We start from the raw sequence: 57,671 nt of genomic DNA on the forward strand, positions 1-57,671 counted from the left end.
GCGGGTTCATCATCACGCGCGGGAAGTGAGACTTGCGGAACATCTCTTTTTGCAGTTGCTTCACGTTATGGCGGGCATAGAGATCGTGCATCTCCTGGCAAATCTGGCGCAGCGTGTAATCCGCGTAACGTTCCGGATGTTGTTTGTAGAGAGAAGGCAGGACCTCTTTCAGCGGAACATCGCTCTCGAGCAGTTTTTCGAAGCGCACCAGCTGCGCCACCAGCTGCTGCAGTTTGCCCATATCTTCCGCAGGGGTGAGCAGGAACAGGATCGAGTTGAGATCGCATTTCTCCGGCACGATGCCGTTTTCACGCAGGAAATTGGCGAGGATGGTGGCGGGCACGCCGAAATCCTCATACTCGCCGGTGCGGGCGTTAATACCTGGCGTGGTCAGCAGGAGCTTGCACGGGTCGATAAAGTACTGGTGCTCGGCATAGCCCTCAAAAGCGTGCCAGTTTTCACCCGGTACGAAGTGGAAGAAGCGCAGATCGGTGGCAATTTCCGCTGTGTCGAAGCTTTCCCACGGACGGCCATCCACCGTCTCCGGCACAAACGGACGAAGGTACTGGCAGTTCTCCAGGATCAGTTTGCGCGCTTCGATACCGTTAACCACGCAGTCCATCCACATATTGCGACCGCTCTGACCTTCATGCATACGGGCGTTAATATCCAGCGCAGCAAACAGAGGGTAGAACGGGCTGGTGGAGGCGTGCATCATAAAAGCATTATTCAGCCGCTTGTGGGGTACATAGCGCTGCTGGCCTTTGATATGGCTGTCCTTTTTGTGGATCTGTGAGGTTTGCGAGAAGCCTGCCTGCTGTTTATGTACCGACTGGGTGACCAGAATTCCCGGGTCGTTTTCGTTCAGCTCCAGCAGCAGCGGCGAGCAATCTGCCATCATCGGGATAAACTGCTCGTAACCTACCCAGGCCGAGTCGAACAGGATGTAATCACACAGATGCCCAATCTTATCCACCACCTGACGGGCGTTATAGATGGTGCCATCGTAGGTACCCAGCTGGATCACCGCCAGACGGAACGGGCGTGCATCGCGTGCACGACCCGGCGCCACCTCGGCTACCAACTCGCGCAGGTAGCTTTCCTCAAAGCAGTGCGCGTCAATGCCACCAATAAAGCCGTACGGGTTGCGCGCGGTTTCCAGATAGACCGGTGTCGCGCCAGCCTGAAGAAGGGCGCCGTGATGGTTCGATTTGTGGTTATTACGGTCAAACAGCACCAGGTCGCCAGGGGTGAGCAGGGCGTTAAGGACCACTTTGTTGGATGAGGAGGTCCCATTCAGCACAAAGTAGGTCTTATCGGCATTAAAGACCTTTGCGGCATGTTGCTGCGCAATGCACGGGGCGCCTTCGTGGATCAGCAGATCGCCCATCGCCACGTCGGCGTTACACAGGTCGGAACGGAAAAGCGTTTCACCAAAGAAATCGACAAACTGATTGCCCGCAGGATGACGGCGGAAGAATTGCCCCCCCTGATGCCCCGGGCAGTCAAATGCGCTGTTACCCTGTTTCACGTAGTCTACGAGGGCACGGAAAAACGGCGGTCGCAGCTGGGTTTCGTACTTCTGGGCCGCCGCTTCCAGCTGGCGGCCATAAAAATCGTTGCTGGTGTCTGAATGCTCAAATACGCCGTGAATGCGCGATAAATAATCTGCCGGAATGATCTCTTCTTTATGCGTTGCGACAAAGACGGGAATGCCAAATCCGGTGGCTTCTATTTCTTCCAGTATGCCGCTGGAAATATCGCTAACGGCCAGAACAATGGCCGCGACGTCGATATAATCTGAAGCGCGGACATCCACAAGCTCACGCTGGGTGGTAAAGCAGTCCGGACATGCACGGCTGGCCGCGATTTTTAAACTTTTCATCTTTCTCTCTTTATTTTAGGTAATAAGCGTCCTTCGATTTCTTGTCAGAAAGAAATCGATAATTTTCCGGAAAAAAAGCAAAGTGTGGCCGCTGATTAAAATCAGTAAATTGCTTTTTGATGATTGAAATTCAGTCCGCCCGGTTGCAGATGAGTCTGAATTAAGTGGAATGAGCGCACGACTTCACAGGCAATGGCCTGTAAAATAAGGTATTTCAGGATAACCTGTAAGCGAGTGCGCCAGAAGTCGCAGGACTACCGGGCATTAAAGAGGTGAAAGTCAAAGCAGTTTCGGTGGGCAAAAATCATGATATGTGTTGTCCGCCTTATATGGGGCATTAAGCGATTGTTGTTTTCCATGTTTCATTTTCCTTTCAGTAATTGAAAGCATGGTCATTTTATCCAGGAAAAAGGGATTAACTGTGAATCAGATCACCCTTAACCGATCATTTCAGAAATAATTAGTCGTTTTTGATGAATAACGCAGATCAAAATGCTGATTTGTTGTTGAAGTGTTAATGATTGGTTTTGTTAATGTTTTAAACGAGCAAAAATAATCCATGGAATAATATATTGATTATTTTTTTAATATTGATCGGGAGGGTTTTTGATTATTTAGAAAATAATATGAATAGTTATTCAAAGCATAAACCGATAACCGATACCGGTTTCAGTTAATAAATGGCGAGGGCGAGCGGGGTCGACTTCCAGTTTCTGACGAAGGTGACCCATATATATGCGCAAATAGTGACTATGTTCCACCGCGTTGGGTCCCCACACCTGACTCAACAGCTGGCGCTGGGTGAGAACCTTGCCGTGGTTATTAAGCAGCACGGCGAGCAGGCGGAATTCGATGGGGGTAAGATGGATTTCCTCTTCACCGCGCACAATGCGCCGTGCGGCGAGGTCAACCCGAATATCACCAAACGTGTAGGTTGGGTCGGCAGGCGTGGTGGCGCTATGACGACGCAGCGCCACGCGCAGGCGAGCCTGCAATTCGCCAATGCCAAAGGGTTTAATCAGATAGTCATCGGCGCCGGCATCCAGCGCGGCGATTTTATCCGTCTCTTCAGTACGGGCAGAGAGCACGAGAATCGGCATCTGGCTCCACTGACGAACCTCACGAATAAAATCGATGCCGTCGCCATCCGGCAGCCCAAGATCGAGGATCACCAGGTCCGGCTTGCGGGTGGCGGCTTCAATTAAACCCCGTTGAAGCGTACCCGCATCGTGAACGCGCAGACCGTCTCCTTCCAGCGCAGCGCGCAGAAAACGGCTAATGGCGATCTCATCTTCGACAATCAGAACGTTAATCACAAATCCTCGGGTAATTCATTCAGTTCTGGCGGGGTTTCCAGAGGAAGTGTAACACAAAAACGCGCGCCGCCTTCCGGACGATTCTCTGCGGAAATGGTTCCGCCATGGACGTCAACGATCGCCTGACAAATCGCCAGCCCGAGCCCAACGCCCGGAATGGCCGACTCTTTGTTCCCGCGCGCGAATTTTTCGAAAATAGCCAGCTCCTGCCCGGCAGGAATGCCCGGTCCGGTATCCCAGACGTCAAGGTGAAGCGTGCCATCCTCTACCATCGCATCCACGCCAATCCGGGCACTTGAGCCGGCATATTTACCGGCATTTTCCAGCAGATTGATCAGCACCCGTTCAAACAAGGGGCCATCGACGTGAATTAAGGTCAGGGGTTCAGGCATGTTCAGCGCGATATGCCGCCCACCGAGGCCGGGCTCCAGCATTTTCAGCGCGCTGCCTACCACTTCTTCCAGCGTGAGCCACTCTTTTTTGAGGTTAAATCCGCCCGACTGAATGCGCGCCATATCGAGCAGGTTATTCACCAGACGGGTGGTATTCAGCACGTGCTGGCGGATTTCGCTGGCCTGAAGGGCGTGTTTAGACCCTTCCGCGGCCAGGTCCAGTGTCAGGATTTCTGACTGACCAAACAGAACGGTCAGCGGTGTCCGCAGGTCGTGCGACAGCGCCGCCAGCAGCGAGTTACGAATGCTTTCACGCTCGCTGGCCAGTCGGGCCTGTTCTTCACTGGCGGTAAGCGCCAGCCGTTCCAGTGCGCTGGCAACCAGCAGCGTAAAAGTCTCCAGCAGCCGCTGCTGCTCGGGGATCATCAGCTGACGCAAGTTTGAGGGCTCAACAATCACCAGCCCCTGATTTTTATCGGCGCTGCGTAGCGGCAGAATTTGATAGGGCACGCCGGGCAGGGTGTCGGTCCCTGCGCCCGCAGGTAACCCTTTATCAAAGCTCCAGCGCGCGATGGCTTCGTCCCAGGGCGTCATGCCGGAGGCCGAGGTTAGCGGGCGCAGCTTACCGTGTTCGTCCGGGAGTAAAATCAGGTTGCTGGCATGAAACGTCGAGCGAATAAACTGCTCGCTGGTCTGCACAATATCCAGCGGGGTCCGACCCACCGCCAGCGATTTCGACATTTCATACAGATGCCGCGTGCGCTGTTCGCGGTAGCGGGCGATGCGCGCCTGGTAGCGCACGCCCGCCGTCAGATTGCCGATCACCAGCCCGACGGTGAGCATCACGGCAAAGGTCAGGATGTACTGTACGTCCGACACGGCGAGCGTCCCGCGAGGGGCAATAAAGAACAGATCAAAGCTGATGACGTTAATCACCGTTGCCAGCACCGACGGCCAGCGTCCGTAAAAGAGTGCCACCACCACCACGCCAAGGAGGTAGATCATCACCAGGTTGGCTGCGTCGAAGGCAATCAGCCATTTGCTGGCAATGATCGTGATCAGGGCGCAGAGCACGACTGCCACCAGGCAGCCGCGAAGCTGAATGCGCCATTTATCACTGAAAGTACGGCTGTCCGGGGCGCGGCTGGGAAGGGGCGTGGGTTTATCATCCAGCGCCACGATCACCAGGTCCAGATCCGGCGCGCGGCGGGCCAGTTTGTCGGCAAAGGATTCACGGCTAAACCAGCGACGATGCTGGCGACGGCCAATGACGATTTTCCCCAGGTTATGCTCCCGGGCGTAGCGCAGAATGGCTTTATCTTCCTGAGGATCGGAAAGGGTGGCGGTTTCGGCACCCAGTTCCTGCGCCAGGCGCAGCGAACTCAGAATCGCGCGGCGCTGGTTTTCTGGCAGGGCATGAAGCTGCGGCGTTTCGACATACACCGCATGCCAGACGCTGCCAAATTTGGCGGCCAGACGCGCGGCGGTGCGGACAAGTTTTTCGTTACCGCTGCCGTGCCCCACGCACAGCAGGATGGCATCCCGCGTATGCCAGACGCGTTCCTGGCCCTGCAAATCGCGCCAGGCACGCATCTGATCGTCAACGCGATCGGCAGTACGGCGCAGAGCCAGTTCGCGCAGGGCAATCAGGTTGCCTTTGCGGAAGAAATGTTCGATGGCACGCTCGGCCTGTCCGGCAATATAGACTTTGCCTTCGTGCAGGCGCTGGCGCAAATCATCCGGCGGCAGGTCGACCAGCACCACTTCGTCAGCGGAATCGAAGAAAGGGTCGGGCACCGTCTCGCGCACCTGAATGCCGGTCACGCCGCTGACCACGTCGTTCAGGCTTTCCAGATGCTGCACGTTAACCGTCGTGAAAACATCAATGCCAGCTTCAAGTAATTCTTCCACATCCTGCCAGCGCTTGGGGTGACGCGAGCCTGGCGCATTGCTGTGCGCCAGTTCGTCCATCAGGATAAGCGCCGGACGGCGGGCGAGGGCGGCATCAATATCAAACTCTGTGACTAAACGACCCCGATGGTTGATGCGGCGGGGCGGCTGGGTGGCAAGCCCCTTCAGCAGCGATGCCGTCTCTTTACGTCCGTGGGTTTCAACCACGCCGATGAGTATATCGAGCCCCTGTGCCCGAAGCCGCTGGGCTTCCGTCAGCATGGCGAAGGTTTTCCCGACACCCGCGCAGGCGCCAAAGAAAATTTTCAGTTTGCCGCGATGGGCTTCAGCCGTCTGTTCAAGCAGCCTGTCCGGATCCGGGCGCATGGGCTCGTCGGTCATTTAGTTTTTCCTTAGCGCGTCCAGCGCCAGATTCAGCTCAACAATATTCACTACCGGCATGCCGATATAGCTGACCAGCGGCTTTTGTGTGTGTTCTGCCACCAGCTTGCTCACCTGTTCAACACTCAATTGACGGGCGGCGGCAACGCGCGGGATCTGCCACGCCACCGCTGCCGGCGTCAGGCTATAGTCCAGCCCGCTGGCTGAGGCGGTGACCAGCTCCACGGGAACCTCGCGGCTGGCCTGTGGATTGGCGGCGCGCAGGGCGGCCACGCGCTCGGCGACGGCTTTCTCCAGCGCCGGGTTGCTGCCCGCAAGGTTACTGCCGCCGGATGCCATCGGATTATACGGGCTTTCGGCAGTGGCGGAAGGGCGTCCCTGGAAGTAGCGAGCGTCCGTAAAGCTCTGGCCAATCAGGCGCGAACCGCGGTTTTCACCGTTTTGCATAATCAGCGAGCCGTTAGCCTGATCCTTAAACCACCACTGGCCCAGGGCGGTGGTGACCAGCGGGTAGAGGCCGCCGGTAATCAGCGACAGCAGAATAAACAGAAGTATAGCGGGGCGTAACATCGTCATTTGATTCACCTTTTAAACCAGCCCGAACAGGGTCAACAGCAGATCGATAGCCTTGATACCGATGAAAGGCACCACCAGCCCACCCAGGCCGTAAATCCACAGGTTGCGGCGCAGCATGGCGGCCGCCGTGAGCGGCTTGTAGCTCACGCCTTTCAGCGCCAGCGGGATCAGGAAGACAATAATCAGGGCGTTAAAGATTACCGCGCTCAGAATGGCCGATGCCGGGGAGTGCAGGTGCATTACGTTCAGGGCGTTTAATTGCGGATAGGTCGCAGCAAACGCGGCCGGAATGATGGCGAAATATTTCGCCACATCGTTAGCGATGCTGAACGTGGTCAGCGAGCCGCGCGTCATCAGCATCTGCTTACCAATGTGCACGACTTCAATCAGCTTGGTCGGGTTAGAGTCGAGATCGACCATGTTGCCCGCCTCTTTTGCCGCCTGGGTACCGGAGTTCATTGCCACCGCCACGTCGGCCTGCGCCAGAGCAGGGGCATCGTTGGTCCCGTCACCGGTCATCGCGACCAGACGCCCTTCCGCCTGATACTGACGAATCAAGGCCAGTTTGGCTTCCGGTGTGGCTTCGGAAAGAAAATCATCCACGCCCGCTTCGGCAGCAATCGCCGCGGCGGTCAGACGGTTATCCCCGGTGATCATCACCGTTTTGATCCCCATTTTACGCAGCTGGGCAAAGCGTTCTTTGATGCCGCCTTTGACGATATCCTTCAGGGCAATCACCCCCAGCACGTTTGCGCCTTCAGCCACCACCAGCGGCGTTGCCCCCTGACGGGCCACGCTTTCCACCAGGCTATCCACTTCGGGTGGGAAGTGACCGTTATTAGCCTCAATGTGGCGACGGATGGCGTCAACCGAGCCTTTACGGATCATCCGGTCCTGAATATTAATGCCGCTCATCCGGGTCTGTGCCGTGAAGGGCACGAAAGTGGCATGCAGGCTCTGAACGTCGCGCTGGCGAAGGTTAAAGCGCTGTTTGGCAAGAATCACAATGCTGCGACCTTCCGGAGTTTCGTCGGCAAGCGATGAGAGCTGTGCGGCATCTGCCAGCGTTTTTTCATCCACGCCAGGTGCGGGTAAGAAGTCTGATGCCTGACGGTTACCGAGGGTGATGGTCCCGGTTTTATCAAGCAGCAGAACGTCTACATCGCCCGCCGCTTCAACGGCACGCCCGCTGGTGGCGATGACGTTGGCACCGAGCATACGGCTCATACCGGCCACGCCGATGGCCGACAGCAGGCCGCCGATAGTGGTGGGGATCAGACAGACCAGCAGCGCCACCAGCACCGTGATGGTGACCGCCGTACCGCCATAAGCGGAGAACGGCCACAGGGTCGCGGTTGCCAGCAGGAAGACGAGGGTCAACGCGACCAGCAGGATGGTCAGGGCAATCTCGTTGGGGGTTTTACGACGCTGGGCGCCTTCCACCATGGCGATCATCCGATCAAGGAAGGTTTCACCTGGGTTAACGCTACACTGAATCACCAGCCAGTCGGAGAGTATGCGCGTCCCCCCCGTTACGGAGGCGAAATCGCCGCCGGATTCACGGATAACCGGGGCGGATTCCCCGGTGATGGCGCTTTCGTCCACCGACGCGCCACCTTCAATCACTTCCCCGTCGCACGGGATAATATCGCCAGCTTCGACCAGCACCACATCGCCTTTACGCAGTTCATCCGCCGGAACGTGGTCCATCTGCGCACCGTATTTTGGTTCACGTAACTTGCGTGCGAAGGCGGTCTTTTTTACCCCTTTCAGGCTGTTGGCCTGGGCTTTACTCCGGCCTTCCGCCAGCGCTTCCGCAAAGTTGGCAAACAGCACGGTAAACCACAGCCACAGGCTAATGGCGCTGGTAAACATCGCATTTCCCGGCATGTGGCCCGTTCCCATGGCAATCGCCAGTGCGGTGGTCAGGACGCTTCCCGCCCAGACAATAAACATCACCGGGTTGTGCCACTGCACGCGCGGGCTCAGTTTTTTCACCGCATCCATGAGCGCCTGACGAACTAATGACGGTTCGAACAGGGCCAGTTGTTTACGACTCATGACAAATTCTCCGCAAAATCAGCGTAAAGAGAGGTATTCCGCGACCGGGCCTAACGCGAGGGCGGGGATAAAGGTCAGGGCACCAACCAGTAACACGGTGCCTGTGAGCAGGCCGATAAACAGCGCGCCGTGGGTCGGTAATGTTCCGGTGGTGGTCGGTTGAATTTTTTTATTCACCAGCGATCCGGCAATCGCCATGACCGGCACAATGATCCCGAAACGACCCACGAACATGCAGAACGCCAGCAGACAGTTCCAGAACGGTGAGTTGGCACTTAAGCCTGCAAAGGCACTGCCGTTGTTGTTGGCGGCAGAGGAGACGGCATACAGCACTTCGCTAAAGCCGTGAATACCCGGGTTAAAGATGCCGCTGCGTCCGGCCTCGGTCATCAGCGCCAGTGCGGAGCCGAGCAGTACGAGGGCAGGGGTTACCAGAATCGCCAGCGCGGTTAATTTCATCTCGCGAACGTCGATTTTTTTACCGAGGTATTCCGGGGTACGACCAATCATCAGACCGGCAATAAACACCGCCAGCATCACGAACAACAGCATGCCGTAAAGACCTGAACCCACGCCGCCAAATACCACCTCGCCAATCTGCATCAGCCACATTGGGATCATGCCGCCCAGTGCGGTGAAGGAGTCATGCATGGCATTCACCGCCCCGCACGAGGCCGCCGTGGTGACCACCGCATAGAGGCTGCTGGCGAGAATGCCAAAGCGGCTCTCTTTACCTTCCATATTGATATTGCTGTTAGCCCCAAGCTGCATGAAATGGCTATTGCCGTTCCATTCAGCCCACATCACCAGCGCAACGCAGACCACGAAGATTAACGACATGGTCCAGAGCAGGGTGCGCCCCTGACGGCGATCGTTGACGACATCACCAAAGGCAAAGCAGAGTGCGGTGGGGATCAGGAAAATCGCCAGCATCTGCACAAAATTGGTCAGGGCAGTCGGGTTTTCAAACGGATGCGATGAGTTGGCGTTGAAGAAGCCGCCGCCGTTGGTGCCGAGCATCTTGATGGCTTCCTGCGACGCCACGGGCCCCATCGGCAGGAGCTGTTTTGCCCCTTCCAGCGAGGTATAAGGGGTGTATGGCAGCAGGTTTTGCAGGCTACCTTGCTGAATAAAGAACAGCGCGATCAGCAGCGCAATTGGCAGCAATATCCACAACGTGATGCGCGTCAGATCCACCCACGCGTTACCCAGGGTACTGATTTTCTGACGAGCAAACGCGCGCGTCAGCGCGAAGATCACAGCGATACCGCTGGCGGCTGAGAGGAAGTTCTGAACGGTTAACCCAACCATCTGGCTGAAATAGCTGAGCGTGGTTTCACCCGCATAGGACTGCCAGTTGGTGTTGGTGACAAAGCTGACTGCCGTATTCAGCGCAAGATGCCAGGACAGACCCGGTAATTGTTGCGGATTCAGCGGCAGACTCCCCTGCAGCATCAGCAGGGTAAAAAGTGCAATCAGCCCAACAATATTCAGCAGCAGAATGGCAAACAGATATTCACGCCAGCTCATCTCGCGATCGTCTATTCCCAGTACACGCCAGATCCCTTTTTCAACGCTTCCCGTACCAGGCAGGGGGACGTTGTTGATAAGCCTTGCCAGCCCCATTCCCAGTGGCCTTGCCAGAACGAACAACGCCAGTAAGAAGCTGGCAATAAGCAAAAACGCCTGAGCAGCCATCAGAATGCCTCCGCATTAATCAGGGCATAAACCAGATAACCCAATAACAGGAACACCAGCACGATGCCGGCAATAAGACCTGCACTCACAATCCACCTCCGGGTGACTTTTGTTGTTGGGTTAACGGTAGGATTTATGGCGCAAAGATTTCGCAAAAATGAGGAGAGAGGGTGTAAAAAAAGTATAAAAATGGAAAAGCCACAATTTAACTATTGGTAAGTAAATTGTTAACTTTTCTGTAACTAAATTACGGCGCGAGTGTAAATATTCACTAAATGAATGAAAATAAGTGGTCGGATGAGTAGTAAAATTACACGCAAAGCGATATTATTTTATCCAGGTCACAGATTTTGAATTTTCCGGATGACGTTTCCGGCCAACTATAGGGGAGAAAATATGGATCTGTATAAAGCGTATCCAGCTCATATTGTGTTCATGCGTCGTACTTTCGCCGTAGTGGCTGGCGTGCTGGCCCTGCCGGTGATGCTGTTCTGGAAAGATCGCGCTCGTTTTTACAGCTATCTGCACCGCGTCTGGGCGAAAACCAGCGAGAAGCCGGTGTGGATGGATCAGGCCGAGAAAGCGACCTGCGACTTCTACTAAAAAAAGAAAGACTACACATAGCAATATAGAAACCGCCAATAGCAATGGGTAATGCCAGTCAGTTACTTAACTGACTGGCATTACCACCCCCCGGGCGGCCTTTTTTATTTCATCCCGTCTACACTTCATGGCAAAGTACAGTAAAAGCTCGCCACTTTTTCCTTTGGTGGCGTGCCCTTACGGACATAATGGATATTTGCCTGGAGTTTTATGCCCACCCATCTGGTTTGGTTTCGCGCAGATCTGCGCGTACATGACAACATCGCTCTCGCGGCAGCCTGTCGTTCTGAGGATGCCAGCGTGCTGGCACTGTTCATCGCTACGCCCGAACAGTGGCAGCAGCATGATATGGCACCGCGCCAGGCGGCTTACCTCAAATCACATCTGAACGTTCTGCAACACTCGCTTGCTGAAAAAGGTATTCCGCTGATCTACAAAGAGGTCAGTGATTTTGCCGCGCAGCTTCAGATGCTGCAGGCGATCTGTCAGCAAAACGGCGTCACACACCTTTTTTATAACTATCAGTACGAGCTGAACGAACAGCGGCGGGATCGCCAGCTGGAAAACATGCTGGACGGGGTAGTTTGTGAAGGATTTGATGACAGCGTCATGCTGGCGCCGGGCAGCGTCATGACCGGCAGTCACGAAATGTACAAAGTGTTTACGCCGTTTAAAAATGCGTTTGTTAAACGCCTGAAAGAGGCGCTGCCTGAGTGCGTGGCCGCGCCCGCTGTTCGGGGTGATGCCATAACCGATCTGCCTGAATTAACGTTTAACTATCCCCAACAGTCGTTCGACGATCTTCTGTTCCCTGCCAGTGAGAAATCAGCGATTGCGAAGCTGCGCCAGTTTTGCAAGCAGGGCGCGGGAGAGTACGACGCGCGCAGGGATTTCCCGGCGGTTGAAGGGACAAGCCGATTATCGGCCTGCCTGGCATTGGGCGTGCTCTCTCCTCGCCAGTGTCTGCATCGTCTCCTGGCCGAGCAGCCGCAGGCGCTGGACGGCGGGACGGGGTCGGTGTGGCTGAACGAACTGATCTGGCGTGAGTTCTATCGCCATCTGATGACTTATCATCCCGATCTCTGCAAGCATCGCCCGTTCATTCCCTGGACCGATAACGTAAAATGGCAGCACGACGAGGCGCGTTTACTGGCCTGGAAAAAGGGGGAGACGGGCTATCCGATTGTTGATGCCGCGATGCGCCAGTTGAATGAAACCGGGTGGATGCACAACCGTCTGCGAATGATTACCGCCAGCTTCCTGGTGAAAGATCTGCTTATCGACTGGCGTGTCGGGGAACGTTATTTTATTTCTCAGCTGATCGATGGCGATCTGGCAGCGAATAATGGCGGATGGCAGTGGGCGGCCTCTACCGGTACCGATGCGGCTCCCTATTTCCGGATTTTCAATCCGACCACTCAGGGACAAAAATTTGATGCTAACGGCGACTTTATTCGTCGCTGGTTGCCCGCGCTCAGGCATGTTCCTGCGAAAGCGATCCACGACCCGTGGGCATGGGCGGATAAACAGGGCGTAAAGCTCGATTATCCCCGCCCGATTGTTGACCATAAACAGGCGCGCGTCGCCACGCTGGCGGCCTATGAAGCCGCCCGTAAAGCTTAAGAGAGTGATGATGAAAAACAGCGAACTGGAAAGCCTGATTAACGAAAAACTCAATACCGCCGGCTTCAGCGATTACGGCCCGAATGGGCTGCAGGTGGAAGGCCGTGAGACAGTGCAAAAAATCATCACCGGCGTGACGGCAAGCCAGGCATTGCTGGATGAAGCGGTGCGTCAGGAGGCCGATGCGATCATTGTTCACCACGGTTATTTCTGGAAAAACGAATCACCGATTATTCGCGGTATGAAGCGCAACCGCCTGAAAACGCTGTTGGCCAATGACATCAACCTGTACGGCTACCACCTGCCGCTGGATGCACACCCGGAACTGGGGAATAACGTCCAGCTGGCGCAGCTGTTGGGGATCACTGTGATGGGCGAAATCGAGCCGCTGGTCCCGTGGGGAGAGCTGTCGATGCCGGTTCCGGGTCTGGAGCTGGCCTCGTGGATCGAAGCACGTCTCGGGCGTCGTCCGCTGTGGTGTGGCGACACGGGGCCGGATACCGTTAAGCGCGTTGCCTGGTGTACCGGCGGCGGTCAGGGCTTTATCGACAGCGCCGCGCGTTTTGGTGTTGATGCGTTTATTACCGGTGAAGTCTCTGAGCAGACGGTTCACTCAGCCCGTGAACAGGGGCTGCATTTTTACGCGGCAGGCCACCATGCTACCGAGCGTGGCGGTATCCGCGCCCTCAGTGAATGGCTGACGGAAAATACCGATCTGGATGTGACCTTTATTGATATCCCTAATCCCGCCTGATGAGAGGTGCCCGAGTGCAGAGAGCGCGTTGTTATCTTTTGGGTGAAAGCGCAGTTGTACTGGAACTTGAACCGCCGGTCACGCTTGCCACGCAAAAGCGTATCTGGCGGCTGACACAGCGTCTGGTTGACATCCCGGAAGTGGTAGAAACCATTCCTGGTATGAATAACATTACCGTCGTGCTGCGCAACCCGCAGACAAAGGCGCTGGATGCTATTGAACGTCTTCAGCGCTGGTGGGAAGAGAGCGAAGCGCTGGAGCCGGAATCGAGAATGATTGAAATCCCGGTCGTCTATGGCGGCACGGGTGGGCCGGATCTTGGCGTGGTGGCGGATCACTGCGGATTAACGGAGAAGCAGGTAGTTGAGCTGCACAGTTCGGTGGATTACGTGGTCTGGTTTCTGGGGTTTCAACCCGGCTTCCCGTATCTTGGCGGATTATCCCCTCAGCTGCATACGCCGCGCCGGGCCGAGCCACGCCTGAGCGTTCCCGCGGGAACGGTGGCAATTGGCGGCGAACAAACCGGAATTTATCCGCTCACCTCACCGGGCGGCTGGCAGCTTATTGGGCACACCGCCATGCCATTATTTGAACCGGGGCAGGAGGCACCCATTCTCCTTCGTCCTGGCGATACCCTTCGCTTTATCCCGCAGAAGGAGGGGGTATGTTAACGTTACTTCGCGCAGGGCTTTATACCTCGGTACAGGATGCCGGCCGCTTTGGCCTGCGCCAGTCTGGCGTGAGCTACTGCGGTGCGCTTGATCGTCCTTCGCTGGAGATTGCCAACCTGCTGGTGGGTAACGCAGGCAGCACGGCGGCGTTAGAAATTACGCTGGGTCAGTGCGTGATTGAGTTCGGTCAGGAAACCTGGTTTGCGTTGACCGGCGCAGGTTGTGACGCCACGCTGGACGGCAAAGCGGTGTGGACCGGCTGGCGGTTGCGGGCGAAAGCCGGGCAACGTCTGACGCTGAAACGGCCTTTGCACGGCGTGCGCAGTTACCTTGCGGTAGCGGGGGGCATTGACGTGCCGGAGGTGCTGGGATCAGCCAGTACCGATCAGAAAGCGGGCATAGGCGGGCATGAGGGACGTTCGCTGCGCGATGGCGATCGTCTGGCGATTAAGCCGTCAACACGCGATTTCTCGACGACGCAGGGCGTAAAACAGTTGCTGTGGGGGAACGTGATCCGCGCCTTACCGGGGCCGGAATATCAGGAGTTCGATGACGCTTCTAAAGAGTCTTTCTGGCGTTCGCCGTGGAAGATTAGCCCGCAGAGTAACCGCATGGGCTACCGCCTGCAGGGGCAGCCGCTGACCCGAACAACCGACCGGGAGTTGCTCTCCCACGGCTTATTGCCTGGCGTCATTCAGGTTCCGGGCAATGGTCAACCCATTGTGCTGATGAACGATGCGCAGACGACGGGCGGTTATCCGCGCATTGCCTGCATTATTGACGCGGATCGCTACCATCTGGCGCAAATTCCCCTCGGTCAGCCGATCCATTTCGTGCAATGTTCGCTGGAGGAGGCGCTGAAAGCGCGGCAGGATCAGCAGCGTTATCTCGAACAGCTGGCGTGGAGGCTTGATGGTAAAGATTGATTTAAATGCCGATCTGGGGGAGGGGAGCCGCGCCGACGCAGAGCTGATGACGCTGGTCTCTTCGGTCAACATCGCCTGCGGCTTTCACGCGGGTGATGCGCAAACCATGCTGGAGAGCGTGCGCAATGCCATTAAAAACGGCGTGGCGATAGGCGCTCACCCGAGCTTTCCCGACCGGGAGAACTTTGGCCGTACGGCGATGGACCTGCCGCCGGAGACGGTCTACGCTCAAATGCTTTACCAGATTGGCGCGCTGGAGGCGATAGTGCGCGCTGAGAAGGGCGTACTGCGCCACGTGAAGCCGCACGGCATGCTTTACAATCAGGCGGCGAAAGATCCTGCTCTGGCTGACGCCATTGCCCGCGCGGTGCGGGATTGTGACTCTCAGCTGATTCTGGTGGGCCTGGCGGGCAGCGAGCTGATCCGCGCCGGGCAGCGCCTGGGGTTAACCACCCGCCAGGAAGTGTTTGCCGACCGGGGATATCAGTCTGATGGCAGCCTGGTGCCGCGAACGCAGGCCGGGGCGCTCATTACCGACGAAGGTAAAGCGCTGACGCAGACGCTGGAGATGGTGCGCGCCGGGCGTGTCATCGCTGTGGATGGTACATCGGCAAACGTTCAGGCCGATACGGTATGCTTACATGGCGACGGCGAGCATGCGCTCCAGTTTGCGCGACGCCTGCGGGCAGCGTTCTCTGATGAGGGTATTCTTGTCAGCGCAGAATAATCATTTAAGGACAATAACATGCCAGAAGGTCCGGAGATCCGCCGCGCGGCGGATAGCCTGGAAGCGGCGATAAAGGGCAAACCGCTGACGGATGTCTGGTTTGCCTTTCCGCAACTCAAACCGTTTGAATCACAGCTGCTGGGGCAGACGGTGACCCATATTGAAACGCGCGGGAAAGCCTTACTCACGCACTTTTCCCATAACCTGACGTTATATAGCCATAACCAGCTTTACGGTGTCTGGCGCGTGGTTAACGCGGATGAACAACCGCAAACCACCCGTGTGCTGCGGGTTAGGCTGCAAACGGCGGATAAAGCCATCCTGCTTTACAGCGCGTCGGATATTGAAATGTTAACGCCTGAGCAGTTGCTCGTTCATCCGTTCTTGCTGCGCGTCGGGCCGGATGTGCTGGATATGCGCCTGACGGCTGGCGATGTGAAAGCCCGTTTGCTGTCACCCAAATTTCGCAATCGGCAGTTTTCCGGTCTTTTTCTCGACCAGGCCTTTCTGGCCGGGCTCGGCAACTACCTGCGGGTGGAAATCCTTTGGGAAGCCGGGCTGGCGCCGCAGCATAAAGCCTCGCAGCTCAGCGATGAACAGCTGGAAGCGCTGTCCCATGCGCTGCTGGACATACCGCGTTTATCCTACACGACGCGCGGCGTGGTAGATGAGAACAGGCATCACGGGGCGCTGTTCCGGTTTAAGGTGTTTCATCGGGCGGGGAAAAAGTGCGAGCGGTGTGGCGGGATTATCGACAGGATTATGCTCTCTTCGAGACCTTTTTACTGGTGCCCGCACTGCCAGAAATAAAAGTAAAACGGTAACCCAAGGGTTACCGTTTTTAAGGTTTTCACCCTCTCCCTGTGGGAGAGGGCTGGGGTGAGGGCATCATGCCGCACCCAACGTCTGTTAGCGCTTAATATCAGACTTAAAATCACGCTGCTCGTAGCCGGTATACAGCTGACGAGGACGGGCGATTTTCATGCCTTCGCTGTGCATTTCGTTCCAGTGCGCAATCCAGCCTACGGTACGGGCCATGGCGAAGATTACGGTGAACATGGAAGACGGAATACCCATCGCTTTCAGAATGATACCGGAGTAGAAGTCGACGTTCGGGTAGAGTTTCTTCTCGATGAAGTACGGGTCATTCAGCGCGATGTGTTCCAGCTCCATCGCCACTTCCAGCAGATCATCTTTGGTACCCAGTTCTTTCAGCACTTCGTGGCAGGTTTCACGCATCACGGTGGCGCGTGGGTCATAGTTTTTGTAAACACGGTGACCGAAGCCCATCAGGCGGAAGGAGTCATTCTTGTCTTTCGCGCGACGCACGAATTCAGGAATGTGCTCAACGGTGCTGATCTCTTCCAGCATCTTCAGTGCCGCTTCGTTCGCACCGCCGTGCGCCGGTCCCCACAGGGAGGCGATGCCCGCAGCGATACAGGCGAACGGGTTCGCGCCTGAAGAGCCCGCGGTACGGACGGTAGAGGTGGAAGCGTTCTGTTCGTGGTCAGCGTGCAGGATCAGGATACGGTCCATTGCGCGTTCCAGCACCGGGTTCACTTCGTACTCTTCGCACGGCGTGGAGAACATCATGCGCAGGAAGTTACCGGCGTAGGAGAGGTCGTTACGTGGATACACAAACGGCTGGCCGATGGAGTATTTGTAACACATCGCCGCCATGGTAGGCATTTTGGACAGCAGACGGAACGCCGCGATATCACGGTGACGCGGGTTATTCACGTCAAGGGAGTCGTGGTAGAACGCCGCCAGCGCACCGGTAATCCCGCACATCACCGCCATCGGGTGAGAGTCACGACGGAACGCATGGAACAGACGGGTAATCTGCTCATGGATCATGGTGTGACGGGTGACGGTGGTTTTGAATTCATCGTACTGCGCCTGCGTTGGCTTTTCGCCGTTCAGCAGGATGTAGCACACTTCCAGATAGTTGGATTCGGTGGCTAACTGATCGATGGGGAAGCCGCGATGGAGCAGGATACCTTCGTCACCGTCAATGTAGGTGATTTTGGATTCGCAAGATGCGGTAGAGGTAAATCCAGGGTCAAAGGTAAATACTCCTTTGGAACCCAGCGTACGGATATCAATAACATCCTGACCGAGCGTGCCTTTTAGCACATCCAGTTCAATAGCATCACCACCGTTGAGGGTGAGTTTTGCCTTTGTATCAGCCATTTACGGTCTCCTTAGCGCCTTATGCTTAAGACTGCGCTTTACCGGATTTGCTTTCAGCTGTTAATCACCGTTACCAGATTGTTATTTGGCTTACCGCTCAGCTCACGAGGACAAACCAGGGTACAGAGCTATGGCGCCTTGCAGGTAAACGAATGAAATATCAGTGAAACAACAGCAAATCAGCGTTTTTGCAGTCCGAATTATTCAAACCTGTATATCACTAATAACTGTCCTGATAACTTCGGTCAATACCATCACACTGTTACATAACTATTTGTCAGGTGAAAGAGAGACCTCATAACTTTTGCGCATTATATGCCTTTTCTGATGACGTTTGTAACAATATTGTTTAACATTTGTCAAATCAGATGATTAAAAATTAAAAAGATGTTGTTATCGTGACCCTGATCACTGTTCCAGAGAAAACCCGACAAACTGTATGTAGGTTAATTGTAATGATTTTGTGAACGGCCTATACTGCCGCCAGGTCTCCGGAACACCCTGCAATCCCGAGCCACCCAGCGTTGTAATGTGTCGTTGAAGCATCTGGAAGCATTGTTTTGCATGACGCGCAGTTATAGAAAAGGAACGCTGCTTGACCCGCATCGCAGTCCGGAGGAAGGAAACAATAAGAACAGCATGTGGGCGTTATTCATGATAAGAAATGTGAAAAAACAAAGACCTGTCAATCTGGATCTGAAAACGATCCGGTTCCCCGTAACAGCAATAGCGTCCATTCTGCACCGTGTTTCAGGTGTAATTACGTTTGTGGCGGTCGGCATTCTGCTGTGGTTACTGGGTACCAGCCTCTCCTCCCCTGAAGGATTCCTCCAGGCCTCTGCCATCATGAACAGCTTCTTCGTGAAATTCATCATGTGGGGCATTCTGACCGCGCTGGCGTACCACGTCGTCGTGGGTGTTCGTCATATGCTGATGGACTTTGGCTACCTGGAAGAGTCGTTCGAAGCCGGGAAACGCTCCGCTAACATTTCATTTGTGATTACTGTCGTGCTTTCACTTCTCGCAGGAGTTCTCGTATGGTAAGCAACGCCTCCGCATTAGGACGCAACGGCGTACATGACTTCATTCTTGTCCGTGCTACCGCCATCGTTCTCACCCTTTACATCATCTATATGATTGGTTTCTTCGCGACCAGCGGTACGCTGACGTGGGAAATCTGGAGTGGGTTCTTCGGATCCGCCTTCACCAAAGTGTTCACCCTGCTGGCGCTGTTCTCCATCCTTATTCATGCGTGGATTGGTATGTGGCAGGTGTTGACCGATTACGTTAAACGGCTGGCGATTCGCCTTCCTCTGCAGCTGGCCATTGTCGTTGCACTGGTGGTTTACGTTATTTATGGATTCGTTGTGGTGTGGGGTGTGTAATGAAACTGCCAGTCAGAGAATTTGATGCTGTTGTGATTGGTGCCGGTGGCGCAGGTATGCGTGCCGCACTGCAAATTTCCCAGAGCGGCCAGACCTGTGCGCTGCTCTCTAAAGTGTTCCCGACCCGTTCCCACACAGTATCCGCGCAGGGCGGTATTACCGTTGCGCTGGGTAACTCCCATGAAGATAACTGGGAATGGCACATGTACGACACGGTAAAAGGTTCCGACTACATCGGCGACCAGGATGCCATCGAATATATGTGTAAGACCGGCCCGGAAGCGATTCTGGAGCTGGACCACATGGGGCTGCCGTTCTCCCGTCTGGAAAACGGCACCATCTATCAGCGTCCGTTTGGCGGCCAGTCGAAAAACTTCGGCGGCGAGCAGGCGGCACGTACCGCAGCGGCGGCTGACCGTACCGGCCACGCACTGCTGCACACCCTGTATCAGCAGAACCTGAAAAACCACACCACCATCTTCTCCGAGTGGTATGCGCTGGATCTGGTGAAAAATGCCGATGGCGCAGTGGTCGGTTGTACCGCGCTGTGTATCGAAACCGGTGAAGTCGTTTACTTCAAAGCCCGCGCAACCGTGCTGGCCACCGGCGGTGCAGGCCGTATTTACCAGTCCACCACCAACGCCCACATCAACACCGGTGACGGTGTCGGCATGGCAATCCGCGCAGGCGTGCCGGTTCAGGATATGGAAATGTGGCAGTTCCACCCAACCGGTATCGCCGGTGCCGGCGTTCTGGTAACAGAAGGCTGCCGTGGTGAAGGCGGCTACCTGCTGAACAAACACGGCGAACGCTTCATGGAGCGTTATGCCCCGAATGCGAAAGACCTGGCGGGTCGTGACGTGGTGGCGCGTTCCATCATGATCGAAATCCGTGAAGGCCGCGGCTGTGATGGCCCATGGGGTCCACACGCGAAGCTGAAACTCGACCATCTGGGTAAAGAGGTGCTGGAATCCCGTCTGCCGGGCATTCTGGAGCTGTCTCGTACCTTCGCACACGTCGACCCGGTGAAAGAGCCAATTCCTGTTATCCCAACCTGCCACTACATGATGGGCGGTATTCCGACCAAAGTGACCGGTCAGGCGTTGACCGTGAACGAGCAGGGCGAAGATGTGGTTATTCCTGGCCTGTTCGCCGTAGGTGAAATTGCCTGCGTATCCGTTCACGGCGCAAACCGTCTCGGCGGCAACTCGCTGCTGGACCTGGTGGTATTCGGCCGTGCAGTCGGTCTGCATCTGCAGGAATCCATTGCCGAGCAGGGCGCGCTGCGTGACGCGACCGACGACGAAATTGATGCCTCTCTTGAGCGCCTCAACCGCTGGAACGGCAACCGTAACGGCGAAGATCCGGTGGAAATCCGTAAAGCACTGCAGGAATGCATGCAGCATAACTTCTCGGTATTCCGCGAAGGTGACGCAATGGCCAAAGGTCTTGAGCAGCTGAAAGCGATCCGCGAGCGTCTGAAAAATGCCCGTCTGGATGACACCTCCAGCGAGTTCAACACCCAGCGCGTTGAATGCCTGGAGCTGGATAACCTGATGGAAACTGCGTTCGCGACCGCGATGTCGGCAAACTTCCGTACCGAGAGCCGTGGCGCGCATAGCCGCTTCGACTTCCCGGATCGTGATGACGAAAACTGGCTGTGCCATTCCCTGTATCTGCCAGAGTCGGAATCCATGACGCGTCGTAGCGTCAACATGGAACCGAAACTGCGTCCGGCGTTCCCGCCGAAGATTCGTACTTACTAATGCGGAGACAGGATAATGAAACTCGAATTCTCAGTTTATCGTTATAACCCGGATGTTGATGATGCTCCGCGTATGCAGGACTACACCCTGGAAGTGGAAGAAGGTCGCGACATGATGCTGCTGGATGCGTTAATCCAGCTGAAAGAAAAAGATCCGACACTGTCGTTCCGTCGCTCCTGCCGTGAAGGGGTCTGCGGCTCTGATGGCGTGAACATGAACGGCAAAAATGGCCTGGCCTGCATCACGCCAATTTCCGCGTTGCAGCGTCCTGGTCAGAAAATTGTTATCCGTCCTCTGCCAGGCCTGCCGGTCGTGCGTGATTTGGTGGTAGACATGGGGCAATTCTATGCACAATATGAGAAGATTAAGCCTTACTTATTGAATAATGGGCAAAATCCACCCGCTCGCGAGCACTTACAGTCTCCTGAGCAGCGTGAAAAACTCGATGGGTTGTACGAGTGTATTCTCTGCGCATGTTGTTCAACGTCCTGTCCGTCGTTCTGGTGGAACCCGGACAAGTTTATCGGCCCGGCCGGTCTGCTGGCTGCCTATCGCTTCCTGATCGATAGCCGCGACACCGAAACCGAGAGTCGTCTGGAAGGACTGAGTGACGCTTTCAGCGTATTCCGCTGCCATAGCATCATGAACTGCGTCAGTGTATGTCCGAAGGGACTGAACCCGACGCGCGCCATCGGCCATATTAAGTCGATGCTGCTGCAGCGCAGTGCGTAAGTAAAAACGCCGGATGGCGCTGCGCTTATCCGGCCTACGTAACAGTAGGCCCGGTAAGCGTAGCGCCACCGGGAAAATTGCAGAAACCTTTAAAAACTGCCCTGAAGTTTAGACAGTTTCTAAAGGTTCCTTCGCGGGCCAAATGAAAAGAGCTCGCAGGTGAACCCCGGCACGTACACGTGGTGTGCGTGGTAGTTTCTACGGCGAAAGTAAGCATAAAAATGCTTAAGGGATCACGATGCAGAACGGCGCAATGAAAGCCTGGCTGGACTCTTCTTTCCTTTCTGGTGCGAACCAGAGCTGGATTGAACAGCTCTATGAAGACTTCTTAACCGATCCTGACTCAGTGGACGCAAACTGGCGTTCCATGTTCCAGCAGTTGCCTGGCACAGGGGTCAAACCGGATCAATTCCATTCCAAAACACGTGATTATTTCCGTCGTCTGGCGAAGGATGCCTCACGTTACTCTTCTGCGATTTCCGACCCTGACACCAATGCGAAGCAGGTTAAAGTCCTGCAGCTTATCAACGCTTATCGCTTCCGTGGTCACCAGCATGCGAATCTCGATCCGCTGGGACTGTGGCAGCAAGAACGTGTGGCCGATCTCGATCCGGCGTATCACGATCTGACCGAGGCCGATTTCCAGGAAAGCTTTAACGTAGGTTCTTTTGCCATCGGCAAAGACACGATGAAGCTGGGCGAACTCATTGATGCGCTCAAGCAAACCTACTGCGGCTCCATCGGCGCGGAATACATGCACATTACCTCTACCGAAGAGAAACGCTGGATCCAGCAGCGTATCGAATCCGTAGCGGGCCATGCGAATTTCTCAGCAGACGAGAAAAAACGTTTCCTTGGCGAACTGACTGCAGCAGAGGGCCTTGAGCGCTATCTGGGCGCGAAATTCCCGGGCGCAAAACGCTTCTCGCTGGAAGGCGGCGACGCGCTGGTGCCGATGCTGAAAGAGCTGATTCGTCATGCAGGCAAGAGCGGTACCCGTGAAGTGGTACTGGGCATGGCGCACCGTGGTCGTCTGAACGTCCTGGTCAACGTGCTGGGTAAAAAACCGCAGGACCTGTTCGACGAATTTGCGGGCAAACATAAAGAGCACCTCGGCACCGGCGACGTGAAGTACCACATGGGCTTCTCGTCTGATATCGAAACCGAAGGCGGTCTGGTTCACCTGGCGCTGGCGTTTAACCCGTCACACCTGGAGATCGTCAGCCCGGTGGTTATCGGTTCCGTGCGAGCGCGTCTGGATCGTCTGGACGAGCCAAGCAGCAACAAAGTGCTGCCAATCACCATTCACGGTGATGCGGCGGTAACCGGGCAGGGCGTGGTTCAGGAAACCCTGAACATGTCGAAAGCGCGTGGTTATGAAGTGGGCGGTACCGTTCGCATCGTGATCAACAACCAGGTGGGCTTCACCACCTCTAACCCGCTGGATGCCCGCTCTACACCATATTGCACCGACATCGGTAAAATGGTTCAGGCGCCGATCTTCCACGTGAACGCGGACGATCCGGAAGCTGTCGCTTTCGTTACCCGTCTGGCGCTGGACTTCCGTAATACCTTCAAACGCGATGTGTTCATTGACCTCTTCTGCTACCGCCGTCACGGCCACAACGAAGCGGATGAGCCAAGTGCAACCCAGCCGCTGATGTATCAGAAAATCAAAAAACACCCGACGCCACGCAAAATCTATGCTGACAAGCTGGAAAGCGAAAAAGTGGCGACGCTGGAAGATGCGACCGAACTGGTCAACCTCTACCGCGATGCGCTGGATGCGGGTGAATGCGTAGTGAAAGAGCTGCGTCCGATGAACATGCACTCCTTTACCTGGTCGCCGTACCTCAACCACGAGTGGGATGAGAGCTACCCGAACAAGGTTGAGATGAAGCGTTTGCAGGAGCTGGCTAAACGCATCAGCACCGTACCAGACGCTATCGAGATGCAGTCTCGCGTGGCGAAAATCTATGCTGACCGTCAGTCCATGGCAGCAGGTGAGAAGCTGTTTGACTGGGGTGGCGCGGAAACGCTGGCTTATGCAACGCTGGTTGACGAAGGCATTCCTGTGCGTCTGTCCGGCGAAGATGCGGGCCGTGGTACCTTCTTCCACCGTCACGCTGTGGTTCACAATCAGTCTAACGGTTCAACCTATACCCCACTGCAGCACGTCCACAACGGTCAGGGTCAGTTCAAAGTCTGGGACTCCGTACTGTCTGAAGAAGCGGTACTGGCCTTCGAATACGGCTACGCCACCGCTGAACCACGCACCCTGACCATCTGGGAAGCGCAGTTCGGTGACTTCGCCAACGGTGCGCAGGTCGTTATCGACCAGTTCATCTCCTCCGGCGAGCAGAAGTGGGGCCGCATGTGTGGTCTGGTCATGCTGCTGCCGCACGGTTATGAAGGTCAGGGTCCGGAGCACTCCTCCGCGCGTCTGGAACGCTATCTGCAACTTTGCGCTGAGCAGAACATGCAGGTTTGCGTGCCGTCCACTCCGGCTCAGGTCTACCACATGCTGCGTCGTCAGGCACTGCGCGGTATGCGCCGTCCGCTGGTGGTCATGTCTCCGAAATCCCTGCTGCGCCATCCGCTGGCGGTATCCAGCCTGGATGAGCTGGCAAACGGCACCTTCCTGCCAGCCATCGGTGAGATTGACGAGCTGGATCCGCAGGCCGTGAAGCGTGTGGTGATGTGTTCTGGTAAGGTTTATTACGACCTGCTGGAACAGCGCCGTAAGAACGATCAGAAAGATGTCGCCATCGTGCGTATCGAACAGCTTTATCCGTTCCCGCATCAGGCGATGCAGGAAGTGCTGAAACCTTACGCTCACGTTCATGATTTTGTCTGGTGCCAGGAAGAGCCGCTTAACCAGGGCGCATGGTACTGCAGCCAGCATCATTTCCGTGAAGTGATTCCATTTGGGTCCGCTCTGCGTTACGCAGGTCGCCCGGCCTCCGCCTCTCCGGCGGTAGGGTATATGTCCGTTCACCAGAAGCAGCAACAAGATCTGGTCAATGACGCGCTGAACGTCGATTAATTAAAGGATACATAATGAGTAGCGTAGATATTCTTGTTCCCGACCTGCCTGAATCTGTAGCAGATGCGACCGTCGCTACCTGGCACAAAAAACCAGGCGATGCCGTTAAGCGCGATGAAGTGCTGGTAGAAATCGAAACTGACAAAGTGGTACTGGAAGTACCGGCTTCGGCGGATGGCGTACTGGACGCGGTGCTGGAAGATGAAGGTACGACCGTCACCTCTCGTCAGATCCTGGGTCGCCTGCGTGAAGGCAACAGCGCGGGTAAAGAGTCCAGCGCCAAGTCTGAAGAGAAAGCCTCTACGCCGGCTCAGCGCCAGCAGGCTTCTCTGGAAGAACAGTCTAACGACGCCCTCAGCCCGGCGATCCGTCGCCTGCTGGCTGAACATAACCTTGACCCGGCTGCCATCAAAGGCACCGGTGTGGGTGGCCGTCTGACGCGTGAAGACATCGACAAGCACCTGGCGAAAGCACCTGCTCAGGCAGAAGCGAAAGCCCCTGCGGCAGCGCCAGCAGCAGCTCAGCCTGCTCTGGGTGCCCGTAGCGAAAAACGCGTCCCAATGACGCGCCTGCGTAAGCGTGTAGCCGAGCGTCTGCTGGAAGCGAAAAACTCCACCGCGATGCTGACCACCTTCAACGAAGTGAACATGAAGCCAATCATGGACCTGCGTAAGCAGTACGGTGACGCGTTTGAAAAACGTCACGGTATCCGTCTGGGCTTTATGTCCTTCTACGTGAAGGCTGTCGTTGAAGCGCTGAAACGCTACCCGGAAGTGAACGCGTCCATCGATGGCGATGACGTGGTTTACCACAACTATTTCGACGTCAGCATGGCGGTTTCTACCCCACGTGGTCTGGTCACCCCGGTTCTGCGTGATGTGGATACCCTGGGTATGGCTGACATCGAGAAAAATATCAAAGAGCTGGCTGTTAAAGGCCGCGACGGCAAGCTGACCGTAGACGACCTGACCGGCGGTAACTTCACCATTACCAACGGCGGCGTATTCGGCTCGCTGATGTCTACCCCGATCATTAACCCGCCGCAGAGCGCGATCCTGGGTATGCATGCCATTAAAGATCGTCCGATGGCGGTAGACGGTAAAGTTGAGATCCTGCCAATGATGTACCTGGCGCTCTCTTACGATCACCGCCTGATCGACGGCCGCGAGTCCGTGGGCTTCCTGGTTGCCATTAAAGAGCTGCTGGAAGATCCAACGCGTCTGCTGCTGGACGTGTAGTTTTGCAGTCTTGCCCGGCGGCGTATGGCTGCCGGGCCACTAAAAGCACTACCTAACGATTACCTGAAGGATGGATAGAACACATGAACTTACATGAATATCAGGCCAAACAGCTGTTTGCCCGGTATGGCTTACCGGCTCCGGTGGGTTATGCCTGTACTACCCCGCGTGAAGCAGAAGAAGCCGCATCTAAAATCGGTTCCGGCCCGTGGGTAGTTAAATGTCAGGTTCACGCTGGTGGCCGTGGTAAAGCGGGCGGTGTGAAGGTTGTTAAGAGCAAAGAAGAGATTCGTGCGTTTGCTGAACATTGGCTCGGCAAACGTCTGGTGACCTACCAGACAGATGCGAACGGCCAGCCGGTTAACCAGATCCTGGTTGAAGCAGCGACCGATATCGCTAAAGAGCTGTACCTGGGCGCGGTTGTTGACCGTAGCTCCCGTCGCGTGGTGTTCATGGCGTCTACCGAAGGCGGCGTGGAAATCGAAAAAGTGGCGGAAGAAACCCCACATCTGATCCACAAAGTGGCGATCGATCCGCTGGCAGGCCCAATGCCTTACCAGGGTCGCGAGCTGGCGTTCAAACTGGGTCTGGAAGGCAAGCTGGTTCAGCAGTTCACCAAGATCTTCATGGGTCTGGCGACTATCTTCCTGGAGCGCGACCTGGCGCTGATCGAGATTAACCCGCTGGTGATCACCACCCAGGGCGATCTGATCTGCCTCGACGGCAAACTGGGCGCTGACGGCAACGCGCTGTTCCGCCAGCCGGATCTGCGCGAAATGCGCGACCAGTCTCAGGAAGACCCGCGTGAAGCACAGGCTGCACAGTGGGAGCTGAACTACGTGGCGCTGGACGGCAACATCGGCTGTATGGTCAACGGTGCGGGCCTGGCAATGGGCACCATGGACATCGTTAAGCTGCACGGTGGTGAGCCAGCGAACTTCCTCGACGTGGGCGGTGGCGCAACCAAAGAGCGCGTGACCGAAGCGTTCAAAATCATCCTCTCTGACGACAATGTTAAAGCGGTTCTGGTTAACATCTTCGGCGGCATCGTTCGTTGCGACCTGATCGCCGACGGTATCATTGGTGCGGTAGAAGAAGTGGGTGTTAACGTTCCGGTGGTTGTACGTCTGGAAGGTAACAACGCTGAACTCGGCGCGAAAAAACTGGCTGACAGCGGCCTGAATATTATTGCAGCGAAAAGTCTGACGGATGCAGCTCAGCAGGTTGTTGCCGCAGTGGAGGGGAAATAATGTCAGTTTTAATTAATAAAGATACCAAGGTTATCTGCCAGGGCTTCACCGGTAGCCAGGGGACTTTCCACTCCGAACAGGCGATTGCCTACGGCACGCAGATGGTTGGCGGCGTCACGCCAGGTAAAGGTGGCACCACGCACCTGGGCCTGCCGGTGTTCAACACCGTGCGTGAAGCCGTAGAAGCGACGGGCGCAACCGCGACCGTTATCTACGTTCCGGCACCGTTCTGCAAAGACTCCATTCTGGAAGCGATCGATGCGGGCATCAAACTGATCATCACCATCACTGAAGGTATCCCGACGCTGGATATGCTGACCGTGAAAGTGAAGCTGGATGAAGCCGGCGTGCGCATGATCGGCCCGAACTGCCCGGGTGTTATCACGCCAGGAGAATGCAAAATCGGCATCATGCCGGGTCACATCCACAAGCCGGGCAAAGTGGGCATCGTGTCCCGTTCCGGTACCCTGACCTATGAAGCCGTTAAGCAGACCACCGATTACGGCTTCGGCCAGTCCACCTGTGTGGGCATCGGCGGTGACCCGATCCCGGGCTCTAACTTCATCGACATCCTGAAACTGTTCCAGGAAGATCCACAGACCGAAGCGATCGTGATGATTGGTGAGATCGGTGGTAGCGCGGAAGAAGAAGCGGCTGCTTACATCAAAGAACACGTGACCAAGCCGGTTGTCGGTTACATCGCGGGTGTGACCGCGCCGAAAGGCAAGCGTATGGGTCACGCAGGGGCGATCATCGCCGGTGGTAAAGGTACGGCTGACGAGAAATTCGCAGCGCTCGAAGCCGCAGGCGTGAAAACCGTTCGCAGCCTGGCGGATATCGGCGAAGCACTGAAATCCATCATTAAGTAAGTCCTCTCTGCTCCCCGACAGGGGAGCGTTGAAGTAAAAAAATGTCCGTTTCGACATGGTTGGCCGCTGAAAAGCGGCCTTTTTTATTGCCTGCGTTTGGCAACGAGCGTGAACTTGTAATCGTCGGTATTGAAGACGTTGCGACTGTATTCAAATACCCGTCCGTCCTTCAGGAAACCGCGGGAGGCTTTTTCCAGGATCGGTTTGGCCGGATCGAGCGCCAGCGCGGCGATCGCCTCCTCTGATGGCATGATCGGCACCAGCTCCTGCTCGCTGCGATCTATAACCATCTTTTTGATCTGCTCGACGTAGTGGTATTTCGAATTTTCCATCACGTCCCAGGTGAGGTCGGGGAACATTGCCAGCGGCATCCATGTCTCTTCCAGGTTAACCGGCTTCTGCTTGATGAAGCGTACGCGCTTCACGTGCCAGACTTTATCCTCCGGATTGATGGCCAGCGTTGCCGCAAGCCGCTCATCGGCTTTCACCACTTCAAAAATTTTAACATCACTGTGCGTATCGACGTTTCGGTCCGCCAGCTTTTCGTAAAAACCGGTGAGCTGGTAGATATCGTAATTTACGCGTTCCTCTTTTACATAAGAGCCGCTGCCCTGAATGCTTTCGATAATCTGCTCATCAGCCAGCAGTTTCAGGGCCTGCCGGACGGTGACACGGCTAACGCTGAACGTCTCCTGAAGGCTGGACTCCGTCGGGAGCGCGTCACCGGGTCTTAACTCCCCGGCGTTAATTTTCTCGCGAAACGCATCGGCTATCTGCCGGTACATCGGTTTATTACCCATTTGATTGCGCCTGCTTAATACCTTTTCAGGGAATTATGCATTCAACTGATGATTTGTAAATAATACAAATAAAATACAAATTAGCTTATTAGTGAAAGTGATCACGTACATGTATTATAATGTCTGCCAGAATCCATCCCAGACAATAACGATCTAAATGTGAGGATCACTATGAACCTGACGACCCTGACCGATCCGCGTGCAGTTTGCGTTCAGGCGCGGTTTTCCTACCGGGATGAGGCAATCCGTCAGCTTGCGACACGTCTGGTGGCGCTGGGCAAAATCGCTGATGCCGATGCTTTTCTTAAAGAAGTTTTCCATCGGGAATCGCTTGGCCCCACCGCCCTGGGCGAAGGGCTGGCGGTGCCCCACGGTAAATCAGCCGTCGTGAAAGAAGCGGCCTTCGCCGTGGCAACGCTGCGCGAACCGCTGGAGTGGGAAGGCGTGGACGGACCGGAAGAGGTTGAGCTGATTTTTCTTCTCGCCATTCCTCCTGCCGAAGCGGGGTCGACACATATTCAGGTACTGACGGAACTGACGTCTCGCCTGGCGGATGACGATCTCCGGGCGCGCGTGATGGCAGCCACCACGGCGGAAGATGTGCTTGCTGCACTGGAAGCGCCCCCTGAAGCGCAAGAGGCCGCCGTTGCGGTGAATGCCCCGACGATCGTTTGCGTTAGCGCCTGTCCGGCTGGAATTGCGCATACCTATATGGCTGCGGAATACCTGGAAAAAGCGGGACGCAGGCTGGGCGTCAACGTGGTGGTCGAAAAGCAGGGGGCGAACGGCATTGAGGGGCGCATCACTGCGCAGCAGTTGAAGGAGGCGAAAGCATGCATTTTTGCCGCAGACGTGGCGATCAAAGAGCGTGAGCGTTTTCAGGGGATCCCCGCGATTTCCGTCCCCGTTGCGGAGCCCCTGCGCCATGCTGAAGCGCTAATTGAGCGCGCACTGGCGCTACGGCCTTCATCCGATGCGGGTCATGAGTACGTCGATACCGAAACGAAAACGGGCGTAAAAAGTGAGCTCAAACAGGCGCTCCTCAGCGGGATCTCCTTTGCGGTGCCGCTGATCGTCGCTGGCGGTACGGTGCTGGCTTTGTCGGTACTGCTGGCGCAAATCCTGGGCTTGCAGCACTTGTCCGACCAGGAAAACTCGTGGCTGTGGATGTACCGCAAGCTTGGCGGCGGCATGCTCGGAATTTTGATGGTTCCCGTTCTGGCCGCGTATACCGCTTACTCGCTGGCGGATAAACCCGCGCTGACACCGGGATTTGCTGCTGGTCTTGCTGCCAATATGATCGGCTCCGGTTTTCTGGGGGCTATCGTGGGCGGCCTGATCGCGGGTTACCTGATGCGCTGGGTGAAAAATCACATCCGCCTGAGTAGCCGCTATAACGGCTTTTTAACCTTTTATCTCTATCCGGTCATTGGCGTGCTGGGGGCGGGTAGCCTGATGCTGTTTGTGATCGGCGAACCGGTGGCCTGGCTTAATAACACGCTCACCGTCTGGCTTAATGGTCTGTCCGGTGCGAATGCGCTGCTCCTGGGGGCGATCCTCGGCTTTATGTGTTCATTTGATTTGGGCGGGCCGGTCAACAAAGCCTCTTACGCGTTTTGCCTGGGCGCGATGGCGAACGGCGTATACGGTCCCTATGCCATCTTTGCCTCCGTCAAAATGGTCTCGGCCTTTACCGTGACGGCGTCAACGATGCTGGCTCCGGGACTGTTTAAACCGTTTGAAATTGAAACCGGTAAATCAACGTGGCTGCTCGGACTCGCGGGCATTACCGAAGGGGCGATTCCGATGGCGATAGAAGATCCCCTTCGCGTCATTGGCTCTTTTGTGCTCGGCTCCATGGTAACCGGCGCGATTGTTGGGGCGATGGGGATCGGGTTGTCTACCCCGGGGGCGGGTATTTTCTCTCTCTTTTTACTTCACGACGCAGGGCTGACTGGTGTGGTTGCCGCGGCGGGCTGGTTTGGCGCGGCGCTGCTGGGGGCCGCTATCTCCACGTTTATTCTGCTGCTCTGGCGACGCCAGGCGGTAAAAAAGGGCAAATACGTCACTGAAGACGCCATACGGTAAAAACTCACACACAGGAAACGAAGATGAAAGCTGTATCTCGCGTTCATATCACACCGCATATGCACTGGGACCGTGAGTGGTATTTCACCACCGAAGAGTCACGTATTCTTCTGGTCAATAATATGGAAGAGATCCTGACCCGCCTGGAGCAGGATGACGAGTATAAATATTACGTCCTTGATGGGCAGACGGCGGTGCTGGAGGATTATTTTGCCGTCGTGCCTGAAAACCGCGCGCGCGTGAAGGCCCTTGTCGAGCGCGGAAAACTGATTATTGGCCCCTGGTATACCCAGACTGATACCACCCTCGTCAGCGGCGAGTCGATCGTCCGCAACCTTATGTATGGCATTCGCGACTGTATGGCGTTCGGCGAGTCGATGAAAATCGGCTATCTGCCGGATTCATTTGGTATGTCCGGTCAGCTTCCGCATATTTATAACGGGTTTGGCATAACGCGGACCATGTTCTGGCGCGGCTGCTCGGAACGACACGGAACCGATAAAACGGAATTTCTCTGGCAGAGCCAGGACGGCAGCGAAGTGACGGCACAGGTGCTGCCGCTGGGCTACGCGATTGGTAAGTACTTACCGGAGGACGAAGCGGGGCTGCGAAAGCGGCTCGACAGCTATCTCGAGGTGCTGGAAAGCGCCTCCGTCACCAAAGAGATTTTGCTGCCCAACGGTCACGATCAGATGCCGCTGCAGCAGAATATTTTTGCAGTAATTGACAAGCTGCGAGAAATCTATCCCCAGCGTCAGTTTGTGATGAGTCGGTTCGAAGAGGTATTTGACCACATCGATGCGCACCGCGATGAACTGGCGACGGTAAAAGGGGAGTTTATCGACGGGAAATACATGCGCGTTCACCGGACAATCGGCTCTACGCGCATGGACATCAAAATCGCCCATGCGCGTATTGAGAACAAAATTGTCAATATCCTCGAGCCGCTGGCGACCCTTGCCTGGACGCTGGGCTTCGATTACCACCACGGTCTGCTGGAGAAAATGTGGAAAGAGATCCTCAAAAACCACGCTCACGACAGCATCGGTTGCTGCTGCAGCGACAAAGTGCATCGTGAGATTGTCTCCCGCTTCGAACTGGCTGAAGACATGGCAGACAACCTGGTGCGTTTCTATATGCGCAAGATTGTCGACAACATGCCGCAAAGCGATGCCGATAAGCTTGTGATGTTCAACCTGATGCCCTGGCCGCGTGAAGAGGTGATGAACACCACCATCCGACTGCGTGCCAGCCAGTTCCGTTTGCGGGATGATAAAGGTAACGAGATCCCGTATTTCATTCGCAGCGCACGCGAACTCGACCCCGGTCTCATCGACCGACAGATTGTCCATTACGGCAATTACGAACCGTTTATGGAGTTTGATATTCAGCTCAGCCAGATACTGCCATCGATGGGGTACCGTACGTTGTTTATCGAACCGAACGTGGCCGGGAAGCAGCGCGCAGCGGTGAAAAACACAGAATCCTTACTTGAAAATGCGTTCTGGCAGGTTGATTTCAATGAAGACGGCACGCTGCGCCTGCGTGACAAAGAAACCGGGCTGATTTATGACCGCGTACTGGAAATCGAAGAGAGTTCGGATGATGGCGATGAGTACGACTACTCGCCTGCCCGGGAAGAGTGGAGGCTCACTTCAGCACAGGGTGAGCATCAGGTTGAGGTGACGCATGAAGGCTGGCAGAGCAGGGCGGTGATCCGTCATCGGATCGCTGTTCCGGCTAATCTGGCCGAACGCACGGCGCGTCAGAGGAACGGTTCTCTCAGCGCTGAGTGTGAAATCACGCTTAGCCACAACAGCAGACGCATTGATGTGGCGGTTCGTCTGGACAATCAGGCTGACGACCACCGCGTTCGCGTGCTGATCCCAACGCCGTTTACAGCCCAGGAGGTGTTAGCGGATACGCAGTTTGGTACGGTCACGCGTGCTGCGCAGGATCCCGCCATGCAAAACTGGCAGGAGGAGGGCTGGAAAGAAGCGCCGGTTCCCGTCTGGAACTTACTCAATTACGCCGTCCTGCAGGAGAAACGAAACGGGCTGGCGCTGTTCACCGAGGGACTGCGCGAATTTGAAGTGGTGGGCGAGGATAAAAAAGCCTTTGCCGTAACCTTGTTGCGTGGCGTGGGGCTACTCGGCAAAGAAGATTTGCTGTTGCGTCCCGGCAGACCATCAGGGATCAAACTGCCCGTTCCTGACTCCCAGGTTCGGGGCGCGTTAAGCTGTCGCTTTAGTCTCTTCAGTTTCAGCGGTACGCCGGAAAATGCGGGTGTCGCGCAGCAGGCTAAATCGTGGTTAACGCCCGTACAGTGCTACAACAAAATTCCCTGGGATGCCATGAAACTGAACCGCGCACCGTTTACCACGCCGGAAAGTTACAGTTTGTTAGCGCTTTCGCCAACGGGATGTGTGCTCAGTGCTCTCAAAAAGGCGGAAGATCGTGATGAGCTTATTCTTCGTCTGTTTAACCCGTCAGCGTCCAGCGCATGTGATGCGACGTTATCTGTGAATCCGACGGTGAAACGGTGCTGCGAAACGGACATGAATGAACAGGTGTTAGCGCAGCATGAAGGCGAGGGCATTGCCGGGGTATTCAGGCCTGGACAGTCACGCACCTTTAGCGTGCTTGTCGGCTGAAAACAGTGATAAAAGGCTGCAGCGTTAGCGGCCTTTTTTCATTGAATAATCACACCGTGGTGTTAACTTATGGGGTGATAAAGGTAAATTAAATGTAATTTCTAAGGGTTGCAGAAAAGCAATGGAAAAATAATCTGGCTCGACTACGCTTTATTGTTGGTCGCGCTTGAAAAGGACAATTTCTCTCGCGTTAATAAAAATCACTTCTGTTTATATTTTTTCCTTCTTCGATAACCTATCACATCCTTGTATGTACATATCGTTAACATGGTTTTTACCATTCTCACCGCGATTAAACATGATTAACATTGCTGCTGGTTTTTGATTTAAATCAATGTTTAATCCTTGGAAAAAGGCGTTGAAAAGCGCTAAATTGTTCCCGATCAAAATGGCCGAAAAGTGGTAATTTTGCTATAAATTGATCGCCGTCGAAAAACGTAAATGTGATTCAATAAAAACCTGTTTATTGTAAGGGTTTTGCAGCGTATTATATTTGCGGGATCAATTTGAGTTTTTTATTAACCTATTTGTAACCTGACGTCATCGTTTTTATCCTTCTTCAGGGTAATAACGACGACCAGGATGCGAATAATTTGTATTGGGGCATGCGTGTGGATCTCTTCTGACGGGGTTCACTCTCGGAGTCTTCATGCGATGAGCAAGGAGTCATAATGTTAGACGTAGTCGAACTGTCGCGCTTACAGTTTGCCTTGACCGCGATGTACCACTTCCTGTTTGTGCCGCTGACGCTCGGTATGGCGTTCCTGCTGGCCATTATGGAAACGGTTTACGTCCTCTCCGGCAAACAGATTTATAAAGATATGACCAAGTTCTGGGGCAAGTTGTTTGGTATCAACTTCGCACTGGGCGTGGCCACCGGTCTGACCATGGAGTTCCAGTTCGGGACTAACTGGTCATATTATTCCCACTATGTAGGGGACATCTTCGGTGCGCCGCTGGCCATTGAAGGTCTGATGGCCTTCTTCCTCGAATCCACCTTTGTAGGTCTGTTCTTCTTCGGCTGGGACCGTCTGGGTAAAGTTCAGCATATGGCCGTCACCTGGCTGGTGGCATTAGGTTCGAACCTGTCCGCGCTGTGGATCCTGGTGGCGAACGGCTGGATGCAGAACCCCATCGCGTCTGATTTCAACTTCGAGACCATGCGTATGGAGATGGTCAGCTTTGCCGAGCTGGTCCTGAACCCGGTTGCACAGGTGAAATTCGTTCACACCGTGGCTTCTGGTTACGTGTGCGGCGCGATGTTCATTCTGGGCATCAGCTCTTACTACATGCTGCGCGGTCGTGACTTCGCCTTTGCTAAGCGCTCCTTTGCTATCGCTGCAAGCTTCGGTATGGCTGCCATCCTCTCTGTTATCGTTCTGGGTGATGAATCCGGTTACGAAATGGGTGACGTGCAGAAAACCAAACTGGCTGCAATCGAAGCTGAATGGGAAACTCAACCCGCGCCTGCTGCCTTTACGCTGTTCGGTATTCCCGATCAGGACGCGCAGGAAAACCGCTTCGCGATTCAGATCCCTTACGCGCTGGGTATCATCGCCACCCGTTCTGTTGATAAGCAGGTCACTGGTCTGAAAGAGCTGATGGTTCAGCACGAAGAGCGTATCCGTAACGGTATGAAAGCCTACTCGCTGCTGGAACAGCTGCGTGCCGGTTCGACCGATCAGGCGGTACGTGACCAGTTCAACGACGTGAAGAAAGATCTGGGTTACGGTCTGCTGCTGAAACGCTATACCCCGAACGTTTCTGATGCGACGGAAGCGCAGATCCAGATGGCGACCAAAGACTCCATTCCGCGTGTTGCGCCACTGTACTTCGCATTCCGTATCATGGTGGGCTGCGGCATCATCATGCTGCTGATCATTGCGGCTTCCTTCTGGTCCGTCATTCGTAACCGCATCGGCGAGAAAAAATGGCTGCTGCGCACGGCGCTGTACGGTATTCCACTGCCGTGGATCGCTATCGAATCCGGCTGGTTTGTTGCGGAGTATGGCCGTCAGCCATGGGCCATTGGTGAGGTACTGCCAACGGCGGTAGCGAACTCTTCCCTGACTGCAGGCGACCTGATCTTCTCCATGCTGCTGATTTGCGGTCTGTACACCCTGTTCCTGGTGGCTGAACTGTTCCTGATGTTCAAGTTCGCGCGCCTTGGCCCAAGCAGCCTGAAAACCGGTCGCTATCACTACGAGCAGTCCACTGCGACTACTCAGCCGGCACGCTAAGACAGGAGTCATCAAATGATCGATTATGAAGTATTGCGTTTTATCTGGTGGCTGCTGATTGGCGTTCTGCTGATCGGTTTCGCTGTCACCGATGGTTTCGACATGGGGGTGGGGATGCTCACTCGTTTCCTCGGTCGTAATGACACCGAGCGTCGAATCATGATCAACTCCATCGCCCCGCACTGGGACGGTAACCAGGTGTGGCTGATCACCGCAGGCGGCGCGCTGTTTGCTGCCTGGCCGATGGTCTACGCGGCTGCGTTCTCCGGCTTCTATGTGGCGATGATTCTGGTGCTGGCCTCTTTATTCTTCCGTCCGGTCGGTTTCGACTACCGTTCCAAGATTGAAGACACCCGCTGGCGCAACATGTGGGACTGGGGCATCTTCATTGGTAGCTTCGTTCCACCGCTGGTGATCGGCGTGGCGTTCGGTAACCTGTTGCAGGGTGTACCGTTCCACCTGGACGAATACATGCGTCTTTACTACACCGGTAACTTCTTCCAGTTGCTGAATCCGTTTGGTCTGCTGGCGGGTGTGGTGAGCGTAGCGATGATCATCACGCAGGGCGCAACATACCTGCAGATGCGTACTGTGGGTGAACTGCACCTGCGTTCCCGTGCGACGGCTCAGGTTGCTGCACTGGTGACGCTGGTCTGCTTCGCACTGGCAGGCGTATGGGTGGTGTACGGTATTGATGGTTATGTCGTGACGTCTGCGATCAACCATACGGCACCATCTAACCCGCTGACCAAAGAAGTGGCGCGTCAGGCTGGCGCATGGCTGGTGAACTTCAATAACATGCCTGCGCTGTGGGCGATCCCGGCTCTGGGTGTACTGCTGCCGCTGCTGACCATGCTGACGTCTCGTCTGGAGAAAGGCGCGCTGGCGTTCCTGTTCTCCTCGCTGACCCTGGCGTGCATCATCCTGACGGCGGGTATTGCCATGTTCCCATTCGTCATGCCATCCAGCACCATGCTGAATGCTAGCCTGACCATGTGGGATGCAACCTCCAGCCATATGACGCTGAACTTAATGACTTACGTTGCTTGCGTGTTCGTTCCGATTGTTCTGGCTTACACCATCTGGTGTTACTGGAAAATGTTCGGTCGTATCACCAAAGAACATATCGAAAGCAACACCCACTCTATGTACTAAGTAAGGAGCTGAATATGTGGTATTTCGCATGGATTTTAGGGACGCTTCTTGCCTGTGCTTTTGGTGTCATCACCGCCCTGGCGCTTGAGCATGTTGAAGCGACGAAAGCGGGTGAAGAAAAACACTGATGAATATTATCGCGACGCTTTACGCGGTAATGGATAAGCGCCCGTTACGGGCGCTTTCTTTAGTGATGGCATTACTGCTGGCAGGCTGCATCTTCTGGGACCCGTCGCGTTTCGCGGCAAAAACCAGCGAACTGGAAATCTGGCATGGCTTCCTCATTATGTGGGCAGTGTGTGCTGGGGTGATCCACGGCGTGGGCTTTCGTCCGAAAGCGGTACACTGGCAGGGCATTTTCTGCCCGCTGATTGCCGATCTGGTTCTCCTCGCCGGTTTGATTTTCTTCTTCTTCTGAATAAGAAATGTCCTATAACGATATGGGCTTACCCGAGCCCATAAAAATTTACTCTCCGTTTACTTTCTCCCATTCCAAACCATCTTTCCCGCGCGTATAGTAGCGAAGTTTGAAAGCTCCAACTTTTCTTGTATTACTGGGATGTAAAGTGAATACAACGCTGTTTCGATGGCCGGTTCGTGTCTATTACGAAGATACCGATGCCGGTGGTGTGGTTTACCACGCCAGCTACGTTGCTTTTTATGAACGGGCACGCACAGAGATGCTGCGCCATCATCACTTTAGTCAACAGGTGCTGTTGGCTGAGCGAGTTGCCTTCGTGGTACGCAAGATGACGCTTGAGTATTTTGCGCCTGCCAGACTCGACGACATGCTCGAAGTCCAAACTGAAATTACATCAATGCGCGGGACCTCACTGGTTTTCACGCAGCGGATAGTCAACGCAGAGAACACCGTACTGAACTCAGCTGAAGTACTGATTGTTTGTGTTGATCCAACCATAATGAAGCCTCGTGCGCTTCCTAAGTCTATTGTCGCGGAGTTTAAGCAGTGACTGACATGAATATCCTTGATTTGTTCCTGAAGGCAAGCCTTCTGGTTAAACTTATCATGTTGATTTTGATTGGTTTTTCAATCGCATCCTGGGCCATCATCATCCAGAGAACGCGTATCCTCAATGCTGCTGGCCGTGAAGCGGAAGCGTTTGAAGATAAGTTCTGGTCGGGTATTGAGCTTTCTCGCCTGTATCAGGAGAGCCAGGGGCGCCGTGAAAACCTGACCGGCTCCGAACAAATTTTCTATAGCGGCTTCAAAGAGTTTGCTCGCCTGCATCGCGCAAATAACCATGCGCCGGAAGCGGTTGTGGAAGGCGCTTCTCGTGCGATGCGTATCTCCATGAACCGTGAGCTGGAAAATCTTGAAACGCACATTCCTTTCCTCGGTACTGTCGGCTCCATCAGCCCGTATATCGGCCTGTTTGGTACAGTATGGGGGATCATGCACGCCTTTATCGCGCTGGGTGCGGTGAAGCAGGCGACGTTGCAGATGGTTGCACCGGGTATCGCTGAAGCACTGATTGCGACCGCTATCGGTCTGTTTGCGGCAATCCCGGCGGTAATGGCTTACAACCGCCTGAACCAGCGCGTGAACAAACTGGAACTGAACTACGACAACTTTATGGAAGAGTTCACTGCGATTCTGCACCGTCAGGCGTTTACCAGCACCGAGAGCAACAAGGGGTAAACCATGGCCAGATCGCGTGGACGAGGTCGTCGCGAGCTCAAGTCCGAAATCAATATCGTTCCACTGCTGGACGTCCTGTTGGTACTGCTGCTGATCTTTATGGCAACAGCGCCAATCATAACCCAGAGCGTGGAGGTGGATCTGCCGGATGCGACAGAATCACAGGCGGTGAGCACCAATGACGATCCTCCGGTCATCATTGAAGTTTCCGGCGTAGGGCAGTACAGCGTGGTGGTAGAAAAAGATCGTATGGATCAGCTCCCACCGGAGCAGGTGATAGCTGAGGCGCAGCGTCGCCTGGAGTCAAATCCGAAAACGGTCTTCTTAATCGGTGGCGCGAAAGACGTACCCTACGATGAAATTATTAAAGCGCTGAACTTGCTACATAGTGCGGGTGTTAAGTCAGTTGGCTTAATGACTCAACCTATTTGATCATCCGCGTAGTTTTTGGGAACCGATAGTGTCAAAGGCAACCGAACAGAACGACAAGCTTAAGCGAGCGATAATCGTCTCCGCAGTGCTGCACGTGATTCTTTTTGCAGCGCTGATCTGGAGTTCGTTCGATGAGCATATTGATGCATCAGGCGGCGGTGGAGGGTCTTCCATCGATGCCGTTATGGTGGATCCCGGTGCGGTAGTGCAAAACTATAATCGCCAACAGCAGCAGAAGGCGAGTGCAAAACGGGCTGATGAACAGCGTGAAAAACAGGCGCAACAGCAAGCGGAAGAGCTGCGTGAAAAGCAGGCCGCGGAGCAGGAACGTCTGAAGCAGCTTGAGAAAGAACGTTTGCAGGCGCAGGAAGCGGCGAAAGAGCAGGCGGAACAGCAGAAGCAAGCTGAAGAGGCCGCGAAAAAAGCGCAGGAGCAGCAAAAGCAGGCGGAAGAAGCGGCCGCTAAAGCCGCAGCGGATGCCAAAGCGAAGGCTGATGCCCAGGCAAAATTAGCGGCTGAAGCAGCGAAGAAAGCGGCTGCCGATGCCCAGAAAAAAGCTGAAGCCGAAGCCGCGAAGAAAGCCGCTGCTGATGCTCAGAAGAAAGCCGAAGCCGAAGCGGCGAAGAAAGCGGCTGCTGACGCTCAGAAGAAAGCTGAAGCCGAAGCGGCGAAGAAAGCCGCTCAGGAAGCAGAGAAGAAAGCAGCGGCTGACGCTGCGAAGAAAGCGGCTGCTGCCGAGAAGGCCGCGGCTGAAAAAGCGGCTGCGGCTGAAAAAGCTGCTGCTGATAAAAAAGCGGCTGCCGAGAAAGCTGCAGCAGATAAAAAAGCGGCTGCCGATAAGAAAGCTGCGGCTGAAAAAGCCGCTGCCAAAAAGGCCGCTGCTGATAAAGCGGCTGCGGCTGCCGGCGTCGACGATTTACTGGGCGACCTGAGTTCAGGTAAGAACGCACCAAAAGCGGGTGGCGGGGCGAAAGGGAACGGTCAGCCGTCTAAAGACAGCGGGACCTCCGGCGCCAACGGCGGGGCAACGGGTGCAGATATCAGCGCTTATGCGAAGCAGATTCAGGTGGCGATCCAAAGCCGTCTGTTTGATGCGGGCCTGTATCAGGGCAAACAGTGCGTGCTGCATATCAATCTTGCCCCAGATGGACGGTTGAAAAGCGTCACTTCTGAAGGGGGCGATCCTGCGCTTTGCCAGGCAGCGTTAGCTGCAGCAAGATCGGCGAACATTCCTAAACCGCCGAGTGAGGCTGTTTACGATAAGATAAAAGATGCCAAACTAGACTTTAAGCTGTGATCGTCTTTCCTTTGGGAAGTATAGAAAACCGACTATTGTCATAGCCAGGATCGTGTAGTTTTGTCTATTTGAGTTTGTTAACATTCTGCTAAATTATCGTGGGTAAGGTTACCCGGATAAGGGAGATATGATGAAGCAGGCATTACGTGTAGCATTTAGTTTTTTAATGCTGTGGGCAGCTGTGCTGCACGCAGAAGTACGTATCGAGATCACCCAGGGGGTGGACTCGGCACGCCCAATCGGTGTTGTTCCGTTCCAGTGGGCCGGTCCTGGCGCTGCACCTGAAGATGCCGGTGGCATCGTGGCGGCTGACCTGCGTAACAGCGGTAAATTCAACCCGTTAGATCGTTCTCGTCTGCCTCAGCAGCCGGGCAGTGCACAGGAAGTACAGCCTGCTGCATGGTCTGCGCTGGGTATTGATGCGGTCGTTGTGGGTCAGGTTACCCCTAACCCGGACGGCTCTTACAACGTGGCCTGGCAGCTGGTAGATACCGGCGGTGCACCGGGTACCGTTCTGGCACAGAACTCCTACAAGGTCACTAAACAGTACCTGCGCTACGCGGCTCACGCGGCCAGCGATGCGGTATTCGAAAAACTGACCGGCATTAAAGGTGCGTTCCGTACCCGTATTGCTTATGTGGTGCAGACCAACGGCGGTCAGTTCCCGTATGAGCTGCGCGTCTCTGACTACGACGGCTACAACCAGTTCCTGGTGAAACGTTCTTCCCAGCCGCTGATGTCTCCAGCCTGGTCTCCGGACGGTTCTAAACTGGCATACGTGACTTTCGAGAGCGGTCGTTCTGCGCTGGTTATCCAGACGCTGGCTAACGGTGCTGTGCGTCAGGTAGCGTCGTTCCCACGTCACAACGGTGCGCCTTCCTTCTCTCCGGACGGCTCTAAACTGGCCTTTGCGCTGTCTAAAACCGGTAGCCTGAACCTGTATGTGATGGATATTGGCTCTGGCCAGATCCGCCAGGTGACCGATGGTCGCAGCAACAACACCGAACCTTCATGGTTCCCGGACAGTCAAAACCTGGCGTTTACCTCTGACCAGGCTGGCCGTCCACAAATCTATAAAGTAAACATCAACGGCGGTGCTCCGCAGCGTATTACCTGGGAAGGTTCGCAGAACCAGAACGCAGACGTGAGCAGCGACGGTAAATTCATGGTAATGGTCAGCTCCAACGGTGGGCAGCAGCACATTGCCAAACAAGATCTGGTAGCGGGTGGCGTTCAAGTTCTGTCGTCAACGTTCCTGGATGAAACGCCAAGTCTGGCACCTAACGGCACTATGGTAATCTACAGCTCTTCTCAGGGGATGGGATCTGTGCTGAATCTGGTTTCTACAGATGGGCGTTTCAAAGCGCGTATTCCGGCCACTGATGGACAGGTAAAATCACCTGCCTGGTCGCCGTATCTGTAAATAATAATTAATTGATTACTAAAGGAATCATAGAAATGCAACTGAACAAAGTGCTGAAGGGGCTGATGATCGCTCTGCCTGTAATGGCAATCGCAGCGTGTTCTTCTAACAAGAACGCAAGCAATGACCAGAGCGGCGAAGGCATGATGGGTGCCGGTACCGGTATGGACGCGAACGGCAATGGCAACATGTCTTCTGAAGAGCAGGCGCGTCTTCAGATGCAGCAGCTGCAGCAGAACAACATCGTTTACTTCGATCTGGATAAATACGACATCCGTTCTGACTTCGCTGCGATGCTGGATGCTCACGCTAACTTCCTGCGTAGCAACCCATCTTACAAAGTCACCGTAGAAGGTCATGCGGACGAACGTGGTACCCCAGAGTACAACATCTCCCTGGGTGAACGTCGTGCTAACGCTGTTAAAATGTACCTGCAGGGTAAAGGCGTTTCTGCTGATCAGATCTCCATCGTTTCTTACGGTAAAGAAAAACCTGCAGTACTGGGTCACGACGAAGCGGCTTACTCCAAAAACCGTCGTGCCGTACTGGTTTACTAAGAGAATGGCATGAGCAGTAACTTCAGACATCATCTGTTGAGTCTGTCGTTACTGGTTGGAATAGCGGCCCCCTGGGCCGCTTTTGCTCAGGCACCAATCAGTAGTGTCGGCTCAGGCTCGGTAGAAGACCGGGTCACTCAACTCGAGCGTATTTCTAACGCTCACAGTCAGCTTTTAACCCAACTCCAGCAACAACTTTCCGATAACCAAAACGATATTGACTCACTCCGCGGTCAGATTCAGGAAAGTCAGTATCAGCTTAACCAGGTTGTGGAACGTCAGAAGCAAATCTTGTTGCAGATAGATAGCCTGAGCAGCGGTGGTGGTGCAGCAGCACAACCCGCAGCAGGCGATCAGAGCGGAGCGGCGACATCCGCGCCCGCGCCGTCTGCGGATGCTTCCGCCTCCACAGGCGCGCCTGTACAGAGCGGTGACGCGAATACGGATTACAATGCGGCCATTGCCCTCGTGCAGGATCAATCTCGTCAGGACGACGCGATTGCTGCGTTTCAGAACTTTGTTAAGAAATACCCTGATTCAACCTACCAGCCAAATGCCAATTACTGGCTTGGTCAGTTGAATTACAACAAGGGTAAAAAGGATGATGCGGCGTTTTATTTTGCCTCCGTGGTGAAAAATTACCCAAAATCACCGAAAGCGCCAGATGCGATGTATAAGGTTGGCGTGATCATGCAGGACAAAGGTGACACTGCGAAAGCCAAAGCGGTTTATCAGCAGGTGGTCGCCAAATTCCCTGGTACCGAAGGTGCCAAACAGGCGCAAAAACGTCTGAATTCGATGGGATGATTATCGCATGACCAGAAATCGCGTTATTTCTGGTCGTGCAGCATGATTCATAAGCAGTTAAGTGATCTTCATCGAAATTTTTGTTGCGCAGAATTCTTAAATCAGTAATATATGCCGCCGTTGCCACGGGATATCAAACAACGTGAAAACAGCGTAAAAGTGGGTCGTTAGCTCAGTTGGTAGAGCAGTTGACTTTTAATCAATTGGTCGCAGGTTCGAATCCTGCACGACCCACCACTTAAGCAGTTCCGATAGTACAGAGTGGGTGATTAGCTCAGTTGGTAGAGCATCTCCTTTACACGGAGGGGGTCGGCGGTTCGAGCCCGTCATCACCCACCACTCGGGTCGTTAGCTCAGTTGGTAGAGCAGTTGACTTTTAATCAATTGGTCGCAGGTTCGAATCCTGCACGACCCACCAATTTTAATGTCTTACTCAGATATTAAACGTGAAGGATAACGTTGCTTTAGCAACGGCCCGAAGGGCGAGGCGAAGCCGAGTCATCCTGCACGACCCACCACTTAAACGTGGTACCGAGTAAAAATCTTCGAAGTCAGCACCCGAATGGGTCGTTAGCTCAGTTGGTAGAGCAGTTGACTTTTAATCAATTGGTCGCAGGTTCGAATCCTGCACGACCCACCACTTCGAAGAAAAAAATCCCGCAAGGGGTCGTTAGCTCAGTTGGTAGAGCAGTTGACTTTTAATCAATTGGTCGCAGGTTCGAATCCTGCACGACCCACCAATGTAGAAAGGCGCCCTAAAGGCGCCTTTTTGCTATCTGCAATTCTATAAATGCTCCACACCTCTATTCCCGGTGACTTTTCACTCCAGATTCGCTATCTTGTTTAGTATACAAAACACAATTGCCATGCGTTTTGCTATGTCAGGCAAAAGAAAGGCAATATTGTTAAGCCAGTAAAACGAGAAGCCATAATGAGTGTGATGTTTGATCCCGAAGCCGCCATCTATCCGTTTCCGCCAAAACCTGTTCCGCTAAGCCAGGACGAAAAACAGTTCTACCGCGAGAAGATCAAACGTCTTCTGAAAGAGCGAGACGCGGTGATGGTGGCGCATTACTACACCGACCCGGAAATCCAGCAACTGGCGGAAGAGACCGGGGGCTGCATCTCTGACTCTCTGGAGATGGCGCGCTTTGGCGCAAAACATCCTGCTTCCACGCTGCTTGTTGCTGGCGTGCGTTTTATGGGCGAAACGGCGAAAATTCTCAGCCCGGAAAAAACCATTTTGATGCCGACGCTGAATGCCGAGTGTTCGCTCGATCTTGGCTGCCCGATTGACGCGTTCACCGCCTTCTGCGACGCCCATCCTGACCGTACCGTGGTGGTTTATGCCAACACCTCCGCGGCGGTAAAAGCGCGGGCAGACTGGGTCGTGACCTCCAGCATCGCCGTTGAGCTGATTGAGCATCTGGACAGCCTGGGTGAGAAAATTATCTGGGCACCTGATCGACATCTCGGCAATTATGTTCAGAAGCAGACAGGCGCTGACGTCCTCTGCTGGCAGGGGGCCTGTATTGTGCACGACGAATTCAAAACCCAGGCGCTGGCACGCATGAAGGCGCTTTATCCTGACGCAGCCATTCTTGTTCACCCTGAATCCCCCCAGTCCATTGTCGACATGGCGGATGCCGTGGGTTCAACCAGCCAGCTTATCAACGCGGCAAGAACGCTGCCGCACAAGCAGCTCATCGTGGCGACCGATCGCGGTATCTTTTATAAGATGCAGCAGGCCGTGCCGGAGAAAGAGCTCCTTGAAGCCCCAACGGCAGGCGAGGGCGCGACGTGTCGCAGCTGCGCGCATTGCCCGTGGATGGCGATGAACGGTCTGAAAGCGATTGCCGAAGGGCTGGAGACGGGCGGCGCCGCGCATGAAATTCATGTCGATGCTGCGCTGCGCGAAGGTGCGTTAATTCCGCTTAACCGCATGCTGGATTTTGCGGCTACACTACGTACTTAATTCAAAACGTTCCGGGGAAAAGATGGATTTTTTTAGCACGCAGAACATTCTGGTTCACATACCGATTGGTGCAGGTGGCTATGACCTGTCATGGATTGAGGCCGTCGGCACGCTGGCGGGTTTACTCTGCATCTGGCTGGCAAGCCTGGAGAAAATCAGCAATTACGCGTTCGGGCTGATTAACGTTACGCTTTTTGCGATTATCTTCTTCCAGATCCAGCTGTACGCCAGTCTGCTTTTGCAGTTGTTCTTCTTCGCCGCCAATATTTACGGCTGGTACGCGTGGTCGCGGCAGAACAGCCAGCAGGAGGCTGAGCTACAGATCCGCTGGCTACCCCTGCCGAAAGCCATTGCCTGGTTTGTCGCTTGCGTGGTCGCTATTGGATTCATGACAGTTTATATCAACCCGGTGTTTGCCTTCCTGACCCGCGTGGCCGTTTCGGCTATGTCCAGTATCGGCCTGAGCGTAACGATGCCAGAACTTCAGCCGGATGCTTTCCCGTTCTGGGATTCCTGCATGATGGTGCTGTCAATTGCGGCGATGATCCTGATGACCCGTAAATACGTTGAGAACTGGCTGCTGTGGGTCATCATCAACGTTATCAGCGTGGTCATTTTCGCGCTGCAGGGCGTCTATGCGATGTCGCTGGAATATCTGCTGCTGACCTTCATTGCCCTGAATGGCAGCCGTATGTGGATTAAGAGCGCGCGTGAGCGAGGCTCTCACGCGCTTTCCCGCTAATGGTGATGATGATGTGAATGGTCGGGCTGCGCCTCGTTAAGGTGGCAGTCCGGCCCGTTACAGGCCTGATACTCCATCTGGACGGTGGCGTGGCCAATCTCGTAATGATGTTCCAGGAAATGATGAATGCGTTCCAGTAATGCATCGTGATCGTGAGGTGGGATCACCTGAACGTGTAGCGTCATCACCGGTTTTTCACCTACCTGCCAGACATGCACATGATGAACATTGCGCACTTCCGGGACAGAACGGCGCAGGTTACGCTTCAGCTCGTCAATGTCCATGGATGCGGGTGCCCCTTCAAGCAGTTCATTGACGCTCTCCTTCAGCAGACTCCAGGCGCTACGTAAAACCAGACACGATACCAGCACGGAGAGAATCGGGTCGACTGGCGTCCAGCCGGTATAGAGGATCACCAGCGCGGCGACTATCGCCCCGACTGAGCCGAGCAAATCCCCCAGCACATGCAAGGCAGCAGCGCGCACGTTGAGGTTCTTTTCCCCGCTGCCGCGATGCAAAATCCAGAATGCCAGAATATTCGCCAGCAGCCCCGCGACGGCAATCACCATCATTGTCGTTCCGGCTATTGGCTGCGGGTGCCTGAAGCGTTGGATGGCTTCCCAGACGATAAGAATAGTAATGACCACCAGCGCGATGGCGTTAACAAACGCGGCAAGCGTAGTCAGCCTCAACCAGCCGAAGGTATGGCGTGCGTTCGGAGGACGACGAGCAAATTGCACTGCCAGCAGAGCGAAGAGTAGCGCTGCGGCATCGGTCAGCATGTGCCCGGCATCAGCCAGCAGCGCCAGCGAGCCGGAGACCAGACCGCCAATGACCTCGATAACCATAAACGTGGCCGTAACGCCGAAGGCCAGCATGAGTCGTTTTACGTTGTCATTTCCGGGAGAAGATGCGTGTGAGTGGGTGTGCGCCATGTCTGCTTTCCTGTTTCGTTATTTTTAGTGTAGCGTTTTTAACAGGTTACTCCAAAAAGAAAGGAGAGCCTGGGCTCTCCTTTCGCATTTAAAGCACTGACGACTTACTGGGTTGTGCCATCGGTTTTGGTATTGGCATCGTTACCCACTTTGTCGTTAGGGTCGGGACATTTGCCGTCCTTACACATTGAGTTCTTATGAACTTCATCTGAACTCATATTGTCGTGATTCATGGTGCCGGAATCACTGCCGTTCGGATGCAGCATGGTGCCGCCGGTATTGGTGTTGCCGGTATTGATCTGGCTGTTATCGACATTATTTGGGGCGATATTCTGTTTCGCATCAGGGGCGACCTGGCCTGCTTCTGCTGCCGCATTGGCATCACCGTTGCTGTCTGAGGTGCCCGTTTCAGCAGCCAGGACGCTGCCGCTTGCCAGGGTGAGAGTGGCGGTCAGGAAGAGGGTAGCCAGTTTTGTCATTTTCATCATGGTGCTCCTGTTCTTGTCGTTACGCTGGATAACTTTCTCCAACAGTGCATCTTTTTAGAGGCGAAAGATTCCGCCTTACGGACTTACGTCAGTAGGGAATCGCGTTTAGGCGTATAAAATTGGTTGTTACAGTTAAAAAGCTTAGGTTAGATCTCATTTTTCGCTATTTTGTGGCGATTTTTAGGCGAATTCCAGGAATTATCTGCGTGAAGTGTAAAACCGTGTTTACACTTCCTGGTCGACAAGATAGATTGAAAGGATTGCTTTCATTACTAAAGATATGGCAGAGCTGGAAAGAAAATGAATTATCAGAACGACGATTTACGCATTAAAGAGATCAATGAGTTATTACCTCCTGTAGCGCTCCTTGAGAAATTCCCCGCCACTGAAAATGCCGCAAACACGGTTTCTCATGCTCGCAAAGCGATCCATAAGATCCTGAAAGGTAATGACGATCGTCTTCTGGTGGTGATTGGTCCATGCTCTATCCACGATCCTGCTGCGGCAAAAGAGTATGCGGCAAGGCTGCTTCAGCTGCGCGAAGAGCTGAAGGATGAGCTGGAAATCGTCATGCGCGTCTATTTTGAAAAACCGCGTACGACCGTTGGCTGGAAAGGGCTCATTAACGATCCGCACATGGATAACAGCTTCCAGATCAACGACGGTCTGCGTATTGCGCGCAAGCTGCTGCTGGAGATCAACGACAGTGGCCTGCCTGCTGCCGGTGAGTTCCTGGACATGATCACGCCACAATACCTGGCTGATTTGATGAGCTGGGGCGCAATTGGTGCCCGTACCACGGAATCTCAGGTTCACCGCGAACTGGCATCCGGTCTCTCTTGTCCGGTTGGTTTTAAAAACGGCACTGACGGCACCATTAAGGTGGCTATCGACGCCATTAACGCAGCGGGTGCGCCGCACTGCTTCCTGTCCGTGACCAAATGGGGTCATTCCGCCATCGTGAACACCAGCGGTAACGGGGATTGCCATATCATTCTGCGTGGCGGCAAAGAGCCAAACTACAGTGCAAAACATGTGGCCGACGTGAAGGTCGGGCTGGAAAAAGCCGGGCTGCCACCGCAGGTGATGATCGATTTCAGCCATGCCAACTCCAGCAAGCAGTTTAAAAAGCAAATGGACGTCGGGGTTGATGTCTGTCAGCAGATTGCCGGCGGTGAGAAGGCGGTGATTGGCGTGATGATTGAAAGCCATCTGGTCGAAGGTAACCAGAACCTGGAAGGCAGCGAGCCGCTGGTGTACGGCAAGAGCGTCACGGATGCCTGCATCGGCTGGGACGATACCGACACCCTCCTGCGTCAGCTGGCGAACGCGGTGAAAGCACGTCGCGGTTAAGTCCTGAGGCAGAAATAAAAAAGCGCGGAAGGCTCCGCGCTTTTTTTATGTCTGGCGAAAATTACTTCGCTTTACCCTGGTTCGCGACAGCCGCGGCTTTCGCTGCGATTTCATCCGCGTTACCCAGATAGTAGTGTTTGATTGGTTTGAAGTTTTCGTCGAACTCATACACCAGCGGTACGCCAGTTGGGATGTTCAGTTCAAGAATTTCGTCTTCACCCATGTTGTCCAGGTATTTCACCAGCGCACGCAGGGAGTTACCGTGAGCGGCGATGATCACGCGCTCACCGCTTTTCAGGCGTGGCAGAATGGTTTCGTTCCAGTAAGGCACAACGCGGTCGATGGTCAGCGCCAGGCTTTCGGTGGTTGGCAGCTCAGCGTCAGTCAGTTTCGCGTAACGCGGGTCGTGGCCCGGGTAGCGCTCGTCATCTTTGGTCAGCTCTGGTGGGGTTACCGCGAAGCCGCGACGCCACTGTTTAACCTGCTCATCACCGTATTTCTCAGCGGTTTCGGCTTTGTTCAGACCCTGCAGCGCACCGTAGTGGCGCTCGTTCAGTTTCCAGGATTTCTCAACCGGCAGCCAGGCCTGATCCAGTTCGTCGAGCACGTTCCACAGCGTGTGGATGGCACGTTTCAGCACAGAGGTGTAAGCAAAATCAAAGCTGAAGCCTTCTTCCTTCAGCAGTTTACCTGCTGCTTTTGCTTCGCTTACGCCTTTCTCAGACAGATCAACGTCGTACCAACCGGTAAAGCGGTTTTCGTTGTTCCACTGGCTTTCGCCGTGACGCACCAGAACCAGCTTAGTAATAGCCATCTCTTACTCCTCAAGCATTTTTAGAATGATAACAATTCTCATTATATTGCTGTGGCCAGGCCAGCAGCAACGCTTAACCCTAACCATAGCGAAAATAGTCTCCGAGTGTAAGATGCTTGTGAATCCAGGGTTATGATTTTGTCTGCGATCGGCGCTATTTTCAGCAAGGGGAGCAGAAAAAAGCCCTCGATGTGAGGGCCTGTCGTTAAGCGCGCGGAATGAAATGATACTCGGTGACGCTCACGTACTCTTCACCCGGGCGCAGAACGCAATCTGGCTGCGGCCATTCCGGATGATTCGGGCTGTCAGGCAGGAACTCGCTCTCCAGTGCCAGACCCTGCCAGTCGCTGTATTCATTGTGTTCGCGTGCCGTTGTGCCGCCTAGATAGTTACCTGAGTAGAACTGCAGGGCAGGGGCGGTGCTATAAACGGTCATCTGCAGCTTCTCGTCAGCAGACCAGACCTGCGCGGCGGGCTGGCTGAGATCGCCTTTGGCCTGCAACAGGAAAGCGTGGTCGTAGCCTTTCACCTTGCGCTGATCGTCATCACTCAGGAAATCCTGTGCGATAGCTTTCGCATTGCGGAAGTCGAAGCTGGTGTCGTTCACCTGCTTCAGGCCCTGATACGGTATGCCCATTTCGTCAACCGGCAGGTACGCGTCCGCAAGGATTTGCAGCTTGTGGTTGCGCACGTCGCACTGGTTGCCGTCCAGATTAAAGTAGGCATGGTTAGTCAGGTTAACCGGACACGGCTTGTCGACCGTTGCACAGTATTCGATGGCGATTCGGTTGTCGTCGGTCAGCGTGAAGCGTGCGGAGGCGATAAGGTTGCCCGGGAAGCCCTGATCGCCATCAGGCGAATCCAGCGAGAACAGCACTTCGCTGTCATTTTGACGGACAATTTTCCAGCGGCGTTTATCAAACCCTTCCGGTCCGCCGTGAAGCTGGTTCTCACCCTGGCTTGGAAGGAGAGGGTACTCCACGCCGTCGAGTTCGAAACGGCTTTTAGCGATGCGGTTGGCATAGCGGCCGACGGACGCTCCCAGAAAAGCCGATTGGTTAGCATACTGCTCAGGCGATGCACAGCCGAGCAGCGTTTCACGCACGCTGCCGTCCGGCATCGGTACGCGGGCGGAGAGCAGGGTTGCACCCCAGTCCATCAGCGTAACCACCATCCCTGCGCGGTTGCGCAGGGTTAACAGGCGATACGGCAGACCATCCGGTGCGAGGGTAGGTGTTTCGTTTAGCACTGTCCGGCTCCTTGTGATGCTTTACATACATAGAAGGTTTCTTTAATACCTGTCTTTGCTTCGTACTGCTTCGTCACGGCATCCTGTACGGCAGGGACCAGCTCTTCCGGTACCAGCGCAACGATGCAGCCCCCGAAGCCGCCGCCGGTCATGCGCACGCCGCCTTTATCGCCGATGGTCGCTTTGACGATCTCAACCAGGGTATCAATTTGCGGGACGGTGATTTCAAAGTCATCGCGCATGGAGGCATGCGATTCAGCCATCAGTTCTCCCATGCGTTTCAGGTCGCCTTTCGCCAGCGCGGACGCGGCTTCAACGGTACGGGCGTTCTCCGTCAGCACGTGACGAACGCGTCTGGCGACAACCGGATCCAGCTCATGCGCAACCTTATTGAATTCATCAAGCGTCACGTCGCGCAGGGCGGGCTGCTGGAAGAAGCGTGCACCGGTTTCACACTGCTCGCGGCGGGTGTTGTACTCGCTGCCCACCAGCGTGCGCTTAAAATTACTGTTGATAATCACAACAGCCGCGCCTTTGGGCAGCGGAACGGCTTTGGTACCAAGCGAGCGGCAGTCGATCAGCAGCGCGTGCTCTTTTTTGCCCAGCGCGGAGATCAGCTGGTCCATAATGCCGCAGTTACAGCCCACGAACTGGTTTTCTGCTTCCTGACCGTTCAGGGCGATTTGTGCCCCGTCCAGCGGCAGATGATAAAGCTGCTGGAACACGGTCCCCACGGCGACTTCCAGAGAGGCAGAGGAGCTTAAGCCCGCACCCTGTGGCACGTTGCCGCTGATCACTAAATCCGCACCGCCAAAGTTCTTGTTACGCTTCTGCAGATGCTTCACCACGCCGCGCACATAGTTAGACCACTGCTGGCTGTCGTGCGTCACAATGGGGGCATCAAGGGAAAACTCGTCGGTTTCGTTACCGTAATCCGCCGCTATTACGCGGACGTTACGGTCGTCGCGCTTTGCGCAACTAATAACCGTCTGGTAATCAATGGCACACGGCAGCACAAAACCGTCGTTGTAGTCAGTATGTTCACCGATCAGATTGACGCGGCCAGGCGCCTGAATAACATGGGTGGCAGGGTAGCCAAATTTCTCAGCAAACAGGGATTGTGTTTTATCTTTCAGACTCATTTTTTAGACTCCTGATTCGCGATAGTGGACGTCACTCACGGCACGCAGACGTTCGGCTGCCTGTTCCGCCGTCAGGTCACGCTGGGTTTCCGCCAGCATTTCATAGCCCACCATGAACTTACGTACCGTCGCAGAGCGAAGCAGTGGCGGATAGAAATGGGCATGCAGCTGCCAGTGTTGGTTCTCTTCACCGTTAAACGGTGCGCCGTGCCAGCCCATGGAATACGGGAAAGAGCACTGGAACAGGTTGTCGTAACGGCTGGTCAGTTTCTTCAGCGCCAGCGCAAGGTCGTCGCGCTGTGCGTCGCTGAGATCGGTCATGCGCTGTATGTGCGCTTTCGGCAACAGCAGCGTTTCAAACGGCCAGGCGGCCCAGTAAGGTACGACGGCGAGCCAGTGTTCGGTTTCCACCACGGTACGGCTGCCATCGGACAGCTCACGCTGGGTGTAATCAACCAGCATGGGTGAGCCGTTTTCCTCGAAATAGGCTTTTTGCAGGCGGTCTTCGCGTTCGGCTTCGTTAGGCAGGAAGCTGTTCGCCCAGATCTGGCCGTGCGGATGCGGGTTGGAGCAGCCCATCGCCGCACCTTTGTTTTCAAATACCTGCACCCACGGGTAAGTCTGCCCCAGCTCAGCGGTTTGTGCCTGCCAGGTGCCGATCACCTCTTTCAGTGCCTCAACGCTCAGCTCCGGCAGCGTTTTGCTGTGATCGGGCGAGAAGCAGATCACGCGGCTGGTACCCCGCGCGCTTTCACAGCGCATCAGCGGGTCATGGCTCGCGGGCGCGTCCGGCGTGTCGGTCATTAGCGCAGCAAAATCGTTGGTGAAGACGAAGGTGCCTTTGTAGTCCGGGTTTTTATCTCCGGTGACGCGCGTGTTGCCCGGACACAGGAAGCAATCCGGGTCATGCTGCGGTAGCGTTTGTTTCGCAGGCGTCTCTTGCGCCCCCTGCCAGGGGCGCTTGGCGCGATGCGGAGACACCAAAATCCATTGTCCGCTTAACGGGTTAAAACGACGATGCGGATGATCGACGGGATTAAACGAAGTCATGAAGGATCCTTAGTCCGGATAGCCTTGCGGGTGGCGTGACTGCCAGTGCCAGGTATCCTGTGCCATTTCATCAAGCGTGCGGGTAACACGCCAGTTAAGCTCTTTGTCGGCTTTAGTGGCATCCGCCCAGTAAGCGGGCAGGTCACCATCACGACGCGGTGCGAAGTGGTAGTTCACTGGCTTACCGCAGGCTTTGCTGAAGGCGTTAACCACGTCCAGCACGCTGCTGCCGACCCCGGCGCCGAGGTTGTAAATATGCACGCCCGGTTTATCTGCCAGCTGTTGCATGGCCGCAACGTGACCGTCGGCCAGATCCATCACGTGGATATAGTCGCGCACGCCGGTGCCGTCCTGGGTTGGGTAGTCGTTACCAAAAATCGCCAGCGACTCACGACGGCCTACCGCCACCTGGGCGATATACGGCATCAGGTTGTTCGGGATGCCCTGCGGATCTTCACCCATATCGCCAGACGGATGGGCGCCGACCGGGTTGAAGTAGCGCAGCAAGGCGATGCTCCATTCCGGCTGCGCTTTTTGCAGATCGGTCAGGATCTGTTCCACCATCAGCTTGCTTTTGCCGTACGGGCTTTGTGGCGTGCCTGTCGGGAAACTTTCAACGTAGGGGATTTTTGGCTGATCGCCATAGACGGTGGCGGAGGAGCTGAAGATAAAGTTTTTAACGTTCGCCGCACGCATGGCGGAGATGAGACGCAGGGTACCGTTGACGTTGTTGTCGTAATACTCAAGCGGCTTCGCAACGGATTCACCGACGGCTTTCAGACCGGCGAAGTGGATCACCGCTTCAATGGCGTGGTCGTGAAGGATTTCGGTCATCAGCGCTTCGTTGCGGATGTCGCCTTCCACGAAAGTGGGTTGTTTCCCGCCAAGACGTTCAATCACCGGCAGCACGCTGCGCTTACTATTGCACAGGTTGTCGAGGATGATCACATCGTGACCATTTTGCAGCAGTTGCACACAGGTATGACTTCCGATGTAACCGCTACCACCTGTTACCAGAACTCGCATGATTCGCTCCATTAGGCTTATGGTATGTAATAACCATAGCATAACAGAGACGCTAAAAGTGTGACATGGGATAAAATAGTGGAATCGTTTACACTCGTTTTCAAACTCGCTTTTTCAATCACTCAGACCATTCTAGATCAAAGAGATAGTGTTGTATTGATGCAAGTTATCTGAAAAGAGGAGGGCGGGGCCCTCCACGGTTAGTCGATGTGGCTGAGAAGATAGCGATAGCGCTCGCCGTCCGGAATGAACTCAAGACGATGGGTGATACAGGAAGGGGCATCCTCGGCATGGTGTGAAACAAACAGCAGTTGGGTTTCACCCTCGGCAATGAGAATATCCACAAAGCGACGAATCAGCTGGCGGTTTAGCGGATCCAGACCCTGCAGGGGCTCATCCAGAATTAACAGTGTCGGGTGTTTTACCAGCGCGCGAACGATCAATGCCAGGCGCTGCTGCCCCCATGACAAACTGTGAAACGGCGCGTCAGCCACCCGGCTATCCATCCCCAGAATATCCAGCCACTGCTGGGCCAGCTTGTGCTGCTTGTCCGACACCGCCTGATAAATTCCGATGGAGTCAAAATACCCGGAGAGGATCACGTTACGTACCGTGGTACTGACCCGGTAATCCAGATGCAGGCTGCTGCTGACGTAGCCGATATGTTTTTTAATATCCCAGATGGTTTCACCGCTGCCGCGACGACGGCCAAACAACGTGAGATCGTTGCTATAGCCCTGCGGATGGTCGCCGGTGATGAGGCTCAGCAGCGTGGATTTTCCCGCGCCATTCGGGCCGACAATCTGCCAGTGCTCGCCCGGATTCACCGTCCAGCTAAGATGGTTAAGGATCGGGCGGTCGTCATAAGAGACGATACCATCACGCAGCACGATGCGTGGCTGGTGAGGATCGAGCGCGTGGCGGGCTGACGGGGCATCGGGTTCCGGAAGGGTGATGCCGTCGAGCTGTTCACTGTGCGCGAGCTGGGCGATCAGCGCCTGCTTAAGCAGCCCCGACTTTTCGCCCGTCTCGGTCAGATGGCAGTCGGCCAGCACACCGGCATGCTGGACAAAATCCGGAATCTCATCAAAGCGGTTAAGTACCAGCACAAGGGTATATCCCTGCTGATTAAGCGAGCCCAGCAGATTCGCCAGCTGCGCCCTGGACTGGACGTCAAGGCCGTCGAACGGTTCGTCGAGGATCAGCAGCTCAGGCTCGCTCATCAGCGCCTGGCAAAGCAGGGTTTTCCGCGTTTCGCCGGTAGAAAGATATTTGAAGCGTCGGTTGAGCAGGGCGGTAATGCCGAACTGTTCAGCCAGGCGCTGACAGCGGGCAGGATCTTTCACCTCATCCTGGATAATTTCCGCCGTTGTACGGCCGGTATCTTCTTCTCCAGGACTGAGTAAATCGGTGTTGTTGCGCTGCCATTCGTCGCTCACCAGCTTTTGCAGTTGTTCAAAAGAGAGGCGCGTCAGGCGCGTAACGTCGCTCTGGTATTCCCCTTTGAGGAGGGTGAGCTCCCCCGCCAGCGCACGGGCCAGCGCGGATTTACCGCTGCCGTTAGTGCCAACAAACGCCCAGCTTTCACCCGCGCGTATTGTCAAATCAGCAATCGCCAGCGTCCGGGTATCGCTAAGACGAAACGTACCTTGCGAAATATGCAATAATGCCATGATTCATCCCATTTTTTGCAGCAACAGATGTCAGGGATACTCACTGTCAGCGCGGTTGTCAATGCGCTCAGCACAATGTGGCGATAATCACCCGGTCTGCGTTGAAATATGCGGTGACGACAGCACCTTCTTCTAAGCCGTCCGCCTCGCTGCAAGGTACCGTCGCGCAGAGTGATTGTCCGTCCGCCAGCGTCATAAGCACTTCGCATTGCGCCTTGCCGCGTTCAATATGGCTGATTGCGCCCGATAGCTGGTTATCCGCTGCCTGTGCCGTGTCGGGATTACGCGTGATATTGACCCATGGTGCTTTCAGTAACACCAGCACCTCTTTACCTTCATCCAGGCCAAGGCGCTCTGCACTCTGCGCGGTGATTGCGGCTTTCAGACGCGTTGTTCCATCGGCAAGCAGGATCTCAACATGCTGTTGTATCTGAAGATTATCGCGCGCCGTCACCGTACCAAACCACTGGTTGCGGGCGCTGGTTTGTAACGAGAAGCGGGAAATGGCGGCCAGCAAACTGTCCAGTGGAACGCTATCGTCATCACTCAGAACATCAAACGCTTTTTGCTGGATCTGGCCCAGAAGATCGTAAAGCTGAATCAGGCGCTGGCCGTAGCGCGTCACCCTGGCGCCGCCACCGCCCTTACCGCCCGTGGCTCTGTCCACCAGCGGGTGTTCGCTCAGGGTGTTCATTTCATTGATGGCATCCCAGGCGCTTTTATAGCTGATCCCGGCATTCTTTGCCCCCTGGCTAATCGAGCCCGTTTGTTCTATTTGTTTAAGCAGGGCTATACGTCTGGGGTCGGCAAAAAGCTTTTGCTGTAGTCGGAGAGTAAGAAGAATTTCGGCCTGCATAACAGTGTCCTGGCAAAAAGGATATTGTGACCCAAATGGTGCGGGGCGCAAAGGCTACCGCACAAAAGGGGATGTTTTTCTTACTTTTCAGGGTAGAATAAGCCCTTCACAATATCTGGAGAAAACCATGTTAGAGTTGTTGAAAAGTCTGGTATTCGCCGTGATCATGGTGCCAGTAGTGATGGCCATCATCCTCGGTGCCATCTACGGCCTGGGTGAAGTGTTCAACCTCTTTTCGAACATTGGTCACAAAGACCAGGCTAAAAAGCAGCATTGATTCCCTTCAAAACGCCCGGCTAGCCCGGGCGTTTTGCTCTCAAGCTTTTCTCATTTTCTCCGATAGTATTAAGAATCAGTCCAGCTTACCCCTTGAGCGGTACGATATAGCGCTGGGATCTCCATGAAGATATCGTTATATTATCGTCTATATAACGCTATATACAGGAGCTACAAATGGCACGTTCATGGGTACGTCTTTTCGCTGGGGCAACGCTGACGCTTTCACTTGCCGGGCAGGCGCTGGCGGACGACGGAAAAATTACGGTTTTTGCGGCGGCGTCGCTGACCAACGCGCTGCAGGATATTGCGGCGGCGTATAAAAAAGAGAAAAACGTCGATGTTGTCTCCTCTTTCGCCTCTTCATCTACGCTTGCGCGCCAGATAGAAGCGGGGGCACCGGCGGATCTGTTCATTTCAGCCGATCAGAAATGGATGGATTACGCGGCGGAGAAGAAATCAATTGATCCGGCAACCCGCGAAACGCTGCTGGGGAATAGCCTGGTTGTCGTGGCACCAAAAGCCAGCGCGCAGGCGGATATTACCATTAACAAAGAGACCAACTGGATGAGCCTGCTTAACGGTGGCCGTCTGGCGGTGGGCGATCCGGAGCATGTTCCGGCGGGGATCTACGCCAAAGAAGCGCTGCAAAAACTGGGCGCGTGGGAGACATTGTCGCCGAAACTGGCGCCGGCGGAAGATGTACGCGGTGCGCTGGCGCTGGTGGAACGCAACGAAGCCCCGCTGGGGATTGTATATGGCTCTGATGCCGTTGCCAGCAAGGGTGTGAAAGTGGTTGCAACGTTCCCGGAAGACTCCCACAAGAAAGTGGAATATCCTGTCGCGATTGTTGATGGACATAAAAACGCGACCGTGACGGCCTTTCGCGATTACCTGAAGGGGCCAGAAGCGTCCGCAATCTTTAAACGTTATGGATTTACGACTCACTGATGATATTGACCGATCCTGAATGGCA

The 57,671-nt window shown here is 54.9% G+C and carries 53 protein-coding genes and 5 tRNA genes (2 of these 58 cut by a window edge); 39 read left to right on the top strand and 19 right to left on the bottom strand.

Annotation, left to right across the window (positions count from 1 at the left end):
• The 8 genes from speF to kdpF all read right to left on the bottom strand — a co-directional run.
• Positions 1-1,885, bottom strand: the 5' portion of a protein-coding gene (gene speF / locus AAER43_RS06305; RefSeq protein WP_050862817.1) for an ornithine decarboxylase SpeF. 314 nt of this gene lie to the left of the window's left edge; only the first 1,885 of its 2,199 coding nucleotides appear in the window; the start codon lies at positions 1,883-1,885; its stop codon lies beyond the left edge, outside the window.
• Positions 1,886-2,139: 254 nt separating this feature from the next.
• Positions 2,140-2,244: a leader peptide SpeFL gene (gene speFL / locus AAER43_RS06310; protein ID WP_139137134.1), complete on the bottom strand. Its 105-nt coding sequence runs from the start codon at positions 2,242-2,244 to the stop codon at positions 2,140-2,142.
• A gap of 279 nt (positions 2,245-2,523) precedes the next feature.
• Complete coding sequence (gene kdpE / locus AAER43_RS06315; protein WP_008501074.1) at positions 2,524-3,201, bottom strand: two-component system response regulator KdpE; 678 nt, start codon at positions 3,199-3,201, stop codon at positions 2,524-2,526.
• On the bottom strand, positions 3,198-5,885 hold the full coding sequence (kdpD, locus tag AAER43_RS06320; RefSeq protein ID WP_050862816.1) for a two-component system sensor histidine kinase KdpD: 2,688 nt from the start codon (positions 5,883-5,885) through the stop codon (positions 3,198-3,200). The genes kdpE and kdpD overlap by 4 nt, the downstream gene beginning before the upstream one ends.
• Positions 5,886-6,461, bottom strand: coding sequence for a potassium-transporting ATPase subunit KdpC (kdpC, locus tag AAER43_RS06325; protein WP_050862815.1), 576 nt, complete (start codon positions 6,459-6,461; stop codon positions 5,886-5,888).
• 12 nt (positions 6,462-6,473) lie between these two features.
• Entirely contained in the window at positions 6,474-8,522 is a 2,049-nt protein-coding gene (gene kdpB, locus AAER43_RS06330) for a potassium-transporting ATPase subunit KdpB (protein WP_050862814.1), read from the bottom strand.
• Positions 8,523-8,540: 18 nt separating this feature from the next.
• Complete coding sequence (gene kdpA, locus AAER43_RS06335; RefSeq protein ID WP_014883026.1) at positions 8,541-10,220, bottom strand: potassium-transporting ATPase subunit KdpA; 1,680 nt, start codon at positions 10,218-10,220, stop codon at positions 8,541-8,543.
• The gene (kdpF, locus tag AAER43_RS06340) at positions 10,220-10,309 is read right to left on the bottom strand and encodes a K(+)-transporting ATPase subunit F (RefSeq protein WP_014069365.1); all 90 of its coding nucleotides are present in this window, start codon (positions 10,307-10,309) and stop codon (positions 10,220-10,222) included. The genes kdpA and kdpF overlap by 1 nt, the downstream gene beginning before the upstream one ends.
• Positions 10,310-10,616: 307 nt before the next feature.
• On the opposite strand from kdpF, the gene AAER43_RS06345 reads away from it, so the two are divergent.
• From AAER43_RS06345 to nei, 7 genes are all read left to right on the top strand, one after another.
• Positions 10,617-10,823: a YbfA family protein gene (locus tag AAER43_RS06345; protein WP_014883027.1), complete on the top strand. Its 207-nt coding sequence runs from the start codon at positions 10,617-10,619 to the stop codon at positions 10,821-10,823.
• Between the two features lie 210 nt (positions 10,824-11,033).
• Positions 11,034-12,446 carry a deoxyribodipyrimidine photo-lyase gene (gene phrB, locus AAER43_RS06350; protein WP_014883029.1) on the top strand — a complete coding sequence of 471 codons (1,413 nt, stop codon included), beginning with the start codon at positions 11,034-11,036 and terminating at the stop codon, positions 12,444-12,446.
• Between the two features lie 10 nt (positions 12,447-12,456).
• A complete protein-coding gene (locus tag AAER43_RS06355) occupies positions 12,457-13,200 on the top strand; it encodes a type 2 GTP cyclohydrolase I (protein ID WP_023332413.1) in 744 nt (247 codons plus the stop codon).
• A gap of 14 nt (positions 13,201-13,214) precedes the next feature.
• Complete coding sequence (gene pxpB, locus AAER43_RS06360; protein WP_023336926.1) at positions 13,215-13,871, top strand: 5-oxoprolinase subunit PxpB; 657 nt, start codon at positions 13,215-13,217, stop codon at positions 13,869-13,871.
• The gene (pxpC, locus tag AAER43_RS06365) at positions 13,865-14,797 is read left to right on the top strand and encodes a 5-oxoprolinase subunit PxpC (RefSeq protein WP_023336927.1); all 933 of its coding nucleotides are present in this window, start codon (positions 13,865-13,867) and stop codon (positions 14,795-14,797) included. The genes pxpB and pxpC overlap by 7 nt, the downstream gene beginning before the upstream one ends.
• Positions 14,784-15,524 carry a 5-oxoprolinase subunit PxpA gene (gene pxpA, locus AAER43_RS06370; protein ID WP_050862813.1) on the top strand — a complete coding sequence of 247 codons (741 nt, stop codon included), beginning with the start codon at positions 14,784-14,786 and terminating at the stop codon, positions 15,522-15,524. The genes pxpC and pxpA overlap by 14 nt, the downstream gene beginning before the upstream one ends.
• Before the next feature lie 18 nt (positions 15,525-15,542).
• The gene (nei, locus tag AAER43_RS06375; protein WP_014883034.1) at positions 15,543-16,334 is read left to right on the top strand and encodes an endonuclease VIII; all 792 of its coding nucleotides are present in this window, start codon (positions 15,543-15,545) and stop codon (positions 16,332-16,334) included.
• A 99-nt stretch (positions 16,335-16,433) separates the two neighbouring features.
• Here the strand turns inward: nei and AAER43_RS06380 are convergent, their stop codons facing one another.
• Positions 16,434-17,717: a citrate synthase gene (locus AAER43_RS06380; protein WP_014883035.1), complete on the bottom strand. Its 1,284-nt coding sequence runs from the start codon at positions 17,715-17,717 to the stop codon at positions 16,434-16,436.
• A gap of 639 nt (positions 17,718-18,356) precedes the next feature.
• Between AAER43_RS06380 and sdhC the strand changes: the two genes are divergently transcribed.
• The 8 genes from sdhC (at position 18,357) to sucD (ending at position 28,003) form a co-directional block, all read left to right on the top strand.
• Positions 18,357-18,761: a succinate dehydrogenase cytochrome b556 subunit gene (gene sdhC / locus AAER43_RS06385; protein WP_050862830.1), complete on the top strand. Its 405-nt coding sequence runs from the start codon at positions 18,357-18,359 to the stop codon at positions 18,759-18,761.
• Positions 18,755-19,102, top strand: coding sequence for a succinate dehydrogenase membrane anchor subunit (gene sdhD, locus AAER43_RS06390; RefSeq protein ID WP_057057586.1), 348 nt, complete (start codon positions 18,755-18,757; stop codon positions 19,100-19,102). The genes sdhC and sdhD overlap by 7 nt, the downstream gene beginning before the upstream one ends.
• Positions 19,102-20,868: a succinate dehydrogenase flavoprotein subunit gene (sdhA, locus tag AAER43_RS06395; RefSeq protein WP_014883036.1), complete on the top strand. Its 1,767-nt coding sequence runs from the start codon at positions 19,102-19,104 to the stop codon at positions 20,866-20,868. Before sdhD ends, sdhA begins: the two co-directional genes overlap by 1 nt.
• A gap of 15 nt (positions 20,869-20,883) precedes the next feature.
• Entirely contained in the window at positions 20,884-21,600 is a 717-nt protein-coding gene (gene sdhB, locus AAER43_RS06400) for a succinate dehydrogenase iron-sulfur subunit SdhB (RefSeq protein ID WP_050862812.1), read from the top strand.
• 238 nt (positions 21,601-21,838) lie between these two features.
• The gene (gene sucA / locus AAER43_RS06405; protein WP_014883038.1) at positions 21,839-24,646 is read left to right on the top strand and encodes a 2-oxoglutarate dehydrogenase E1 component; all 2,808 of its coding nucleotides are present in this window, start codon (positions 21,839-21,841) and stop codon (positions 24,644-24,646) included.
• 14 nt (positions 24,647-24,660) lie between these two features.
• Entirely contained in the window at positions 24,661-25,884 is a 1,224-nt protein-coding gene (gene odhB, locus AAER43_RS06410) for a 2-oxoglutarate dehydrogenase complex dihydrolipoyllysine-residue succinyltransferase (protein ID WP_050862811.1), read from the top strand.
• Positions 25,885-25,967: 83 nt separating this feature from the next.
• Positions 25,968-27,134, top strand: coding sequence for an ADP-forming succinate--CoA ligase subunit beta (sucC, locus tag AAER43_RS06415; RefSeq protein WP_006809579.1), 1,167 nt, complete (start codon positions 25,968-25,970; stop codon positions 27,132-27,134).
• The gene (gene sucD / locus AAER43_RS06420) at positions 27,134-28,003 is read left to right on the top strand and encodes a succinate--CoA ligase subunit alpha (RefSeq protein ID WP_008501094.1); all 870 of its coding nucleotides are present in this window, start codon (positions 27,134-27,136) and stop codon (positions 28,001-28,003) included. The genes sucC and sucD overlap by 1 nt, the downstream gene beginning before the upstream one ends.
• Before the next feature lie 83 nt (positions 28,004-28,086).
• Here sucD and AAER43_RS06425 read toward each other — a convergent pair whose 3' ends face one another.
• The gene (locus tag AAER43_RS06425; RefSeq protein ID WP_050862810.1) at positions 28,087-28,803 is read right to left on the bottom strand and encodes a GntR family transcriptional regulator; all 717 of its coding nucleotides are present in this window, start codon (positions 28,801-28,803) and stop codon (positions 28,087-28,089) included.
• A 171-nt stretch (positions 28,804-28,974) separates the two neighbouring features.
• Here AAER43_RS06425 and mngA point away from each other — a divergent pair, with 171 nt between their 5' ends.
• The 20 genes from mngA (at position 28,975) to pnuC (ending at position 45,833) form a co-directional block, all read left to right on the top strand.
• Entirely contained in the window at positions 28,975-30,891 is a 1,917-nt protein-coding gene (mngA, locus tag AAER43_RS06430) for a PTS 2-O-a-mannosyl-D-glycerate transporter subunit IIABC (protein ID WP_057057587.1), read from the top strand.
• Positions 30,892-30,914: 23 nt separating this feature from the next.
• Positions 30,915-33,545, top strand: a complete 2,631-nt coding sequence (mngB, locus tag AAER43_RS06435) for a mannosylglycerate hydrolase (protein ID WP_050862808.1) — start codon at positions 30,915-30,917, stop codon at positions 33,543-33,545.
• A gap of 671 nt (positions 33,546-34,216) precedes the next feature.
• Complete coding sequence (cydA, locus tag AAER43_RS06440; RefSeq protein WP_014883043.1) at positions 34,217-35,785, top strand: cytochrome ubiquinol oxidase subunit I; 1,569 nt, start codon at positions 34,217-34,219, stop codon at positions 35,783-35,785.
• A gap of 15 nt (positions 35,786-35,800) precedes the next feature.
• Positions 35,801-36,940 (top strand): cytochrome d ubiquinol oxidase subunit II, encoded by a 1,140-nt coding sequence (gene cydB / locus AAER43_RS06445; protein WP_014883044.1) that lies wholly within the window; start codon positions 35,801-35,803, stop codon positions 36,938-36,940.
• A gap of 14 nt (positions 36,941-36,954) precedes the next feature.
• The gene (cydX, locus tag AAER43_RS06450; RefSeq protein ID WP_003858598.1) at positions 36,955-37,068 is read left to right on the top strand and encodes a cytochrome bd-I oxidase subunit CydX; all 114 of its coding nucleotides are present in this window, start codon (positions 36,955-36,957) and stop codon (positions 37,066-37,068) included.
• On the top strand, positions 37,068-37,358 hold the full coding sequence (gene ybgE, locus AAER43_RS06455; RefSeq protein ID WP_010428735.1) for a cyd operon protein YbgE: 291 nt from the start codon (positions 37,068-37,070) through the stop codon (positions 37,356-37,358). Before cydX ends, ybgE begins: the two co-directional genes overlap by 1 nt.
• Positions 37,359-37,506: 148 nt before the next feature.
• Positions 37,507-37,911: a tol-pal system-associated acyl-CoA thioesterase gene (ybgC, locus tag AAER43_RS06460; protein WP_003858593.1), complete on the top strand. Its 405-nt coding sequence runs from the start codon at positions 37,507-37,509 to the stop codon at positions 37,909-37,911.
• On the top strand, positions 37,908-38,600 hold the full coding sequence (gene tolQ, locus AAER43_RS06465; RefSeq protein ID WP_008501101.1) for a Tol-Pal system protein TolQ: 693 nt from the start codon (positions 37,908-37,910) through the stop codon (positions 38,598-38,600). The genes ybgC and tolQ overlap by 4 nt, the downstream gene beginning before the upstream one ends.
• A 3-nt stretch (positions 38,601-38,603) precedes the next feature.
• Positions 38,604-39,032: a colicin uptake protein TolR gene (gene tolR, locus AAER43_RS06470; RefSeq protein ID WP_003858589.1), complete on the top strand. Its 429-nt coding sequence runs from the start codon at positions 38,604-38,606 to the stop codon at positions 39,030-39,032.
• 28 nt (positions 39,033-39,060) lie between these two features.
• Positions 39,061-40,329, top strand: a complete 1,269-nt coding sequence (tolA, locus tag AAER43_RS06475) for a cell envelope integrity protein TolA (RefSeq protein WP_050862807.1) — start codon at positions 39,061-39,063, stop codon at positions 40,327-40,329.
• Between the two features lie 130 nt (positions 40,330-40,459).
• Positions 40,460-41,752, top strand: a complete 1,293-nt coding sequence (tolB, locus tag AAER43_RS06480) for a Tol-Pal system beta propeller repeat protein TolB (protein ID WP_013097529.1) — start codon at positions 40,460-40,462, stop codon at positions 41,750-41,752.
• A gap of 35 nt (positions 41,753-41,787) precedes the next feature.
• Positions 41,788-42,309: a peptidoglycan-associated lipoprotein Pal gene (pal, locus tag AAER43_RS06485; RefSeq protein ID WP_003858578.1), complete on the top strand. Its 522-nt coding sequence runs from the start codon at positions 41,788-41,790 to the stop codon at positions 42,307-42,309.
• 9 nt (positions 42,310-42,318) lie between these two features.
• Positions 42,319-43,116: a cell division protein CpoB gene (gene cpoB / locus AAER43_RS06490; protein ID WP_023332428.1), complete on the top strand. Its 798-nt coding sequence runs from the start codon at positions 42,319-42,321 to the stop codon at positions 43,114-43,116.
• A 161-nt stretch (positions 43,117-43,277) separates the two neighbouring features.
• Positions 43,278-43,353 (top strand) — tRNA-Lys (locus AAER43_RS06495).
• A 26-nt stretch (positions 43,354-43,379) separates the two neighbouring features.
• Positions 43,380-43,455 (top strand) — tRNA-Val (locus AAER43_RS06500).
• 3 nt (positions 43,456-43,458) lie between these two features.
• Positions 43,459-43,534 (top strand) — tRNA-Lys (locus AAER43_RS06505).
• A 146-nt stretch (positions 43,535-43,680) separates the two neighbouring features.
• Positions 43,681-43,756 (top strand) — tRNA-Lys (locus AAER43_RS06510).
• Between the two features lie 24 nt (positions 43,757-43,780).
• A tRNA-Lys gene (locus tag AAER43_RS06515) sits at positions 43,781-43,856 on the top strand.
• A 191-nt stretch (positions 43,857-44,047) separates the two neighbouring features.
• Positions 44,048-45,091: a quinolinate synthase NadA gene (gene nadA / locus AAER43_RS06520; RefSeq protein ID WP_032637167.1), complete on the top strand. Its 1,044-nt coding sequence runs from the start codon at positions 44,048-44,050 to the stop codon at positions 45,089-45,091.
• Between the two features lie 22 nt (positions 45,092-45,113).
• Positions 45,114-45,833 (top strand): nicotinamide riboside transporter PnuC, encoded by a 720-nt coding sequence (gene pnuC / locus AAER43_RS06525; RefSeq protein ID WP_045134249.1) that lies wholly within the window; start codon positions 45,114-45,116, stop codon positions 45,831-45,833.
• On the opposite strand, the gene zitB is transcribed toward pnuC, so the two are convergent.
• Both zitB and AAER43_RS06535 read right to left on the bottom strand, forming a co-directional pair.
• A complete protein-coding gene (gene zitB / locus AAER43_RS06530; RefSeq protein WP_023332431.1) occupies positions 45,830-46,768 on the bottom strand; it encodes a CDF family zinc transporter ZitB in 939 nt (312 codons plus the stop codon). The two genes, pnuC and zitB, sit on opposite strands and share 4 nt — an antisense overlap.
• Before the next feature lie 104 nt (positions 46,769-46,872).
• The gene (locus AAER43_RS06535; protein ID WP_014883051.1) at positions 46,873-47,253 is read right to left on the bottom strand and encodes a protein YbgS; all 381 of its coding nucleotides are present in this window, start codon (positions 47,251-47,253) and stop codon (positions 46,873-46,875) included.
• A gap of 303 nt (positions 47,254-47,556) precedes the next feature.
• Between AAER43_RS06535 and aroG the strand changes: the two genes are divergently transcribed.
• On the top strand, positions 47,557-48,609 hold the full coding sequence (aroG, locus tag AAER43_RS06540) for a 3-deoxy-7-phosphoheptulonate synthase AroG (protein ID WP_050862805.1): 1,053 nt from the start codon (positions 47,557-47,559) through the stop codon (positions 48,607-48,609).
• Between the two features lie 61 nt (positions 48,610-48,670).
• Here the strand turns inward: aroG and gpmA are convergent, their stop codons facing one another.
• The 7 genes from gpmA to modE form a co-directional block, all read right to left on the bottom strand.
• Entirely contained in the window at positions 48,671-49,423 is a 753-nt protein-coding gene (gene gpmA / locus AAER43_RS06545; protein WP_008501111.1) for a 2,3-diphosphoglycerate-dependent phosphoglycerate mutase, read from the bottom strand.
• 205 nt (positions 49,424-49,628) lie between these two features.
• Positions 49,629-50,672: a galactose-1-epimerase gene (galM, locus tag AAER43_RS06550; RefSeq protein WP_057057589.1), complete on the bottom strand. Its 1,044-nt coding sequence runs from the start codon at positions 50,670-50,672 to the stop codon at positions 49,629-49,631.
• Positions 50,666-51,814, bottom strand: coding sequence for a galactokinase (gene galK, locus AAER43_RS06555; RefSeq protein ID WP_014883054.1), 1,149 nt, complete (start codon positions 51,812-51,814; stop codon positions 50,666-50,668). The genes galM and galK overlap by 7 nt, the downstream gene beginning before the upstream one ends.
• 3 nt (positions 51,815-51,817) lie before the next feature.
• Complete coding sequence (galT, locus tag AAER43_RS06560) at positions 51,818-52,864, bottom strand: galactose-1-phosphate uridylyltransferase (RefSeq protein ID WP_050862803.1); 1,047 nt, start codon at positions 52,862-52,864, stop codon at positions 51,818-51,820.
• Between the two features lie 9 nt (positions 52,865-52,873).
• Positions 52,874-53,890, bottom strand: a complete 1,017-nt coding sequence (gene galE, locus AAER43_RS06565; protein ID WP_023332434.1) for a UDP-glucose 4-epimerase GalE — start codon at positions 53,888-53,890, stop codon at positions 52,874-52,876.
• 200 nt (positions 53,891-54,090) lie between these two features.
• Complete coding sequence (gene modF / locus AAER43_RS06570; RefSeq protein ID WP_050862802.1) at positions 54,091-55,563, bottom strand: molybdate ABC transporter ATP-binding protein ModF; 1,473 nt, start codon at positions 55,561-55,563, stop codon at positions 54,091-54,093.
• Positions 55,564-55,630: 67 nt separating this feature from the next.
• Positions 55,631-56,419, bottom strand: coding sequence for a molybdenum-dependent transcriptional regulator (gene modE / locus AAER43_RS06575; protein WP_023332436.1), 789 nt, complete (start codon positions 56,417-56,419; stop codon positions 55,631-55,633).
• 127 nt (positions 56,420-56,546) lie between these two features.
• Here modE and AAER43_RS06580 point away from each other — a divergent pair, with 127 nt between their 5' ends.
• The 3 genes from AAER43_RS06580 to modB form a co-directional block, all read left to right on the top strand.
• Positions 56,547-56,696 carry an AcrZ family multidrug efflux pump-associated protein gene (locus AAER43_RS06580; RefSeq protein ID WP_014883059.1) on the top strand — a complete coding sequence of 50 codons (150 nt, stop codon included), beginning with the start codon at positions 56,547-56,549 and terminating at the stop codon, positions 56,694-56,696.
• 176 nt (positions 56,697-56,872) lie between these two features.
• A complete protein-coding gene (gene modA, locus AAER43_RS06585; protein WP_014883060.1) occupies positions 56,873-57,646 on the top strand; it encodes a molybdate ABC transporter substrate-binding protein in 774 nt (257 codons plus the stop codon).
• Positions 57,646-57,671, top strand: the 5' end (the start) of a protein-coding gene (modB, locus tag AAER43_RS06590) for a molybdate ABC transporter permease subunit (protein ID WP_023332437.1). 664 nt of this gene lie beyond the right edge of the window; only the first 26 of its 690 coding nucleotides appear in the window; the start codon lies at positions 57,646-57,648; its stop codon lies off the right edge, out of view. Before modA ends, modB begins: the two co-directional genes overlap by 1 nt.

It is taken from the genome of Enterobacter sp. FUJ80071 (assembly GCF_038739915.1).
GTDB classification, from domain to species: Bacteria; Pseudomonadota; Gammaproteobacteria; order Enterobacterales; family Enterobacteriaceae; genus Enterobacter; species Enterobacter kobei.

What these genes read in the sequence shown, in the direction of transcription:
- speFL (WP_139137134.1), bottom strand. Translation starts at nt 2,244, where the DNA reads ATGGAAAACAACAATCGCTTAATGCCCCATATAAGGCGGACAACACAT.
- kdpD (WP_050862816.1), bottom strand. Translation starts at nt 5,885, where the DNA reads ATGACCGACGAGCCCATGCGCCCGGATCCGGACAGGCTGCTTGAACAG.
- kdpC (WP_050862815.1), bottom strand. Translation starts at nt 6,461, where the DNA reads ATGACGATGTTACGCCCCGCTATACTTCTGTTTATTCTGCTGTCGCTG.
- kdpB (WP_050862814.1), bottom strand. Translation starts at nt 8,522, where the DNA reads ATGAGTCGTAAACAACTGGCCCTGTTCGAACCGTCATTAGTTCGTCAG.
- kdpA (WP_014883026.1), bottom strand. Translation starts at nt 10,220, where the DNA reads ATGGCTGCTCAGGCGTTTTTGCTTATTGCCAGCTTCTTACTGGCGTTG.
- AAER43_RS06345 (WP_014883027.1), top strand. Translation starts at nt 10,617, where the DNA reads ATGGATCTGTATAAAGCGTATCCAGCTCATATTGTGTTCATGCGTCGT.
- phrB (WP_014883029.1), top strand. Translation starts at nt 11,034, where the DNA reads ATGCCCACCCATCTGGTTTGGTTTCGCGCAGATCTGCGCGTACATGAC.
- AAER43_RS06355 (WP_023332413.1), top strand. Translation starts at nt 12,457, where the DNA reads ATGAAAAACAGCGAACTGGAAAGCCTGATTAACGAAAAACTCAATACC.
- pxpC (WP_023336927.1), top strand. Translation starts at nt 13,865, where the DNA reads ATGTTAACGTTACTTCGCGCAGGGCTTTATACCTCGGTACAGGATGCC.
- pxpA (WP_050862813.1), top strand. Translation starts at nt 14,784, where the DNA reads ATGGTAAAGATTGATTTAAATGCCGATCTGGGGGAGGGGAGCCGCGCC.
- nei (WP_014883034.1), top strand. Translation starts at nt 15,543, where the DNA reads ATGCCAGAAGGTCCGGAGATCCGCCGCGCGGCGGATAGCCTGGAAGCG.
- AAER43_RS06380 (WP_014883035.1), bottom strand. Translation starts at nt 17,717, where the DNA reads ATGGCTGATACAAAGGCAAAACTCACCCTCAACGGTGGTGATGCTATT.
- sdhC (WP_050862830.1), top strand. Translation starts at nt 18,357, where the DNA reads ATGTGGGCGTTATTCATGATAAGAAATGTGAAAAAACAAAGACCTGTC.
- sdhD (WP_057057586.1), top strand. Translation starts at nt 18,755, where the DNA reads ATGGTAAGCAACGCCTCCGCATTAGGACGCAACGGCGTACATGACTTC.
- sdhA (WP_014883036.1), top strand. Translation starts at nt 19,102, where the DNA reads ATGAAACTGCCAGTCAGAGAATTTGATGCTGTTGTGATTGGTGCCGGT.
- sdhB (WP_050862812.1), top strand. Translation starts at nt 20,884, where the DNA reads ATGAAACTCGAATTCTCAGTTTATCGTTATAACCCGGATGTTGATGAT.
- sucA (WP_014883038.1), top strand. Translation starts at nt 21,839, where the DNA reads ATGCAGAACGGCGCAATGAAAGCCTGGCTGGACTCTTCTTTCCTTTCT.
- odhB (WP_050862811.1), top strand. Translation starts at nt 24,661, where the DNA reads ATGAGTAGCGTAGATATTCTTGTTCCCGACCTGCCTGAATCTGTAGCA.
- sucC (WP_006809579.1), top strand. Translation starts at nt 25,968, where the DNA reads ATGAACTTACATGAATATCAGGCCAAACAGCTGTTTGCCCGGTATGGC.
- sucD (WP_008501094.1), top strand. Translation starts at nt 27,134, where the DNA reads ATGTCAGTTTTAATTAATAAAGATACCAAGGTTATCTGCCAGGGCTTC.
- AAER43_RS06425 (WP_050862810.1), bottom strand. Translation starts at nt 28,803, where the DNA reads ATGGGTAATAAACCGATGTACCGGCAGATAGCCGATGCGTTTCGCGAG.
- mngA (WP_057057587.1), top strand. Translation starts at nt 28,975, where the DNA reads ATGAACCTGACGACCCTGACCGATCCGCGTGCAGTTTGCGTTCAGGCG.
- mngB (WP_050862808.1), top strand. Translation starts at nt 30,915, where the DNA reads ATGAAAGCTGTATCTCGCGTTCATATCACACCGCATATGCACTGGGAC.
- cydA (WP_014883043.1), top strand. Translation starts at nt 34,217, where the DNA reads ATGTTAGACGTAGTCGAACTGTCGCGCTTACAGTTTGCCTTGACCGCG.
- cydB (WP_014883044.1), top strand. Translation starts at nt 35,801, where the DNA reads ATGATCGATTATGAAGTATTGCGTTTTATCTGGTGGCTGCTGATTGGC.
- cydX (WP_003858598.1), top strand. Translation starts at nt 36,955, where the DNA reads ATGTGGTATTTCGCATGGATTTTAGGGACGCTTCTTGCCTGTGCTTTT.
- ybgE (WP_010428735.1), top strand. Translation starts at nt 37,068, where the DNA reads ATGAATATTATCGCGACGCTTTACGCGGTAATGGATAAGCGCCCGTTA.
- tolR (WP_003858589.1), top strand. Translation starts at nt 38,604, where the DNA reads ATGGCCAGATCGCGTGGACGAGGTCGTCGCGAGCTCAAGTCCGAAATC.
- tolB (WP_013097529.1), top strand. Translation starts at nt 40,460, where the DNA reads ATGAAGCAGGCATTACGTGTAGCATTTAGTTTTTTAATGCTGTGGGCA.
- pal (WP_003858578.1), top strand. Translation starts at nt 41,788, where the DNA reads ATGCAACTGAACAAAGTGCTGAAGGGGCTGATGATCGCTCTGCCTGTA.
- cpoB (WP_023332428.1), top strand. Translation starts at nt 42,319, where the DNA reads ATGAGCAGTAACTTCAGACATCATCTGTTGAGTCTGTCGTTACTGGTT.
- nadA (WP_032637167.1), top strand. Translation starts at nt 44,048, where the DNA reads ATGAGTGTGATGTTTGATCCCGAAGCCGCCATCTATCCGTTTCCGCCA.
- pnuC (WP_045134249.1), top strand. Translation starts at nt 45,114, where the DNA reads ATGGATTTTTTTAGCACGCAGAACATTCTGGTTCACATACCGATTGGT.
- zitB (WP_023332431.1), bottom strand. Translation starts at nt 46,768, where the DNA reads ATGGCGCACACCCACTCACACGCATCTTCTCCCGGAAATGACAACGTA.
- AAER43_RS06535 (WP_014883051.1), bottom strand. Translation starts at nt 47,253, where the DNA reads ATGAAAATGACAAAACTGGCTACCCTCTTCCTGACCGCCACTCTCACC.
- aroG (WP_050862805.1), top strand. Translation starts at nt 47,557, where the DNA reads ATGAATTATCAGAACGACGATTTACGCATTAAAGAGATCAATGAGTTA.
- gpmA (WP_008501111.1), bottom strand. Translation starts at nt 49,423, where the DNA reads ATGGCTATTACTAAGCTGGTTCTGGTGCGTCACGGCGAAAGCCAGTGG.
- galK (WP_014883054.1), bottom strand. Translation starts at nt 51,814, where the DNA reads ATGAGTCTGAAAGATAAAACACAATCCCTGTTTGCTGAGAAATTTGGC.
- galT (WP_050862803.1), bottom strand. Translation starts at nt 52,864, where the DNA reads ATGACTTCGTTTAATCCCGTCGATCATCCGCATCGTCGTTTTAACCCG.
- galE (WP_023332434.1), bottom strand. Translation starts at nt 53,890, where the DNA reads ATGCGAGTTCTGGTAACAGGTGGTAGCGGTTACATCGGAAGTCATACC.
- modF (WP_050862802.1), bottom strand. Translation starts at nt 55,563, where the DNA reads ATGGCATTATTGCATATTTCGCAAGGTACGTTTCGTCTTAGCGATACC.
- modE (WP_023332436.1), bottom strand. Translation starts at nt 56,419, where the DNA reads ATGCAGGCCGAAATTCTTCTTACTCTCCGACTACAGCAAAAGCTTTTT.
- AAER43_RS06580 (WP_014883059.1), top strand. Translation starts at nt 56,547, where the DNA reads ATGTTAGAGTTGTTGAAAAGTCTGGTATTCGCCGTGATCATGGTGCCA.
- modA (WP_014883060.1), top strand. Translation starts at nt 56,873, where the DNA reads ATGGCACGTTCATGGGTACGTCTTTTCGCTGGGGCAACGCTGACGCTT.